56 protein-coding genes (1 of these 56 cut by a window edge) are annotated in these 56,189 nt (G+C 64.5%); 22 read left to right on the top strand and 34 right to left on the bottom strand.

Going from position 1 to position 56,189, the window contains the following annotated elements; genetic code table 11:
* The first annotated feature begins 604 nt into the window (after positions 1–604).
* From NLM27_RS37485 to NLM27_RS37470, 4 genes are all read left to right on the top strand, one after another.
* Positions 605–1,747 carry a type III PLP-dependent enzyme gene (locus tag NLM27_RS37485; protein WP_254148035.1) on the top strand — a complete coding sequence of 381 codons (1,143 nt, stop codon included), beginning with the start codon at positions 605–607 and terminating at the stop codon, positions 1,745–1,747.
* A gap of 132 nt (positions 1,748–1,879) precedes the next feature.
* On the top strand, positions 1,880–2,467 hold the full coding sequence (locus NLM27_RS37480; RefSeq protein WP_254148034.1) for a GNAT family N-acetyltransferase: 588 nt from the start codon (positions 1,880–1,882) through the stop codon (positions 2,465–2,467).
* A 147-nt stretch (positions 2,468–2,614) separates the two neighbouring features.
* On the top strand, positions 2,615–3,004 hold the full coding sequence (locus tag NLM27_RS37475; RefSeq protein ID WP_254148033.1) for a RidA family protein: 390 nt from the start codon (positions 2,615–2,617) through the stop codon (positions 3,002–3,004).
* 67 nt (positions 3,005–3,071) lie between these two features.
* Positions 3,072–4,514: a homospermidine synthase gene (locus tag NLM27_RS37470; RefSeq protein WP_254148032.1), complete on the top strand. Its 1,443-nt coding sequence runs from the start codon at positions 3,072–3,074 to the stop codon at positions 4,512–4,514.
* Between the two features lie 80 nt (positions 4,515–4,594).
* On the opposite strand, the gene NLM27_RS37465 is transcribed toward NLM27_RS37470, so the two are convergent.
* The 12 genes from NLM27_RS37465 to NLM27_RS37410 form a co-directional block, all read right to left on the bottom strand.
* Positions 4,595–5,335, bottom strand: a complete 741-nt coding sequence (locus NLM27_RS37465; protein ID WP_254148031.1) for an acetoacetate decarboxylase — start codon at positions 5,333–5,335, stop codon at positions 4,595–4,597.
* A 94-nt stretch (positions 5,336–5,429) separates the two neighbouring features.
* Positions 5,430–5,753: a hypothetical protein gene (locus NLM27_RS37460; RefSeq protein ID WP_254149026.1), complete on the bottom strand. Its 324-nt coding sequence runs from the start codon at positions 5,751–5,753 to the stop codon at positions 5,430–5,432.
* Between the two features lie 100 nt (positions 5,754–5,853).
* Positions 5,854–6,570, bottom strand: coding sequence for an MgtC/SapB family protein (locus tag NLM27_RS37455; protein ID WP_254148030.1), 717 nt, complete (start codon positions 6,568–6,570; stop codon positions 5,854–5,856).
* A 30-nt stretch (positions 6,571–6,600) separates the two neighbouring features.
* A complete protein-coding gene (locus tag NLM27_RS37450) occupies positions 6,601–7,620 on the bottom strand; it encodes a WD40 repeat domain-containing protein (RefSeq protein WP_254149025.1) in 1,020 nt (339 codons plus the stop codon).
* Entirely contained in the window at positions 7,620–8,675 is a 1,056-nt protein-coding gene (locus NLM27_RS37445) for a GTP-binding protein (protein ID WP_254148029.1), read from the bottom strand. Before NLM27_RS37445 ends, NLM27_RS37450 begins: the two co-directional genes overlap by 1 nt.
* A gap of 56 nt (positions 8,676–8,731) precedes the next feature.
* Entirely contained in the window at positions 8,732–9,595 is an 864-nt protein-coding gene (locus NLM27_RS37440) for a metal ABC transporter solute-binding protein, Zn/Mn family (RefSeq protein ID WP_254148028.1), read from the bottom strand.
* A 2-nt stretch (positions 9,596–9,597) separates the two neighbouring features.
* Positions 9,598–10,467, bottom strand: coding sequence for a metal ABC transporter permease (locus NLM27_RS37435; protein ID WP_254148027.1), 870 nt, complete (start codon positions 10,465–10,467; stop codon positions 9,598–9,600).
* Positions 10,468–10,473: 6 nt separating this feature from the next.
* The gene (locus NLM27_RS37430) at positions 10,474–11,226 is read right to left on the bottom strand and encodes a metal ABC transporter ATP-binding protein (RefSeq protein WP_254148026.1); all 753 of its coding nucleotides are present in this window, start codon (positions 11,224–11,226) and stop codon (positions 10,474–10,476) included.
* Positions 11,227–11,228: 2 nt separating this feature from the next.
* On the bottom strand, positions 11,229–11,465 hold the full coding sequence (locus NLM27_RS37425; protein WP_254148025.1) for a hypothetical protein: 237 nt from the start codon (positions 11,463–11,465) through the stop codon (positions 11,229–11,231).
* A 43-nt stretch (positions 11,466–11,508) separates the two neighbouring features.
* On the bottom strand, positions 11,509–12,009 hold the full coding sequence (locus tag NLM27_RS37420; protein ID WP_254148024.1) for a hypothetical protein: 501 nt from the start codon (positions 12,007–12,009) through the stop codon (positions 11,509–11,511).
* The gene (locus tag NLM27_RS37415) at positions 12,006–12,617 is read right to left on the bottom strand and encodes a permease (RefSeq protein WP_254148023.1); all 612 of its coding nucleotides are present in this window, start codon (positions 12,615–12,617) and stop codon (positions 12,006–12,008) included. Before NLM27_RS37415 ends, NLM27_RS37420 begins: the two co-directional genes overlap by 4 nt.
* A gap of 236 nt (positions 12,618–12,853) precedes the next feature.
* Positions 12,854–13,450, bottom strand: coding sequence for a superoxide dismutase (locus NLM27_RS37410; RefSeq protein WP_026312923.1), 597 nt, complete (start codon positions 13,448–13,450; stop codon positions 12,854–12,856).
* Positions 13,451–13,695: 245 nt separating this feature from the next.
* On the opposite strand from NLM27_RS37410, the gene NLM27_RS37405 reads away from it, so the two are divergent.
* The 3 genes from NLM27_RS37405 (at position 13,696) to NLM27_RS37395 (ending at position 16,236) form a co-directional block, all read left to right on the top strand.
* Entirely contained in the window at positions 13,696–14,223 is a 528-nt protein-coding gene (locus tag NLM27_RS37405) for a GNAT family N-acetyltransferase (protein WP_254148022.1), read from the top strand.
* 83 nt (positions 14,224–14,306) lie between these two features.
* On the top strand, positions 14,307–15,692 hold the full coding sequence (locus tag NLM27_RS37400) for an MATE family efflux transporter (RefSeq protein WP_254148021.1): 1,386 nt from the start codon (positions 14,307–14,309) through the stop codon (positions 15,690–15,692).
* Between the two features lie 109 nt (positions 15,693–15,801).
* Positions 15,802–16,236, top strand: a complete 435-nt coding sequence (locus tag NLM27_RS37395) for a DUF2147 domain-containing protein (RefSeq protein ID WP_254148020.1) — start codon at positions 15,802–15,804, stop codon at positions 16,234–16,236.
* Position 16,237: 1 nt separating this feature from the next.
* On the opposite strand, the gene NLM27_RS37390 is transcribed toward NLM27_RS37395, so the two are convergent.
* Positions 16,238–17,389 carry a DUF3095 domain-containing protein gene (locus tag NLM27_RS37390; RefSeq protein WP_254148019.1) on the bottom strand — a complete coding sequence of 384 codons (1,152 nt, stop codon included), beginning with the start codon at positions 17,387–17,389 and terminating at the stop codon, positions 16,238–16,240.
* Between the two features lie 224 nt (positions 17,390–17,613).
* Here NLM27_RS37390 and NLM27_RS37385 point away from each other — a divergent pair, with 224 nt between their 5' ends.
* Positions 17,614–18,000 carry a hypothetical protein gene (locus tag NLM27_RS37385; RefSeq protein WP_254149024.1) on the top strand — a complete coding sequence of 129 codons (387 nt, stop codon included), beginning with the start codon at positions 17,614–17,616 and terminating at the stop codon, positions 17,998–18,000.
* A 4-nt stretch (positions 18,001–18,004) separates the two neighbouring features.
* On the opposite strand, the gene NLM27_RS37380 is transcribed toward NLM27_RS37385, so the two are convergent.
* The 6 genes from NLM27_RS37380 to NLM27_RS37355 all read right to left on the bottom strand — a co-directional run bounded on the left by NLM27_RS37380 (position 18,005) and on the right by NLM27_RS37355 (position 23,118).
* Positions 18,005–18,205 carry a hypothetical protein gene (locus NLM27_RS37380; RefSeq protein ID WP_254148018.1) on the bottom strand — a complete coding sequence of 67 codons (201 nt, stop codon included), beginning with the start codon at positions 18,203–18,205 and terminating at the stop codon, positions 18,005–18,007.
* 126 nt (positions 18,206–18,331) lie between these two features.
* Positions 18,332–19,054, bottom strand: coding sequence for an SDR family NAD(P)-dependent oxidoreductase (locus NLM27_RS37375; protein ID WP_254148017.1), 723 nt, complete (start codon positions 19,052–19,054; stop codon positions 18,332–18,334).
* Positions 19,047–20,429 (bottom strand): class I adenylate-forming enzyme family protein, encoded by a 1,383-nt coding sequence (locus tag NLM27_RS37370; protein WP_254148016.1) that lies wholly within the window; start codon positions 20,427–20,429, stop codon positions 19,047–19,049. Before NLM27_RS37370 ends, NLM27_RS37375 begins: the two co-directional genes overlap by 8 nt.
* On the bottom strand, positions 20,416–20,661 hold the full coding sequence (locus tag NLM27_RS37365) for an acyl carrier protein (RefSeq protein ID WP_015688794.1): 246 nt from the start codon (positions 20,659–20,661) through the stop codon (positions 20,416–20,418). The genes NLM27_RS37370 and NLM27_RS37365 overlap by 14 nt, the downstream gene beginning before the upstream one ends.
* Before the next feature lie 142 nt (positions 20,662–20,803).
* Complete coding sequence (locus tag NLM27_RS37360; protein WP_254148015.1) at positions 20,804–22,618, bottom strand: long-chain-acyl-CoA synthetase; 1,815 nt, start codon at positions 22,616–22,618, stop codon at positions 20,804–20,806.
* Positions 22,619–22,839: 221 nt separating this feature from the next.
* Positions 22,840–23,118, bottom strand: coding sequence for a DUF3551 domain-containing protein (locus NLM27_RS37355; protein WP_254148014.1), 279 nt, complete (start codon positions 23,116–23,118; stop codon positions 22,840–22,842).
* 421 nt (positions 23,119–23,539) lie between these two features.
* Here NLM27_RS37355 and NLM27_RS37350 point away from each other — a divergent pair, with 421 nt between their 5' ends.
* Complete coding sequence (locus tag NLM27_RS37350) at positions 23,540–26,677, top strand: efflux RND transporter permease subunit (protein WP_254148013.1); 3,138 nt, start codon at positions 23,540–23,542, stop codon at positions 26,675–26,677.
* A 169-nt stretch (positions 26,678–26,846) separates the two neighbouring features.
* Here NLM27_RS37350 and htpG read toward each other — a convergent pair whose 3' ends face one another.
* From htpG to NLM27_RS37330, 4 genes are all read right to left on the bottom strand, one after another.
* Positions 26,847–28,724: a molecular chaperone HtpG gene (htpG, locus tag NLM27_RS37345; protein WP_254148012.1), complete on the bottom strand. Its 1,878-nt coding sequence runs from the start codon at positions 28,722–28,724 to the stop codon at positions 26,847–26,849.
* Between the two features lie 124 nt (positions 28,725–28,848).
* Positions 28,849–29,277, bottom strand: a complete 429-nt coding sequence (locus tag NLM27_RS37340) for a hypothetical protein (protein ID WP_254148011.1) — start codon at positions 29,275–29,277, stop codon at positions 28,849–28,851.
* Positions 29,278–29,541: 264 nt separating this feature from the next.
* On the bottom strand, positions 29,542–30,156 hold the full coding sequence (locus NLM27_RS37335) for a nuclear transport factor 2 family protein (protein ID WP_254148010.1): 615 nt from the start codon (positions 30,154–30,156) through the stop codon (positions 29,542–29,544).
* A gap of 134 nt (positions 30,157–30,290) precedes the next feature.
* A complete protein-coding gene (locus NLM27_RS37330; RefSeq protein WP_028157780.1) occupies positions 30,291–31,097 on the bottom strand; it encodes a response regulator in 807 nt (268 codons plus the stop codon).
* Positions 31,098–31,315: 218 nt separating this feature from the next.
* Here NLM27_RS37330 and NLM27_RS37325 point away from each other — a divergent pair, with 218 nt between their 5' ends.
* Complete coding sequence (locus tag NLM27_RS37325) at positions 31,316–31,549, top strand: NepR family anti-sigma factor (RefSeq protein WP_007597239.1); 234 nt, start codon at positions 31,316–31,318, stop codon at positions 31,547–31,549.
* The gene (locus NLM27_RS37320; protein ID WP_008543571.1) at positions 31,549–32,097 is read left to right on the top strand and encodes a sigma-70 family RNA polymerase sigma factor; all 549 of its coding nucleotides are present in this window, start codon (positions 31,549–31,551) and stop codon (positions 32,095–32,097) included. Before NLM27_RS37325 ends, NLM27_RS37320 begins: the two co-directional genes overlap by 1 nt.
* Before the next feature lie 101 nt (positions 32,098–32,198).
* Here the strand turns inward: NLM27_RS37320 and NLM27_RS37315 are convergent, their stop codons facing one another.
* The 8 genes from NLM27_RS37315 to NLM27_RS37280 all read right to left on the bottom strand — a co-directional run bounded on the left by NLM27_RS37315 (position 32,199) and on the right by NLM27_RS37280 (position 41,276).
* A complete protein-coding gene (locus NLM27_RS37315; protein ID WP_254148009.1) occupies positions 32,199–32,897 on the bottom strand; it encodes a nitroreductase in 699 nt (232 codons plus the stop codon).
* A gap of 137 nt (positions 32,898–33,034) precedes the next feature.
* Positions 33,035–34,279 carry an acyl-CoA dehydrogenase gene (locus NLM27_RS37310; protein WP_254148008.1) on the bottom strand — a complete coding sequence of 415 codons (1,245 nt, stop codon included), beginning with the start codon at positions 34,277–34,279 and terminating at the stop codon, positions 33,035–33,037.
* A 9-nt stretch (positions 34,280–34,288) separates the two neighbouring features.
* A complete protein-coding gene (locus NLM27_RS37305; RefSeq protein WP_254148007.1) occupies positions 34,289–35,533 on the bottom strand; it encodes an acyl-CoA dehydrogenase in 1,245 nt (414 codons plus the stop codon).
* A gap of 113 nt (positions 35,534–35,646) precedes the next feature.
* Positions 35,647–36,774, bottom strand: coding sequence for an acyl-CoA dehydrogenase family protein (locus NLM27_RS37300; RefSeq protein ID WP_254148006.1), 1,128 nt, complete (start codon positions 36,772–36,774; stop codon positions 35,647–35,649).
* Between the two features lie 101 nt (positions 36,775–36,875).
* Entirely contained in the window at positions 36,876–38,747 is a 1,872-nt protein-coding gene (locus NLM27_RS37295) for an AMP-binding protein (protein ID WP_254148005.1), read from the bottom strand.
* A 42-nt stretch (positions 38,748–38,789) separates the two neighbouring features.
* A complete protein-coding gene (locus tag NLM27_RS37290; protein WP_254148004.1) occupies positions 38,790–39,596 on the bottom strand; it encodes an enoyl-CoA hydratase/isomerase family protein in 807 nt (268 codons plus the stop codon).
* 206 nt (positions 39,597–39,802) lie between these two features.
* Positions 39,803–40,561: an SDR family NAD(P)-dependent oxidoreductase gene (locus tag NLM27_RS37285; protein ID WP_254148003.1), complete on the bottom strand. Its 759-nt coding sequence runs from the start codon at positions 40,559–40,561 to the stop codon at positions 39,803–39,805.
* A gap of 55 nt (positions 40,562–40,616) precedes the next feature.
* A complete protein-coding gene (locus tag NLM27_RS37280; protein WP_309144777.1) occupies positions 40,617–41,276 on the bottom strand; it encodes a TetR family transcriptional regulator in 660 nt (219 codons plus the stop codon).
* 151 nt (positions 41,277–41,427) lie between these two features.
* Between NLM27_RS37280 and NLM27_RS37275 the strand changes: the two genes are divergently transcribed.
* A complete protein-coding gene (locus tag NLM27_RS37275) occupies positions 41,428–42,600 on the top strand; it encodes an acetyl-CoA C-acetyltransferase (protein WP_254148001.1) in 1,173 nt (390 codons plus the stop codon).
* 161 nt (positions 42,601–42,761) lie between these two features.
* Positions 42,762–44,306, top strand: coding sequence for an acyl-CoA synthetase (locus NLM27_RS37270; protein ID WP_254148000.1), 1,545 nt, complete (start codon positions 42,762–42,764; stop codon positions 44,304–44,306).
* 175 nt (positions 44,307–44,481) lie between these two features.
* Here NLM27_RS37270 and NLM27_RS37265 read toward each other — a convergent pair whose 3' ends face one another.
* Positions 44,482–45,024 (bottom strand): methylated-DNA--[protein]-cysteine S-methyltransferase, encoded by a 543-nt coding sequence (locus NLM27_RS37265; RefSeq protein WP_254147999.1) that lies wholly within the window; start codon positions 45,022–45,024, stop codon positions 44,482–44,484.
* 136 nt (positions 45,025–45,160) lie between these two features.
* Between NLM27_RS37265 and NLM27_RS37260 the strand changes: the two genes are divergently transcribed.
* Positions 45,161–45,979, top strand: a complete 819-nt coding sequence (locus NLM27_RS37260; RefSeq protein ID WP_254147998.1) for an alpha/beta fold hydrolase — start codon at positions 45,161–45,163, stop codon at positions 45,977–45,979.
* A gap of 2 nt (positions 45,980–45,981) precedes the next feature.
* Positions 45,982–46,794 (top strand): alpha/beta fold hydrolase, encoded by an 813-nt coding sequence (locus NLM27_RS37255; RefSeq protein ID WP_254147997.1) that lies wholly within the window; start codon positions 45,982–45,984, stop codon positions 46,792–46,794.
* Positions 46,795–46,970: 176 nt separating this feature from the next.
* Here NLM27_RS37255 and NLM27_RS37250 read toward each other — a convergent pair whose 3' ends face one another.
* Positions 46,971–47,426, bottom strand: a complete 456-nt coding sequence (locus tag NLM27_RS37250; RefSeq protein WP_254149023.1) for a carboxymuconolactone decarboxylase family protein — start codon at positions 47,424–47,426, stop codon at positions 46,971–46,973.
* 99 nt (positions 47,427–47,525) lie between these two features.
* Between NLM27_RS37250 and NLM27_RS37245 the strand changes: the two genes are divergently transcribed.
* The 5 genes from NLM27_RS37245 to NLM27_RS37225 all read left to right on the top strand — a co-directional run bounded on the left by NLM27_RS37245 (position 47,526) and on the right by NLM27_RS37225 (position 53,041).
* Positions 47,526–48,383, top strand: coding sequence for a sigma-70 family RNA polymerase sigma factor (locus tag NLM27_RS37245; RefSeq protein WP_254147996.1), 858 nt, complete (start codon positions 47,526–47,528; stop codon positions 48,381–48,383).
* A 78-nt stretch (positions 48,384–48,461) separates the two neighbouring features.
* A complete protein-coding gene (locus NLM27_RS37240) occupies positions 48,462–49,718 on the top strand; it encodes a M20/M25/M40 family metallo-hydrolase (protein WP_254147995.1) in 1,257 nt (418 codons plus the stop codon).
* A 186-nt stretch (positions 49,719–49,904) separates the two neighbouring features.
* On the top strand, positions 49,905–50,582 hold the full coding sequence (locus NLM27_RS37235) for a GntR family transcriptional regulator (RefSeq protein ID WP_254147994.1): 678 nt from the start codon (positions 49,905–49,907) through the stop codon (positions 50,580–50,582).
* 139 nt (positions 50,583–50,721) lie between these two features.
* Positions 50,722–51,522 (top strand): phytanoyl-CoA dioxygenase family protein, encoded by an 801-nt coding sequence (locus NLM27_RS37230; RefSeq protein ID WP_254147993.1) that lies wholly within the window; start codon positions 50,722–50,724, stop codon positions 51,520–51,522.
* 205 nt (positions 51,523–51,727) lie between these two features.
* Positions 51,728–53,041 carry an NAD(P)H-dependent oxidoreductase gene (locus tag NLM27_RS37225; RefSeq protein ID WP_254147992.1) on the top strand — a complete coding sequence of 438 codons (1,314 nt, stop codon included), beginning with the start codon at positions 51,728–51,730 and terminating at the stop codon, positions 53,039–53,041.
* A gap of 114 nt (positions 53,042–53,155) precedes the next feature.
* On the opposite strand, the gene NLM27_RS37220 is transcribed toward NLM27_RS37225, so the two are convergent.
* Complete coding sequence (locus NLM27_RS37220; protein WP_254147991.1) at positions 53,156–54,241, bottom strand: NAD-dependent epimerase/dehydratase family protein; 1,086 nt, start codon at positions 54,239–54,241, stop codon at positions 53,156–53,158.
* A 293-nt stretch (positions 54,242–54,534) separates the two neighbouring features.
* Here NLM27_RS37220 and NLM27_RS37215 point away from each other — a divergent pair, with 293 nt between their 5' ends.
* Positions 54,535–55,626 carry a TRAP transporter substrate-binding protein gene (locus NLM27_RS37215; RefSeq protein WP_254147990.1) on the top strand — a complete coding sequence of 364 codons (1,092 nt, stop codon included), beginning with the start codon at positions 54,535–54,537 and terminating at the stop codon, positions 55,624–55,626.
* 326 nt (positions 55,627–55,952) lie between these two features.
* A protein-coding gene (locus NLM27_RS37210; RefSeq protein WP_254147989.1) for a TRAP transporter substrate-binding protein crosses the window boundary here: on the top strand, positions 55,953–56,189 show its beginning. 855 nt of this gene lie beyond the right edge of the window; the window shows 237 of its 1,092 coding nt (coding positions 1–237); its start codon is at positions 55,953–55,955; its stop codon lies off the right edge, out of view.

Here is a 56,189-nt window from a genome sequence, read left to right as displayed (position 1 = left end):
GCGCAACACCGCGCAAGCAGATGTTAGGCAATTCTGTCCGCAGCCTAAAAAAATTCTTGCGAACCAGAGTCAAAACGCTTATGTGCGGACTTGCCCAATTTCGCACGTGCCTGTGGTCGTGTGTCAGTCGGTAGGTATCCGGACAAGAGGCCGGACAGCCGCCAAGGGGTGAAGAAGCCGAGGGGTTCTTCGGAAGTGCGGAAGTCAAAAGGCCGAACGGCCGGACGACGAAGCAAACCCGGAGCGTCCAGCATCTCTCTCAAAGAGATGCCTTGTCGAAGGTGACTTCGCCCTTTGCAACCGTGACTGGCAGCCGGAGGCGAACCGGCGCACCCCGCTCTCAACGGGGGACGCGACTTAAAGCAACGACGGATCGGGCTTTTTTGGTCTCTACCGGCAGTCCAACGCCGGCGCGGGCTACTGAAAAGGCTTGTCCTTCATTGCCAGGTGTGCGGGCGGGAAAATTCCCAACCAATCCACGGCAGCACAGTCTGATTTGAGTCTTTGGCTCGTCGCGCCTCCATCGCGCGATCTGGCCGGAGCGCTCTTATCCGACGTCATTTTTTGAACGGATCCCCGTCGCTGGGCCGTTTGGGAGAGTGCTATGACCGAACGCATTCAGGAATTCCTGCGCAATCGCCGCAGCGAGGGCCGGGACACCGAGCCGTGCCTCGTGGTCGATCTCGAAGTCGTGCGCGACAATTACCAGACCTTCGCCAAGGCGCTGCCCGACAGCCGCGTGTTCTATGCCGTCAAGGCGAACCCGGCGCCGGAAGTGCTGGCCCTGCTCGCGTCCATGGGCTCCTGCTTCGACACCGCGACGGTCGCCGAGATCGAGATGGCGCTGGCCGCGGGTGCGACGCCCGACCGCATCTCCTTCGGCAACACGATCAAGAAGGAGCGCGACATCGCGCGCGCCTTCGCGCTCGGCATTCGGCTGTTCGCCGTGGACTGCACCGCGGAGGTCGAGAAGGTCGCCCGTGCCGCTCCCGGCGCCAAGGTGTTCTGCCGCATCCTCTATGACTGCGCCGGCGCCGAATGGCCGCTGTCGCGCAAGTTCGGCTGCGACCCGGAAATGGCCGTCGACGTGCTCGACGTTGCCAAGCGCCTGGGCCTGGAGCCGTGCGGCATCTCCTTCCATGTCGGCTCGCAGCAGCGCAAGGTGAAGGCGTGGGACCGTGCGCTGGCGATGGCCTCGCAGGTGTTCCGCGACTGCGCCGAGCGTGGCATCAACCTGACCATGGTCAACATGGGCGGCGGCTTCCCGACGAAGTACCTGAAGGACGTGCCGCCGGTCGTGACCTACGGCCGCTCGATCTTCCGCGCGCTGCGCAAGCACTTCGGCAACCAGATTCCGGAGACCATCATCGAGCCGGGCCGCGGCATGGTGGGCAATGCCGGCATCATCGAATCCGAGGTCGTGCTCATCTCGAAGAAGAGCGACGAGGACGAGGTGCGCTGGGTCTATCTCGACATCGGCAAGTTCGGCGGTCTCGCCGAGACCATGGACGAGTCGATCCGCTACGCCATCCGCACCCCGCATGACGGGGCGGACATGACGCCGTGCGTGCTCGCAGGTCCGACCTGCGACAGCGCCGACGTGCTGTACGAGAAGAGCCCGTATCCGCTTCCCGTCACGCTCGAGATCGGCGACAAGCTGCTGATCGAAGGCACCGGCGCCTATACGTCGACCTACTCGGCGGTGGCATTCAACGGCATCCCGCCGCTGAAGACCTACCACATCTGATCCGCCTCTCGTTCTGAGGCCTGACGAACCCGGGAGCCGGCTTGCCGGCTCCTCCCTCACATCTTCGATTTCTGACGACGTCTTGGACAGGCGTGCTGCGCGCACGTCGGTTCAAGCGGGGACTGACGCGCCATGACCACTCTTCGGAAGCCACAAATCGCCCTCACTTCGAAAGCCGCTCCGTTCGCGATCCGTGCGGAGCGTGCTGCCGACGTTGCGATGCGTGAAGCGCTGCTCGATGCCTGCTTTGGTGAGAACCGCCATGGCCGCACCTGCCAGCGCCTGCGCGACGGACGCGCACCAGCCGCAGGGCTTGCCCTGTCGGCCGTGCTCGAGGGGACGCTCGTGGGAACCGTGCGGCTGTGGCACGTCAGCGCCGGAGGCAGGCCCGCTCTGGTCCTCGGACCGCTGGCGGTCGACCCTGCCTGCCGCGAGCTCGGGATCGGCGCCGCGCTGATGCAACAAGCGCTGGCCGCCGCCCGGGCGCGCGGGCATGCCGCCGTGATCCTGCTCGGCGATGCCCCCTATTACGCCCGCTTCGGCTTCTCGGGCGAGAAGACCGGCGCGCTGTCGCTGCCCGGCCCGTTCGAGCGCGACCGGCTGCTGGCGATCGAGTTCGCGGACGGCGCGCTCGATGGCGCCGAAGGGATGATCGTGCCGACCGGCGCCACCCTGCCCAAACGGAGGGTAGTTCGCGCCCTCCACGCGCACGCGGCCTAAGGGATTGCCATGATGGCGACGACCGAGGCCGCCGTGAGCGGCAAGGCCCGGCCGCGCCCGCGCTAGGCCTGTCCCTTTGGGGTTGCACGAGCCCGAGAAACGCCCTTTAACCCCGCGAAACACCCCCTTTCAGTCGAGGTCCCAGAAATGTCCCGTCGCCTGATTTCCACCGGCTCACCTCTTGAGAAGACCGTCGGCTACAGCCGCGCCGTGATCGACGGCGAGTTCGCCTTCGTCGCGGGCACCACCGGCTATGACTACACCACGATGACGATGCCGGCCGATGTCACGGGCCAGTCACGCAACTGCTTCAAGACCATCGAAGCCGCCCTGAAGGAGGGCGGATTCGAGATGGCCGATATCGTCCGCGCGACCTACTACGTCACCGACGCCAGCTGCATCGATCCCCACTTCGCCGTCTGCGGCGAAGTTCTCGGCGACATCAGGCCGGCTGCGACGTTGCTGGTCGTCTCGGCCCTCGCCAAGCCCGAGATGAAGGTCGAAATCGAAGTCACCGCCAAGCGCCGCAGCATCTGAGAAACGCCGCAGCGCCTGATCCACCCCTCATCCTTTGCCCGCCAGCACGTTCCGGAGAAACCATCCCATGAGCCCTCCCTCGCAGATCTACGCGAAGATCACCGGTCCCATCGTCATGGTCGGCTTCGGCTCCATCGGCAAAGGCACTCTGCCGATGATCGAGCGGCATCTCGATTACGACAAGTCGCGCGTCACTGTGATCGATCCCAAGGACGAGGGCCGCAAGGCGCATTGCGAGAAGCAGAACGTACGCTTCATCCAGAAGGCCGTGACCAAGGACAATTATCGGGAGTTGCTGACCCCGCTGCTCACCGAGGGCGGCGGCCAGGGCTTTTGCGTCAATCTCTCGGTCGACACCGGCTCCACCGACATCATGGAGCTCTGCAACGAGCTCGGCGCTCTCTACATCGACACTGTCAACGAGCCCTGGCTCGGCTTCTATTTCGATGCCTCGAAGGGCCCGGAAGCGCGCTCCAACTACGCGCTGCGCGAAGTGACGCTGGCCGCCAAACGGGCGCGCCCGGCGGGCTCGACCACGGCCGTCTCCTGCTGCGGCGCCAATCCCGGCATGGTCTCGTTCTTCGTCAAGCAGGCGTTGCTCAACGTCGCCGCCGATCTGAAGCTCAATGCGCCCCGTCCGAAGACCAAGGCCGAGTGGGCCGATCTGATGCGCCAGGCCGGCATCAAGGGCATCCACATCGCCGAACGCGACACCCAGCGCTCCAAGAAGCCGAAGGAGCCTGACGTCTTCGTCAACACCTGGTCGGTGGAAGGCTTCCTGTCGGAAGGCGTGCAGCCGTCCGAGCTCGGCTGGGGCACCCATGAGAAGTGGATGCCGGAGAACGCGCGCACCCACGAGGCCGGCTGCGGCGCCGCCATCTATCTGATGCAGCCCGGCGCCAACACGCGCGTGCGCACCTGGTGCCCGACCCGCGGCGCACAATACGGCTTCCTCGTCACTCACAACGAGTCGATCTCGATCTCCGATTACTTCACGGTGCGCGACGCCTCGGGCAAGGCGGTCTACCGGCCGACCTGCCACTACGCCTATCATCCCGCCGACGATGCAGTGCTGTCGCTGCACGAAATGTTCGGCCGAGCCGCCAGGATGCAGGAGAAGCACCACATCCTCGAAGAGGACGAAATCGTCGACGGCATCGACGAACTCGGCGTGCTGCTGTTCGGCCACGACAACAACGCCTATTGGTACGGCTCGCAGCTCTCGATCGAAGAGACCCGCGCGCTCGCGCCCTATCAGAACGCTACCGCCCTGCAGGTGACCTCCGCGGTGCTCGGCGGCATGGTGTGGGCGCTGGAGAACCCGAACGAGGGCATCGTCGAGGCCGACGAGATGGATTTCGATCGTCTCTTGGAAATTCAATTGCCGTATCTCGGCCCGGTGAAGGGGTTCTACACGGATTGGACGCCGCTGACGGATCGTCCGGGCCTGTTCCCGGAGGATATCGACACCAGCGATCCCTGGCAGTTCCGGAATATTCTGGTGCGGTGATCGCGCGCCACGCCTGATTGATCGATCATGATGCCCGGCCTTGCGCCGGGCATTCTCGTTTCGCGGCCAGCCTCGCCTCGTTACTTCGCCAGGTAATCGAACGCCACGCTGCCGAGCCCGAGCGTCAGATCTGCCTTGAAGTGCAACGCCGAGACCACCTCGCGCACCGGCAACCGGGCGACATCGCAGAGCGCGTGAGGAAACAGGCCGAGCGCGGCTGGGCCGGTCCAGGCTTCCTTCAGCGTGATGTCCTCGAGATGGAAGCGCACCAGCTCGCAGATCCGAGGGCTCCCGTCGACATGCGGGATGATTTTCAGGATGAAGTTCGGTGCCTTCATCGGCTGCAGCACCCCGTCAAGATCGACCTTGCGGTGCTTGTAGCCCATGGTCGCGGAGGCACAGAGCACCGAACCATAATGCAGCGAGCCGACCAGCACGTCGCTCTCGACCTCGATCTTCGGCCGCGCCAGCTTCTTCGGAAAGCCCCACAGCTCGCGGCCGCCGGCGATCGGGCCTTCGTCGTCGAGATACATCGCGTGGGTGTAGGCACCGAGTTCGCCCTTGAAACGGACCGGGATCACCTGCCCGGTCTCGGTGTAGTCGCCGAAGCCGGTCGAATCGGGCATGCGGATGAATTCGTATTTCACCACCGGCTCCGCCACCTCGAGCGGCTCGGGCACGACGGCGGCAAGGGCTTCGGGATCGGTCCTGTAGGTGATGATGAAGTATTCGCGGTCGAAGAAGCGATATGGCCCGGGCGGGAATGACGGATTGGTGAGCGGCATCGAATAGGCGGTGCGGCGAACGTCTTCGATCTTCATGGGAGGCCCCATCTGTCGTTGGCGCGACGGATTATGGAACGGGCCGTTTGCCGAGGCGAGATCAAATGCGCGTCACAATACGCTGACCGTCGGGCTACTTCTCCTTGATCGGCGGCGCGATCTTCTCCGCGGGTGCCTGCGGCAATGCTGGTTTAGCCGCGCCCTGCGTCTGCGGCTCGGGGCGCGCGGGCTCGGGGGCCGGCGTGGTCGGCCGGTCGCCGCCGGGCTTGGCTTCCGCGGGCTTGTTCTGATCGTCGGACGGGGTGCCCTGAAGCGGCGGCGTTGCCTGCGCCACCTGCATCCGGCTCTCGGCGCGGATCTGCGCCAGCGACAGGCCCGACACCACGACGCCCGCTGCGAACAGCGAGCAGGCGATCATCAGGTCACGTTTCAGTCTGGGCTTGTCATTGCCGGTCATGTCGATCACCGCGTTTGTACGAGGGATCAACGAAATTGCCGGACGGCAGTTCCGCAGTCAGCAAGATGGGAACCCGGTCGTAGCGCGCTAAAACGCCGCGCTACTCCGTCGTGCTGACTTCCCAGGTGGCATGCCGCACGCCCGGCAAATGCTGCAAATCCGTGGCCGCCGCGTTCAGCTCATTGGGGTCGACCGCGGTCGCGACCAGCTTGGCAACGATCTCCAGCATATCCTCCCCGATCTCGACGACGTCGACATCGGCGACGGGATAATTCGCGGCCTCCAGCTTCTCGACGAGGCGGTCGCGCATGTCGGGCAAGGCATCGACCGCGACCGCAAGCTTGAAGTAGTAGGTTGCCTCCAGCGCCTTCTCGTTCAGGGGAATGCGGTTGATGGCATTGACCAGCAGGCGCAGCATGGTGTTGCCGGCGATGACGAACACGGTGAGCGCAGCCGCCTGCGCGACCATGTCGGCCCCGGCGCAGGAGCCGACCGCGGCCGAAGCCCACAACGTTGCCGCGGTGTTGAGCCCGCGGACGTCCATGCCCTGCTTCATGATGACACCGGCGCCGAGGAAGCCGATGCCAGAGACGACGTAGGAGATCACCCGCACCGCGCCGTCAGCACCGGTCAGATGCATCGCGAGGTCGACGAAAGCCGCGGCACCAACGGCAACAAGCACGTTGGTGCGCAGGCCCGCCGTGCGCTGCCGGTATTGCCGCTCGGCGCCGATCAGCGTGCCCAGCACGAAGGCCGTGAACAGGCTGACCAGCGTGTCCGCGAAGTCGGCAAGCTGGAATGTCGTCAGAAACCGCATGGCCCCCTATACGGCCGGAACCATGACAGATTAAAGCTCCAGCAGACCGCCGTCCCCACTTTCATCGGCAAAGGCCAGCAGCGTGCCCTTGGCATTCCAGGCGAGTGCGGCCACGGGCGGGGTGCCGTTGCGGCGGACCAGGATCTCGGCGCCGTCCTCCAGCCGCACCATCAGCACGGTGCCGTCGCTGTAGCCGGCGGCGAGGATGTCATTCTTCGGGTGGCAGGCCACCACGGACACGCGCGCCTGAAGCGGGGCGAGCATCGCGGGCTCCTTGCCCATCGGGCCATCCTTGCTGGCGAACGGCCACAGGATCACGGTGTCGGCGCCCGAGGTCGCCAGCGCCTTGCCGCCGGCGCTCCAGGACATCGAACGGACGCGGCCCGGATAGCCGGTCATCCGCATGTGCCTGTTGTCGGCCAGCCGCCAGCCGTGCAGCGCCGCCTCGTGCATCGCAGTGACCAGGAACTTGTTGTCGGGGCTGAAGGTGACGCCGAGATGCGAGCCCGTCCAGGGCAGGAATTCGGCCGATCCTTCCATGTTCGGAAACCACAGCGTCGCGCCGTTGTAATGCGCGATCGCGAGCCGCAGGCCTTTTGGCGCGAAGGCAAGGCCGCCGACGGTCGAGGGCACTTCCAGCGACTTCTCCTCGCTCTTGCCGCTCTTGACGGTCGCCGTCTTGCCGGCCGACCAGGCAAACGCGCCATCGGCGTGCAGCGCCACCGCGTCGATCCAGCGCCGCTTCGGATCGGTGGCGAGCAGCGTCACCTCGCCCTTGGCATCGAGCGCGACGACCTTGCCGTCGTCGCCGCCCATGACGAGGCGCTTGCCATCGGAAGCGGTCGAGAGAATGCCGCCGCTATGCACGGCGACCGTGGTGATCTCACCCTCGGCATCGACGAAGGCGACATTCTCCTCGCCGCCGACGAAGACGGCGCGTGGACCAAGGAAATGCACCGAGGTCACGGCCATCCCCAGCGTAACCGGCTTGACGCGGTCGGTGACGGAGACGATCGAGGTGGAATCGGGAGCCGGCGTAAACTCTTTCATCACGAGACGATGCAGCTTTCAAAGCCCTTGCGGATGGCCTCTTCCGGCAATTCGCGGCCGATGAAGACGAGGCGGCTCTCGCGCGGCTCGCCCTCCTTCCACTTCCGCTGATGATTGCCCTCCAGCATCATGTGCACGCCCTGGAAGACGTAACGGTCGTCGTCGTCGTGGAAGGCGAGGATGCCCTTGGAGCGCAGGATCTTGCCGCCCTCGACCTGCACCAAATTCTGGAGCCAGGGCATGAACACGTTCGGATCGAGCGGCTTGTCGGTCTTGAGCGACAGCGACTGCATGTCCTCGTCGTGATAGTGCTTCAGGCCGTGGCCGTGGCCGTGATCATGATGGTGATGGTCGTGGCCGTGATGGTGATGATGATCATGGTCGTGGTCATGATCGTCGGCCTCCAAAAAGTCCGGCTCGATGTCGAGGATGCGGTCGAGGTCGAACGCGCCGCGATCGAGCACGTCGGCCAGGGCCACCGAGCAGCGCTCGGTGCGGTGCAGCTTGGCATAGGGGTTGATGCCGCGAATGCGGGCCTCGACCTCGGCGAGTTCGCCCTTGTTGACGAGGTCGGTCTTGTTCAGCACGATCACGTCGGCAAAGGCGATCTGGTTCTTGGCCTCGGGCGCGTCCTTGAGCCGGTCGGACAGCCATTTGGCGTCGGCGACCGTCACCACCGCATCGAGCCGGGCGTTCTTCTGCACGTCCTCGTCGACGAAGAAGGTCTGGGCGACCGGCGCCGGATCGGCAAGGCCGGTGGTCTCGACGATAATGGCGTCGAACTTGCCCTTGCGCTTCATCAGACCGTCCATGATGCGGACGAGATCGCCGCGCACGGTGCAGCAGATGCAGCCGTTGTTCATCTCGAACACTTCCTCATCGGCGCCGATGATGAGGTCATTGTCGATGCCGATCTCGCCGAATTCGTTGACGATGACGGCGTATTTCTTGCCGTGGTTTTCCGACAGGATGCGGTTCAAGAGCGTGGTCTTGCCGGCGCCGAGATAGCCGGTCAGGACGGTCACGGGAATCTTCTGGGAGGTCGCTTCAGACATAACAACTCCGGACTTCTTACCTTTTTCGCGCGACGCGAGGCGGGGTGGCCCCTGCCCTAATGGTCAAGCGCGCTGGTCAGGGCCTTTATATTGTGCCTGACCATGTCAATGTAAGTGGGTGCAGGCCCCTTTTCGCCGGTCAAACTGTCCGAAATCAAGGTCCCGCCGACCCTTGCGCCGGTCTCGGCTGCGATCCGCCGGATCAGCCGGTCGTCGCTGATATTTTCCAGGAACACGGCCGGGATTTTTTGGGCCTTGATCTGGCCGATGATAGCTGCGATGTCGCGCGCGCTGGGCTCGGTTTCCGTGGAGACACCCAAGGGGGCGATGAACTGGATGCCGTACTCGGCGGAAAAATAGCCGAAGGCGTCGTGGGTGGAGATCACCTTGCGCCGGTCCGGTGGGATTTTGGCCACGGCTTCCCGGACCTCGCGGTCCAGCGTTTCGAGCTTTTCCAGATAGGCCTTGGCCTGGGCGCGGAAGACATCCGCGTCATCGGGAGCGGCGGTAGCCAACGCATTGGCGATGTGGGTGACGTAGATCTTGGCATTGGGGATGGACTGCCAGGCGTGGGGATCGGCGGCCGCACCTAATTTGAGGGGCGTGATGCCGGCACTCGCCGTCACGACTGTCGCCTTGCTCCCCGCGGACTGCACGAGGCGCGGCAGCCAGCCCTCGAGACCGAGCCCGTTGACGATGACGAGCTTTGCATCCGCGATGCGCTTCGCATCGGCGGGTGCCGACGTATAGACGTGGACGTCGCTGTCGGCGCCGACCAGCGTGGTTAGATTGATCCTGTCACCGCCGACATTGCGGACGAAATCGCCGAGGATCGAGAAGCTCGCGACCACGTTGAGCCGCTCCGCGGCATGCAGCGGCGGGGCGATCAGCAACAGCGCACACAACAGGATGAGCCGCATCGTCACGCTTCCAGATGCCGGCCGGGAAACAATTGCCGGATGATACCGCCGACGCGGCCGAACAACACGGAGACGGTGTAGAACACCGTCGCCACGAGTATGATCGCGGGGCCTGATGGCACACGGGTCTGGAACGACAGCACGAGGCCGGCATAGCCCGAGACGGCAGCAGCAATCACGGCAATGCAGATCATGGCGGTGAGATCGCGCGACCAGAATCGGGCAATGCCCGCGGGCAGGATCATGAGGCCGACCGCAAGCAGCGTGCCGAGCGCCTGAAAGCCGTTGACGAGGTTGATGACGACGAGCGCGAGGAAGGCGAGATGCGCGGGTCCTCCGGCGCGGCTGACGGTGCGCAGGAACAGCGGATCGACGCTCTCGATCACCAGCGGACGGTAGATCACCGCGAGCACCAGCAACGTCACCGTGGCGTTGAAGGCGACCACCAGCAGCGTCTGGTCGTCCATCGCGAGGATATTGCCGAACAAGACATGCAGCAGGTCGATATTGGTGCCCTTGATCGAAACGATGGTGACACCCAGCGCCAGCGAGGCCAGATAGAAAGTGGCGAGCGAAGCGTCCTCCTTCAGCCCGGTCGAGCGCGCGACCACGCCGGCGAGGATGGCGACGGCAAAGCCGGCGATCAGGCCGCCGGCGGTCATCGCAAACAGGTTGAGCCCGGAGAACAGAAAGCCGACCGCCGCGCCCGGCAGGATCGCATGCGCCATGGCATCGCCGACGAGGCTCATCCGCCGCAGCATCAGGAACACGCCGATCGGCGCGCCGGCCAGCGACAGCGCGATCACGGCGGCAAGCGCCCGCCGCATGAACTCGAATTCGGTGAACGGGCCGATCAGAACGTCATGGACCATGGGACGTCACGCCGCCCGTGAGCGGCCGTCCTCGGCACAAGCCGTGGCACTGTCGTCGAAGGCCTCGCACATCCGCATCGCGACAACAAGGTTTTCCGGCGTCAGCACCTCCGCCGTCGGTCCCCAGGCCACGGGGCCGCGTGCCAGCACCAGCGTCTCGCTGAAATGGGTACGCACCATCTCCATGTCGTGTAGCGCGGCCAGCACGGTGCGGCCCTCGGCGTGCCAGCCCTTCACCAGCGCGAGCAGATCGACCGTGGTCTTGCTGTCGATGGCGTTGAAGGGCTCGTCGAGCACGATCAGGCTCGCGTCCTGGAGCAGCACCCGCGCGAACAACACACGCTGCATCTGACCACCGGAGAGCGTGCCGATCGGACGGTTCTCGAAACCATTGAGGCCAACGGCGGCGATCGCGCGCAGGATTTTTTCGCGCGCGGTCTTGCCGATGCCGCCGAACAGACCGGTCCCGCGCCACAGCCCGGTGCCGACGAAATCGAACACCGAGATCGGAAAGCTGCGGTCGATCTCCGCGCTCTGCGGCAGATAGGCGATATCCCTGCTGTCGAGGCCGCCGAGATGGATGCTGCCGTCGAGCGGCTTGAGGATGCCGACGATGCCGCGCAGCAGCGTCGACTTGCCGGCGCCGTTCGGGCCGATCACGGCGACCAGGGCACCAGATGCGACGTCGCCGTTGAGATGGTGCACGGCCGGGTGCCGGTCGTAGCCGAGCGTGACGTTATGGAAGTGCAGCGCCGCCATGGTCACCTCATCGCCAGAAAGACCATGCCCCAGAGCACGGCGCAGACGGCGAGCGCGGCCGCGAGGCGGCCCGCCATGGTCATGCGCAGGATCGACCACGGCGCCGCCTGGGCGGGATGCGGCGAAGCCGCATCGTGGACATGGGCATGGGTGTGGTCGTGCCCGTGCGAATGCGCGTGGTCATGAGAATGACCCTGGGAATGGTCGTGATGATGGGCGTGAGACGCGGCGGGAACCATTTCAGGACGTTATATTATAACATTACCACTGTCCACGCCCGGCTCAGGGCCGGCCGATCACCATGGCAATGGCGGCGGCCACGAACGGAAATGGCACCGACACCGCACAGCGGAACCAGACGAAACGGGCCGGCATGAACGGGATTTCCCATAGGATCACCCGCTGGAAGGCGAACAGGGCCCAGGCGATGACGTAAGCCACCACCTGGGGCACCCCGCCACCGGACTTCAGCGCCACCGTGCCGATGGAAAAGCCAATGACAGGTCCGCCCGGCGTGGCGGCGCCCGCGACCACGGCGGTCGCGACCCCGAGCCAGCCACTGTCCGGCCCAAGCCAGCCGGTGATCACCTCCTGCGGGATGATGGCGGCGATATAGCCGGAGCCGATCACCCCCAGCGCAATCCGCGGCACGATGTTGATGAAGTCCATGGAGCCTTCGCGCAGCGAGGCCTTGAACACGGAAGAGCCACGGCGGAAGGCGATCAGGCCGACGCCGAGAACGGAGCCCCACAACAGGATGTCGATGAGAAGCGCGGCGCTCACGTCTCATCGTCCTTCATGGCCGGCTTTGGATAGAGCCGAACGTAGACGAAGCGGCCGAGCGCGCCGGCCAGCACCGGTAGCGGCAGCGAGATCACGATCCGCCACAGCGTGAAGTCGGTGCCCATGATCGGGATTTCCCAAGCCACCGCCCGGCCGTAGCCGATCAGGGTCCAGCTCACGACCATGGCGATGGTCGCGCCGAAATCGGCACCAACCGCGAGCAGCGCGCTCGCCACCGGATAGGCGGTGAAGGGACCGCCGGGCAGGATCGCGCCGAACGCGGTGCCGATCAGCAGCCCCATCAGGCCGGATTTAGGCCCGAGCGAACGCGAGACTTTTTCGTGCGGCAGGATCTCGGAGATGAACGCACCGAGCAGGCAACCGGCCAGCACGCGCGGCAGGATGCCGCCGAACAGCGAGAGGTCGTGGGTGAGAATGTCGAGAACACCGTCGGTGCCGTCACGCCGCCAAACCAGACCCGCGCTCACCGCCACCAGGACCGCGATGATGATGGTCGACCAGCCGATCGGCTTGCGCACACGCCCCGGCCGCGGCTCGGAGTCCACGTCCTCGGCAGGCGCCGGGTCTTTCGGAGAAGGTTCTGACAACGAGCTCGGGTCGGATCGAGGGATGCCCGTCCTGATTAGAGGCGGCGCCCACGCGATGCAAACAGTACGATGACAGAGCTGTGCGCGTGTCGTGCAGGGCAATTCCGCACAGCAAAAAGGCGGCCGCGAGAGCGACCGCCCTTCTGTCATTCCTGGGCGGCGCATCAGCACCGAGCCCGGAATCTCGAGATCCCGGGTTCGATGCTACGCATCGCCCCGGGATGACGGAGCAGAATTTACGCCTTGTCGAACAGGGACTCGACGTATTCCCAGTTCACGAGGTTCTCGACGAACGCCTTGAGATAGTCCGGACGGCGGTTGCGATAGTCGATGTAGTAGGAGTGCTCCCAGACGTCGCAGCCGAGGATCGGGGTGGCGCCGTGCACCAGCGGATTCTCGCCGTTCGGGGTCTTGGAGATCTCGAGCTTGCCGTTCTTCACCTGGAGCCAGCACCAGCCGGAGCCGAACTGGCCGACGCCGGCCGCCTGGAAGTCGGTCTTGAACTTCTCGAAGCCGCCGAGGTCCTCGTTGATCTTCTTCTCGAGCTTGCCGGGCAGCTTGGTGCCGCCGCCGTTGGGCTTCATCCAGCTCCAGAAGTGGATGTGGTTGTAGTGCTGACCGGCATTGTTGAACACGGCCGGGTTCTTGCCGAACGAGCCCTTGACGATCTCCTCAAGGGACTTGCCTTCCCATTCGGTCCCCTTGAGCGCGTTGTTGCCGTTGGTGACGTAGGCCTGATGATGCTTGTCGTGATGATATTCCAACGTCTCCTTCGACATATACTGGCCGAGGGCGTCATAGGCGTAAGGGAGTGGGGGCAGCGTAAAGGTCATGGGTTCTTGTCCGCAACTGGTGGGGAACGAGTTCTAACGGTCACCCCTTATAGAAGGTTCCTGCGTCGTTAAATACCGCCAATTTGCGAAAACGCGGGATGCGACCGCGTGGCCGGATTGCATAAAATCGACGCGAGCGCAGGCAGTCGCCCCGGACGCGATGAGTCGACGCAAAATGTCATTGCCTTTGAAGCGGTTATGACAGAACGAATGCAGCACGAACCAAAGATGCGAGAGACGGAGCAATGAGTGTCGAGATCGACATCCTGAACGGCGACGCCTCCTGGCCGATCGCAAAGCCGCTACTCCAGGAGGTCTGGGGACCGCTTATGGTCGCGGGTAAGCCCTGGGCTAACGTCAAGTGGGCCAATGCGGATCTGCGCGTCCTGATCGAGACGCCCGAGGACGGGCTGGTCTGCCACGTCGGCATCTACTTCCGGACCGTCAGCTGGAACGGACGCAAGGTTCATATCGGCGGTATCGGCGGCGTCTCCACGCGTGAGGACCAGCGCGGCCGTGGCTACGCAACCATGGCGATCGACGCGGCCGTGCACACCATGCGCGCCAACGAGGCGGTCCGGTTCGCGCTTCTGTTCTGCGAGCCGCACAATGTCGCATTCTACGAGGCCCGCAAATGGCAACCCTTCACCGGCGAGGTCTATTGCGAGCAGCCGGAGGGGCGCATCCGCTTCACCGCCATGGCCCCCTTCGTCCTGGACATCGTTCGCGCGCCGACGCAGGGCACCATCGACCTATGCGGCCCGCCGTGGTGAGCCCTGCGTGAGGTGAGGGCTGGTGCAGGCGCCCCCTTGCCCTATAATATGTCGATCATCATTCAATATTCCGCCCGGTGAACATGACGATCGACGCCCCGATAGATGCCGCGCCGCCGCGTGTCCCGGTCGCCTCCCCCATCGCCAGCCTGCTGACGGCGCCGATCCTGCCGACGCTGCTGCGGCTCGCGATCCCCAACATGATCGCGATGGTCGGCAGCACGCTGGTTGCGATCGCCGAGACCTCCTATATCGGCCGGCTCGGCACCATTCCCCTCGCCGCGATCGCGCTGGTATTTCCGTTCGCGATGCTGACGCAGATGATGAGCGCGGGCGCGATGGGCGGCGGCGTCTCCTCCGCGATCAGCCGCGCGCTCGGCGCCGGGGATCGGGACCGCGCCGCGACACTGGCGCTGCATGCCGCCATCATCGGCCTCTGCGGCGGGCTTTTCTTCACAGTGATGATGCTCGTGTTCGGCCGCTCCTTCTTCGCGCTGCTCGGCGGCCGCGAGCGCGTGCTCGAAGAGGCCAGCGGCTATTCGCAGGTACTGTTCTCCGGTGCGGTCGCGATCTGGCTCGTCAACACGCTGGCCTCGGTGATCCGCGGCACCGGCGACATGCGGCTGCCTTCGATGACGCTGATCGGTGCGAGCGTGCTCCAGATCGCGCTCGGCGGCAGCCTGGGGCTCGGGCTGTTCGGAGTTCCGCAATACGGTATGCCGGGTGTCGCGAGCGGTCAGCTGATCGCGTTCAGCTGCGCCGCGATCTTCTTTCTCTGGTATCTCTTGTCCGGCCGCAGCAGGTTGCAGCTCGACGTCCGCGCCTTCCATTTCGAGCGTGGGATGTTCCTGGACATTCTCAAGGTCGGCGCGGTGGCGTGTTTGTCGCCGCTCCAGACCGTGCTCACCATCCTGATCTTCACGAAAATCCTCGCGACGTTCGGCACCGAGATGCTGGCAGGCTACGGCATCGGCTCGCGGCTGGAATTCTTGCTGATCCCGATCACCTTCGCCTTCGGCATCGCCTCGGTGCCGATGGTCGGCATGGCGGTCGGCGCCGGACATTTGAAGCGCGCGCGGCGCGTGGCCTGGACCGCGGCGGCGGCCTCGGGACTCACCGTCGGCCTGATCGGCCTCGTGATCGCGCTCGATCCGTCGCTCTGGGTCGCGCTCTTCACGCGGGATCCCGGCGTCACCGCCGCCGCCCACAGCTATTTCCGCTGGGCAGGTCCCGCCTTCGTGTTCTTCGGCATCGGCGTGTCGTTGTACTTCTCCTCACAAGGCGCGGCGCGCGTCGGCGGGCCCGTGCTCGCCTCCACTGCGCGGCTCCTGATCGTCGCGATCGGCGGCGTCAGCCTCATGACGGTGCAGGCGCCGGCCTGGACCTTGTTCGCTCTGGTCGGCGGCGCCATGGTCGTGTTCGGGCTCTTGACCGCCGGCTCGGTCGCCTTCGTGCGCTGGGGCAAATGAGCGCAGGCAGAAGGCGCAGGCAAGTAAACGCAGGAAAGTGATTCCATCCAGCGTTGCACTATCCTGCCGGGCTGCTATGGAGGCGCCTCATTTTTCGGGGGCTCTCTCCATGTTCAGCAGATTCGCGCGTTCCTTCGTCGTCCTGGCTGCGCTGCTTGGCGCGACTGCCGCGCATGCGCAGAGCGCCGACGGGACCTGGCTCACCCAGGCGGGCGATGCGCGCGTGAAGATAAACAAATGCGGCGGTGGCATCTGCGGCCACATCGTCTGGCTGCGCGAGCCCATGGACACCGCGACCGGCCAGCCCGCGACCGACAGTAAGAATCCCAATCCGGCGCTGGCCCGGCGTCCCATGATCGGCCTGCCGCTGTTCAGCGACATGCAGCCGTCCGCTCCGAACAAATGGTCGGGCCAGATCTACAATGCCGACGACGGCAGCACCTATGCGAGCAGCGTCACGGTGACATCAGCGGATTCGCTGCGTGTCGAAGGCTGCGTCGGCGCACTCTGCGGCGGCGAAACGTGGACGCGTGCAGGGCGCTAGACTAGCTCGCCGCCATCATCGCCTTCAACGCCGTCGCCGCCGAGGCATAGCCGCCCCGCGCGCCATCGATGAAGTGGACGTGGTCGCTGCGCAGCGCCGAGGGCGTAAAGCAGGTCATCATCGCCGCGTCCTGCTGGTAGAGGCCGTAGCGCACGATGCCGTCGCGCGCAGCCGCAGCGAGACGATCGCTGAGGGCGCGTTCGAGCTCCGGCGTACAGTCGAGGATCATCCGCAATCCGTCATCATACTTCCTGAAGTCCGAGTTCTCGACCACCTGACGCTTGTAGACGCTTGGCACGAAGCCGCCGACCTTGAGGTCGAAGCGCATGATCAGATAGGCGAACAGCGTATAGGCCAGCACGCCGGCGCGGCGCGCGAGCAGCGGGCCGCCGCGTCTGGTGCGGGCTTCGTAATCCAGCCCCTGCGGCGGCCATTTCAGGGGCGGCCCCTGCGGCGGCACCGGGCGGCCGCCATCCGGACTGCGCTCGACGAGGTGGATGACGTCCTCGATCACCTTGCGGAAGGCCAGCGGATCGGCGCCGCGTGCCGGCATCACCAGCACCGACAGGATCAGCCCACGTGAGGCCGGCATCACCTCGAAGCGGCAGGACAGGCCGGAGAGATCGGGCTGCGTGCCGTCGGGCGCTTCGGTCACTGCGAACTCGCCGCGCTTCATGGCGGCATCGGCCCAGGCGAGGCCGCCACCGGAGAACATTGCATAGGACAAATTGGCCGACGGACCGAAGCGCGCGACGCGCACGTCGAGGCCATGCGCGCGGATGGCGCTGACCGGCACCAGGGCGATACGCATCTTCAGATCGAGATCTTCCCGCACCCAGGTCGCGGTTGCCGCCAGCGCGTCACGGGCAAGCTCGAGATCGTGAGGCGCGACCGCAAAGCTCGCGCCGTCGCCGCCGAAGACGAAGGGGAATTCGCGTCCCTCCAACGCGTTCGTCACCGCCGCGATCACGGCGGCGCCGGCCACGTTCACCGCCTTGTAGCGCTGCGCCGCGATGGCCTTGGTCGAATCGACGATGTCGGCAACGCCGATGCTCCAGTCGTCCGGCAGCGGCGAATACAGCACCGGATCCATCAGGCTGGTGAAGCCGCGGAAGACCGGAATGCCGCCGTAGAAGGATTCGCCTGATGTCATCGGGTGATGCCGGATGGTTGGGAGGGCGCGCTGCGAAACAGATACGTGGCAGGATCGATCCGGGTTCGCCGACCGACCCTCCGCGGCGTCCCGATCATTGGCCGAAATGGAGCCGGACAACAAGCTCGCACCGCGATGCAATGCCGCAGTTCGTCATTGATCGGCATCAAACAGCACGCCGCAAATGGCGTTTACTCTCGATTTAGCGAAAATGATTGTGCGGGATTATCGAAGTGTCCGACTTCGGCAACATGGATTCGACCTCACCCGTCCGCCGGCGTACCGGCCTCGATGCGGTCAGCGCGGTAGAGATGCCGGAAAGGCTCACTGCCGCCGTCGATGCCTGGGCAGAAGCCCGCCAGCTGTCGCGCTCCGATGCAATCTGCAAGCTCGTCGAATTGGGGCTGAAGATCGCGCCTGCCGAACCGGCATCAGCGCAGGCGCTCATATCGGATGCCACGACGATCGAGGAAATCGCCGTGCACGAGATCGAAGCGCTGCTCGATCCCGCATTGCCGGCAGACGAACGCGAGCGCCGCATCCGCCGCCTCACCGAGGGGCCGCCGGAATTTTCAAAGCAGCGGATCGATCTGCCGAAGCATCGGACGTGAGGACCTAATGCAGCTTCTCGTCCTGTCGCTTGCGCACCGTCGATGCGGGGACGTCGTGGCAGCCGACCAGTTGCACGAATTGCTGCGGATATATTTCGTTGCCGTGATCGCCGGAATTCTGATGCGACATCGGTTGGCAAGGGAGATCGTCGGGCCTCAAGCGAGACTGCTCTGCTGATGGCCGGCCCAGGTTCGAAGCGGTCATGGACTGCTCCCCGTTGATTAGGGCAGATCGATTGACGTAACCCAACCGATTGCGGGGACATCTTACGACCAAATCCGGTGAATTCAAATTGAGCCGGATCAACTCGATGTTGGTGGCAGAGTTCCGCTACGCCGTATTCCCCGCGTCGATCGTGAACACGGTGCCGGTGACGTTTCGGCCGCCCTCGCTGAGGAGATATTCCACCATGCGCGCGACGTCGTCGGTCTCGGGCAGGCGACGCAGCGCGCTACGGCCGGCGATGCGCTTGCGGCCCTCGTCGGAGAGATTGTGCGTGAGCTCGGTGTCGATGAATCCAGGCGCGATCGCGTTCACGGTGATGCCGAGTTTGCCGACCTCGCGCGCGAGCGAGCGGGTGAAGCCGGTGGCGGCGGCCTTGGTCGCGCCGTAGACGGAGAGGCCGTTATAGCCGGTGGTGGCGATGATCGAGGAGATGTTGATGATGCGCCCCGCACCATCCGCCATCATCTGCCGCGCGACATACTTGGTCAGGATGATCGGCGACAGCACGTTGAGCTGCACCAGCGCCTCGATCTCGGAATTGTGCATGGTGGCGAGCAGGCCTTCGGTGCCGAGCCCGGCATTGTTGACGAGACCGTAGATCGGGCCGAACTCGTCGCGGACCAGCTTGGCAAAAGCCGGAATCGCGTCGATCACCGCGAGATCGCAGGCGCGGAAATGCAGGCGCCCCTCGGACTCGGCGATCGCCGCCTTGAGCTCCTCGCTCTCGCGCCGCGCGGCCGCGATCACGTTGAAGCCGGCGCCGACGAGGCGCCTTGCGATCGCAAGGCCAATACCGCGGCTGCCGCCGGTGACGAGGACATTATGCATCGGTGCGCGCCAGTTTGCCAGCCGGAGTGACGTCGAGCGCCGCGACGAAGCGGATCACCGCCGGCACCTTGTGCGAGGCGAGCTGCGCGCGGCACTGATCCAGGATCTGGTCGCGGATCTCCTTCGCCCGCGCGGGATCGGAGCCGTCGGCGAGGATGACGTCGGCGACGACGATGCCGCCGGTGATCGGGCTGCGGCGAGATTTGGCCCGCGACATCCGCACGTCGGGATGGCGGTTGATCACCGCCTCGATCTCCTCGGGGTGGACCTTCAGCCCGCCGATGTTGATGATACCGCCGCGGCGGCCGACGAAGTAATAGCGGTCACCGCGCAGCTCGACGATGTCGCCGCTGTCGACAAAGCCGTCCGCATCGGTGAGGGCAGCAGCGTTGCGGCCGACATAGGCATGTGCCGTGCGCGTCGAGCGGATGCGCAGCGAGCCGTCGACTACCTTCATCTCGACGCCATTGCGGTTGCCGAGATAGTTGGCCGGAAAGCCTTCCAGCCCGTCATTGACGGCGAAGCCGACGCCGGCCTCGGTCGAGGCGTAGGCATGACCGACGGAGGAATTGGGGAATGCCGCCTTCAGGCCGTCGAGCACGGCCTGGTCAGCGATCTCGCCGGAAAGACGAACGTAGCCCGGCGCGAACTGCGCGGCCGAACCGCTCATCAGGAGCTTGCGCCAATGCGAGGGCGTTCCGGAGATGTGCGACACGCCACGCGCATTCAGCCGTGCGACGTGGTCCGCCAACGCCTCATGCGGGTCCGACAGCACCATGGAGCCGCCGGAGAGGATGGCGCGGAGGAAGATTTGCAGACCGCCATAACGGCGGATGTCGTAGAACGTCGCCCACACCGGCGCAGGTCCGCGCGCGGGGCCTTCAGCGACGATCGCGCCGGTGAGTGCTTCCAGCGTGTGCCCGACGATCTTCGGCACGCCCGACGTGCCCGAAGTCAACATCAGCCATTCGGTGGCACGTTCGGTCTTCGTCGGCGCGGTGATTTGAAGCGGCAATTGCGCGGTGACGACCAGCGGCACGCCGGTCTCGGTCCAGCGATCGGGCTCGTCGGTGACGACAGCATCGATCCCGGCATCCGCGATCAACGCGTCCAGATGCGCCGGATTGAGATCGGGCGGACACAGCAGCATGCGACGGGCAATGCCGTCGAGCTCGATCATGGCAAGGCCAGACCGGAGCTGGTCGGACAGCCTGAGCAGTACGCAGCGGCCGGACAATTCGCGCAGGCGGCCGCTCAGGACCGTCTGCGACAGGATGTCCGTCAGCGACACGACATGGTGCGCGTCGGAGAGCGTGCGGTCCTTCAGCTCCGCGCCGAGATGGTCGCGAAGCGCAAAGATCTCACGCGGGGACATTTTCGTAGGCTCGCACGAAATCGCCCACGGTGGCGGGGAACGCTGCGTCCTCGGAAATGGTGAAGGGGTCGACGCCGGTCTCGTCCTCGAGACGCGCGACGAGGATCGCGAAGGCAAGCGAGTCGAAGCCCGTCTCATGCAGGGATAAATCGTCGGAGAGCGCGGGAAGCGTGACGTGCTGCTCCTTGGCGATCTGCTGGATCGCTTCAATGACCTTAGACCTTACCGACATGGCTGGCTCGCTTTTCATTATCGTTTGTGTTGCGGCGGCTCTTGATGACCGCCTCCCCGTGACCGCTTATTTACCCGACAGAGGTAAATGGCTTCTTGGACAATTCAGATAAAATTGGACCTATCTCCGTATTTTCGCGGCGTTACAGCCGGATTCTGCCGTCGTTGATCCGCATACAGGCCTCGGTATCCAGCGCGACATAAGCGCCGGATTTCGGATCGAGCATGAACAGCGGATCGGAGATCGTGGTGGGATCGAAGCCTTCGAGGGCCAGATCACCCTTCTTCTGCTTGAAGGTTTCGGTCGCATCGAGCTCGCAGGAGATGCGGATGAAAACGGGACGCGCATAGACCGGCAGGCGCTGGGCGAGATGAGCCGGCAGCGCAGCCATGTCAAAGCCTTCGTTCACCACGATCGCACTCATGCCGGCGCGACCGTCGGTGCCGGGGATGCTGACGCCATAGGTGGTGGCGTCGACTACGCCGGCGAAATCGCGCACGGCGTCGTTCACCTCCGAGGTCGCGACGTTCTCGCCCTTCCAGCGGAAGGTGTCGCCGATGCGATCGACGAAATGGAAGAAGCCCTTGTCGTCGAGCCGCATCAGATCGCCGGTGCGAAACCAGGCATCCCCCCGGGCAAAGACGTCGCGCAGGATCTTCTTCTCGGTCTCCCCGGCGTCGGTGTAACCCTCGAAGCGGCCACCGCCTTCGTCGGCCAGGCCAATACGACCGATGGCTTCGCCCGCCTCGCCGCGGGCGGAGGCGATGCAGAAGCCGCCGTCGTTACGCAGCGGCAGGCCGCTGTCGGGGTCGAGCTTGACGAGGCTCGCCGGAAAGCGATGCGCGAGCAGCGGCGGAATCCGGCCGATCGCGCCCGGCTGGCCCTCGACGTTGAACAGCGAGAAATTACCTTCGGTCGCGGCATAGAATTCGAGGATGCGGGGAATGGCGAAGCGAGCCTGGAAATCCTCCCAGATATCCCCGCGCAGGCCGTTGCCGCAGACGAGCCGCAGGCGATGGCGGTTCTCGTACTCCGAGGGCGGCGCCTTGAGCAGATAACGGCAGAGCTCGCCGATATACTGGAACAGCGTGCAGTCATGCCGGACGATGTCGGACCAGAAATGCGAAGCCGAAAACTTCTCCGCAATCGCCACCGACCCGCCGGCGGCCAGCATGCTGCAGGGCGCGACGATGCCGCCGACCGAGTGAAACAGCGGCAGACAGTCGTAGAGCCGATCCTGCGGCGACGCGCCTGTGAGGCCGGCGAACCAAAAACCCCAATTGAGAATGCGGCGGTGACTGATGCTGGCGGCCTTGGGCAGGCCCGTGGTGCCGGAGGTATAGATCAACAGGGCACGGTCGTTGATCGTGACGTCGCCATGCTCGTCCGGCGAAAGAGAGGCATTGTCGAGCGCCGCCAGCGCGACGTCGATCGCGAGTTCACTGCGGGCGTCGCCATGGGTCCAGACTTTTGCCTGGGTCTTCAGATGCGGCGTTGCGCCCTCCAGCAGCTCCGCCAGTTCATGCGCGACGATGATATGCGAGGGCTTCGCGACGTTGATGCAGTGCGCGAGCGACTGTCCCACGAGCTTGGTATTGAGCAGCGCGACCACGCCGCCGACCCGGCTGATGCCCAGCCAGGCCGCGACATAGTCGATGCCGTTCGGCAGGATCAGGGCGACGGTGTCGCCCTTGTCCACACCGACCGAACGCGCCCAACGCGCATAGCGGTTGATCCGTTTCGACAAGCCTTGGTAGTCGAGCGTTGTTTCGTCTGCGATCAGCGCGACTCGGTCGGGCTGACGCTGCGCCCAATCGTCGACGATATCGGCGAACAGGCGGCCCGGCAGCGTCTCGATCCGGGCGGTGAGCTCGATGGCCCTCAGCCAGATCTTTGAAGCCGACGGCGCGCGTGCGGCTTTCGGCTGCGCGATGACGCCGGTGATCATGTCGTTCATTCTTTCGGGCCGTGTCCGCTTGTTGCAGCAGCTTAGCCCGTGCTTCCTGCCCAGATGTTAAGAGACAAGGTAAAACCCGGTTAGCTCTCGATTAACTCCAGTCATCCTTGGCCGCGGAGACCAACCGTTGGCGCAAGGTGGCGGAGCCGGGGCAGGAAGGAGTAGCAGCCGGACCTGCTTGCGGGGCGCCCGAACGTCCCCGAATATCGCAGCCGGGATCGCTAGTGCACTTTCTTGTGACGCCGACGCGGGGGCGGCTGTTCGTTGAAGGCATAATAGGGATTGACGTCGCACGTCGCGGCGAGGCCCGAGGCGGTGGCGCGGCATTGCTCCAACGAGGTGAAGGAGCAGTCGAAATAGTCACCACCCCCGCCACCGAAGCCGCCGCCCGTGTAGCGGTGCATGCAGACGGGATAGTTCGGATCGTACCTCTGCGCGCTGGCATCTGCCACGCCCAGAAGCGTCGCAATCGCGGTAAGGGTCAGGATCGACAGGCGCATCGGATATTTCCTCAAATCGGTGACGGCGGCATGTGTTATGCCATTTCGATATGGCACAACAACGCGGAAGAAGCGATTGTTCCTGTTCATACCTCTCTCGCTTGTGACATGCCTCGAAACGGATGAGACACCGCGCCGCAACGCTACAAAGCGAAAAAGCGCTCCGTTCCTGACCTGCACTGAACGCATATCTCGCGACAGCATGCCTTCGACAAAGGTTGCAAGCATTTGCAGCAGGAATCCGTTCGCACGCTGGTGCGAACGGACTAGTCTTTCGATCACAACGCTGGCCCCGGACCGACGACGTTCCGGAGCAATCAACAAACATATGGGCTGAGGGAAACGCACATCCGCGCTCGGGCTCTCGGGCGCGACTCCGCTGCGCGGGTGAAGGTGCGCTGGCCACTCGATGGTTTCAGGCATGCAAGAGAGCATCTCGTCTCCGTTCATCCGCTATCCGATCGGCACCTCGCTGCTGATGGCCGGCATCCTCTTCGTGGGCCTCGTGGCCTACCCGCTGCTGCCGGTCGCACCGCTGCCCCAGGTCGATTTTCCGACCATCCAGGTGTCCGCGTCACTTCCGGGCGGCAGCCCCGAGACGATGGCATCCTCTGTGGCGCAGCCGCTCGAGCGCCAGCTCGCGCAGATCCCCGGCATCACGCAGATGACCTCGACCAGCTCACTCGGCTCGGCCGCGATCACCATTCAGTTCGCTCTCAACCGCCTGATCGATGCTGCCGCCAACGACGTACAGGCCGCGATCAACGCGGCGAGCGGCCAATTGCCGAAGAACCTGCCCTCGCCGCCGACCTACCGCAAGGTCAACCCGGCGGATTCGCCGATCATGATCTTGTCTGCGACCTCGGACACGCTGCCCCTGACCACGGTCAGCGACCGCACCGACGCCCAGCTCGCGCAGCAGATCAGCCAGCTTCCCGGCGTCGCCCAGGTGTTCGTCGGCGGGCAGCAGAAGCCCTCGGTGCGCATCCAGATCGATCCGGCCAAGCTGGTCGCCAAGGGATTGTCGCTGGAAGACGTCCGCAGCCAGATCGCGATCGCGACCGCGGACAGCCCGAAGGGCAGCATCGACGGTCCCAGGCGGGCCTATACCATTTACGCCAACGACCAATTGCTCGAGGCCGCGCACTGGAACGACATCATCGTTGCCTATCGCAGCGGCGCCCCCTTGCGTATCAGCGACATCGGCGAGGCCGTGGCAGGGCCGGAGGACATGAAGACCGCAGCCTGGGCCGACGGCAAGCGCGGCGTGTTCCTGGTCATCTTCAAGCAGCCTGGCGCGAACGTGATCGACACTGTCGACCGCATCAAGGCGAAACTGCCGCGGTTGATCGCGGCAATCCCGCCTGCGATCAAGATCAAGATCATCAGCGACCGCACCATCACCATTCGTGCCGCGGTCGAGGACGTTCAGATCACGCTCATGATCACCATCGCGCTCGTGGTGATGGTGATCTTCATCTTCCTGCGCAGTTTCTGGGCCACGATCATCCCGAGCATCACCGTGCCGCTGGCGCTGCTGGGGGCTTGCTCGCTGATGTGGGTGGTCGGCTATTCGCTGGACAATCTCTCGCTGATGGCACTGACCATTGCGGTCGGCTTCGTGGTCGACGACGCCATCGTGATGCTCGAGAACATCACGCGCTATGTCGAGCAAGGCGAGAGCCCTATGGCCGCCGCCTACAAGGGCGCGGCCGAGATCGGCTTCACCATCGTCTCGATCAGCATTTCGTTGGTCGCTGTGCTGATCCCGCTGCTGCTGATGGGCGGCATCATCGGCCGGCTGTTCCGCGAGTTCGCGGTGACGCTGGCGATGGCGATCTTCGTCTCGCTGGTGGTGTCGCTGACCCTGACACCGATGATGGCCTCGCGTTTCCTGCGCGCCAACCACGAGGCGCGGCATGGCCGCTTCTACCAATGGAGCGAGCGGATGTTCGATCGTCTGCTCGGCGCCTACGAACGCGGACTGGACCTCGCGCTGCGTCACAGCTTCGTCACGCTCTGCATCTTCTTCGGCACCATCGCGCTTTCGATCGCGCTGTTCATCCATATCCCCAAGGGGTTCTTCCCCCAGCAAGACAACGGCTTCCTCACCGCCGTATCGGAGATGCCCCAGGACATTTCTTTCACCGAAATGAAGCGGCGGCAGGAGCAGCTCAACGCCATCGTGCAGGCCGATCCTGCCATCGATTCGATCGCGATGTTCATCGGCGGTGGCGGCACCGCACTGAATTCGGGCCGCATGTACATTACGCTGAAGCCGATCGCGGAGCGCGACGCCAACGCGCAGCAGATCATCGCGCGGCTGCGGCCGAAGCTCGCCGAGGTCGAAGGCGCACGCCTCTATATGCAGGCCTCGCAGGACGTGCGCCTCGGCGGCCGCGCCACCCGCACGCAGTTCGAGTTCACGCTCCAGGATGCCAATCTCGCCGAGCTGAACGAATGGGCGCCGCGAATCCTGGCCCGCATGAAGGAGCTGCCGCAGCTCCGCGACGTCGCCACCGACCAGCAGACCGAAGGCACGACGCTGCAACTCACGATCAATCGCGACACCGCGGCCCGCTACGGCATCCAGCCGCAGCTGATCGACGATACCCTCTACGACGCGTTTGGCCAGCGCCAGGTGGCACAATATTTCACCCAAACCAACACTTACCGCGTCATTCTTGAGATCACGCCGGCCCTGCAAGGCAAGCTCGACACACTCGACAGGCTCTACGTCAAGTCGCCACTGACCGGCGATCAGGTGCCGCTTTCGGTCATCTGCACCTGGACCAACGAACCGGTGCGACCGCTCGCGATCGCCCACCAGGGCCAGTTTCCCGCGGTGACCATCAGTTTCAACCTCGCGGAGGGCATAGCGCTGGGACAGGCGACCGACGCGGTGCTGCGGGCGGTCGCCGAGATGGGCGCGCCGCCGACGCTGGCGACGAGCTTTCAGGGCACGGCGCAGGCGTTCCAGCAATCGCTCGGCACCGTGCCGATGCTGATCCTCGCCGCACTCGTCGTGGTCTACCTGGTGCTGGGCGTGCTCTACGAGAGCTACATCCACCCGCTCACCATTCTCTCCACACTGCCGTCGGCCGGTGTCGGCGCGATCGCGATCCTGATGATCTCAGGCTTTGATTTCAGCCTCATTGCGCTGATCGGCGTCATCCTCCTGATCGGCATCGTCAAGAAGAACGGAATCATGATGGTGGATTTTGCCATCGCCGCGGAGCGCGAGCGGCATTTGACACCGGAACAGTCGATCCGCCAGGCCGCCCTCCTGCGCTTCCGCCCGATCATGATGACGACGATGGCGGCCCTGCTCGGAGGGGTTCCCTTGATGCTGGGCAGCGGAACCGGCGCCGAGATCCGCCAGCCGCTCGGCTATGCCATGGTCGGCGGTCTGGTGGTGAGCCAGGCGCTGACGCTGTTCACGACCCCTGTCGTCTATCTCTACCTCGACCGCTTTTCCAACCTGCTGTCGCGCTGGATGGAAGGGAAGCCGCAGGTGGAGGCGGAGGCAGCCAGCGCCAAGAAGGATGCGGCGGAATAGTCAGGACGACGCCACAGGTTCCGTCATCGCGAGCCAACGGGTCCGCGCGAGGCGCGGCCCGATGACAGGCTCCGCGAAGCAATCCAGGGCCGTCTCCGCAGGGACGGTCTGGATTGCTTCGTCGCTTCGCTCCTCGCAATGACGAGCCTTGGGAAGCAGGGCCTCCCGCCTATCCGCCGAGCCCCTGCAGTACCAGCCGGTTCAGCCTCGCCGCAAACGCGGCCGGATCTTCCGGCAATTCGCCGTCCAGGATCTGGGCCTGTTCGAGCAGCAACAGGCTGAGATCGTCGACCGTCTTCGAGCCGGCCTGCGCCTTGGTGATCGCCGTCACCAGCGGATGGCGCAGATTGATCTCGAGGATCGGCTTGGTCTTCATGCCGCGGTTCTGCTGCGCCAGGAGGCGCTCGAGCTCGCGACTCGGGCCCTGGCTGTCGGCAACCAGGCAGGAGGCGGAGCTTGTCAGCCGCGTCGAGGCCTTGACGTCGCTGACACGCTCGCCGAGGGCGGCCTTGATCACCGCGATGGTAGCGGCCTCGTCAGCGGCCGGCTCGTCTTTCTTCGCTTCGTCCGTCTCGTCGAGCCGCGGGATCAGGTCGAGATTGAGATCGCCCTGGCTCAGCGATTTCAGCGGCTTGCCCTCGAACTCTGAAGGCATCGAGGTCCAGAAGGCATCGACGGGATCGGACAGCAGCAGCACCTCGATGCCGCGCGCGGTCGCGGCCTCGAGCCGCGGATTGGACTTCAGGCGCTCGATACTGTCGCCGACGAGATAATAGATCTCGGTCTGGTTCGGCTTGAAATCGGCGATCACCTGCTTCAGCGATCGCTTCTCGCCCGACGTCGTGGTGAAACGCGACAGCGCCAGCAGCTTCTCGCGGCGTTCGAAATCCTCATAGATGCCTTCCTTCAGCACCGCGCCGAAGGCGTCCCAGATCTTGGCAAAATTCTCCGGATCCTTCTCGGCGAGGCCCTCGAGCTCGGACACGACGCGGGTCGCCACGGCCTTGCGGATCTGCGCGAGCTGCGGATTGTTCTGCAGCATCTCGCGGGAGATGTTGAGTGGAAGATCCTCGCTGTCGACGACGCCACGGATGAAGCGCAGGTAGCCCGGCAAGAGGTCAGCGTCATCGGTGATGAAGACGCGGCGGACGTAGAGCTTCACCCGCCCCTTGCGGTTCGGCTCGAACAGGTCGAACGGTTTCGTCGACGGCGCGAACAGCAGCACGGCGTAGGAATAGCGGCCCTCCGCGCGGTAGTGCAGCGTCATCGCGGGATCGTCGAAGGCGGAGGCGATCTGCTGGTATGCCTTCTTGTAGTCCTCCGCCGTCAGCTCGGACTTCGAGCGCTGCCACAGCGCGCTCGCCGAATTGATCTGACGCGGCTCGCCCTCACCAGACACGAGCTCGATGGGAAACAGGATGTTGTCGGAATAGGCCCCGACGATGCGCTCGATCTCGTAGGTCTCGAGATATTTCTTGGCGTCGTCCTTCAGGTGCAGGACGATCTCGGTGCCGCGCGCCACGCGTGCCGCGTCCTCGTCGCTGGCACGGGCGATCTCGAATCCGGAGCCGCCCGAAGAGGTCCAGGTCCAGACATCGCTTTCACCGGCGCGGCGGCTGACCACGACGATCTTCTCGGCGACCATGAAGGCGGAATAGAAGCCGACGCCGAACTGGCCGATCAGCCCGAGGCCGTCCTTGGCCTCCTTCAGTTTCGACACGAACGCCTTGGTGCCGGAGCGGGCGATGGTGCCGAGATGGTCGATCAGCTCTTGCCGCTCCATGCCGATGCCGTTGTCGGAGATGACAAGCGTTCCGGCCGTCTTGTCCGGGATGATGCGGATCTTGAGCGCGTCGCCCTCGCCCAGCAGCGCCGGACTTGCGATCGCCTCGTAGCGCAGCTTGTCGCAGGCATCGGAGGCGTTGGAGACGAGCTCGCGCAGGAAGATGTCGGTCTCCGAATAGACGGAGTGCACCATGAGGTGCAAAAGCTCGGAAACTTCGGCCTGGAAAGGCTGCGTATGCACAGCCGTGTCTGACGTCGTCATGCGTTTACCCGGTCAAAACGAAGGGGAAGAAACCCGGGATATAACGCGAGGGGGCATGGGATCAAGTGGACGTGAAGGATCGTCCTCCCGCCGGGAGGACGATTTGTCCGGCGACCTGAGCAGATCAGGTCACGCAGCGGCCGGGCTGGAGCAGTTTTGCGACTTCGGTCAGGGAGCTGACCATCGGCTCGCAGGCGATCGTCGGCTTTTTGCGACCCTGCTTCTGGTTCTGATTCTGGAGCAGCACCGGCGGCTTGGCATTGCCGGTCTCGATCACCGCGGGGACCCGCAGCAACACTGACGTGTCGGCGAGGTCGTTCAGCCGCATCGATACGGTCCGGGTGGGAACTGCTGCCTGCTTGATCTCGGCAAGGCGGTCGGCCTTGCCGGCACGATTGACGTTATGGCTCGGCGCTAAGTTTGAGCTGTGGCTGGGTATGTCGGCGACCGCCTGCCAGCGGTCGGCCAGATCGTGGCCCGAGGCCAATTGCACCGCGCCGAGCGTTGCGGCAATCGCGATGGCGCCCAAAAATACCTTTTGAAACTGTGACATGGCTGTCGATCCCTCGCCCCATGGCGATCGCGGGAACAACGCTGGCGGAGGATCAGGGGTTCTCAGCTGTCATGATCACTTAACCGTGTGCGAAAAAAGTCGTGGGCCTGCAAAATAATTCGCAAGCCGTGGAACGAGTCCGGCGGCTGGGAGTCGTCTCAGCAGCCGGCTATTCCCCCCTGCCCCATAAGCCGGCGACGTAGGGCGCGACTGTGGTGATGCCAGTCGCGCCTTACTTTTTTCTGGGGGTCACTTTGCTTCGCGTTATTTCGCCTTCCCCGCCAGCCAGTCGCGGCCTTCGCGATAGAGCTTCTCGACCTCAGGCCCGGTGAGGCCCGGCATGTCGCGCTTGACCTTGTAGCCGATCAGCTCCTGCATATAGGCGAGGTGGCGGTAGCCTTCAGGGAGCGCGGCGAGTGTTTTCTGGTCGAGCTGAAGTGTCGCAGCGGGATCGACCGGATCGATCCGGTCCTTCTCGTAGATCGGCTGGCGGCGGACGATGCCCCATCTGCCAACACCTGATTGGTCATGCCGCTTCTCCAGGAAATCGTAGAAGCGCCCGGTGCAGACGACGTCGCAGAGCACGTCGTGCACCAGGGCCCGCTGCGAGATCGTCATCTTAGTCTGGGCGATGGCCCGCACGCCCTCGAGGTCGATGCTGGTGCCGCCGAGGAAGTGCAGGATGCGCACGCCCCTGGCGAACCCCTCCTGGCTGACGCGCATGAAATCCCGCGCCGGTCCCTGAAACCAGGTGGCGGACATCCAGCCCTCGTCATGCCAGACCGTGGCAAAGCGCTCCCAGTCGCCGGCGTCGCGCCACACCGCCCAGTTCTCGACGAGGTCGCGGATGGCGAGGCGATCGAGCAGTTGCGGGTCCATGGGCAAATCTCCGATTGGATCGAGGCACGAGGTATGAGCGGCGAATTCGATGCACGTCAAGCAGAGCTGACGAGCATGAAAAATCCGGCGTGCCTTGCAGCACGCCGGATCAGTAGAACTCAGGCTGCAGCTTCTTACGCCGCCGGCGCCTTCGGCGCGCGGTTGCGCGAATTGCGCTGGAAGAACAGCGCCTGGCTCGCGACCGCCGACACCATTGCGGGCTGGAACGGTTTTGAGATCAGGAACGCCGGCTCGGGGCGCTCGCCGGTGAGGAAGCGCTCGGGGTACGCGGTGATGAACACCACTGGCACCTCGAAGGTGCGGAGCAGCTCGTTCACGGCGTCCAGACCCGACGAGCCGTCGGCGAGCTGGATGTCGGCGAGGATCAGGCCGGGCCGCTTGTTCTTGGCCAGCGCCACCGCATCGGCATGGGTGCGCGCGACGCCGACGACGTTGTGGCCGAGATTTTTCACCAGGCTCTCGAGGTCCATGGCGATGAAGGTCTCGTCCTCGATGATCAGCACGTCGGTGGCGATCTCGGCCGCCATCTCGCGTCCCGCGGCATCCGCGAGCCGCCGCGTCTCGGCGACGTCAGTGCCGAGGATGAAGCCGACTTCCTCCTCGGAAAATCCCTCGAGCGAGAGCAGCAAAAAGGCCTGCCGCGGCAGTGGCGTGATGTTCGACAGCCGCCGCTCCGGCGGCATCGGCAGCGTCGTCACCTCGGCATCGTCATTGACGGAAACGGAATTCCAGATCTGGGTGAACAGCCGGAACAGGCCAGCGCGCGGCCCGTGGCTCTCGTCGAGCACCGACGGATCCCCCAGCATGGCTTCCAACATGGCTGCGACATAGGCGTCACCGGAGGCCTGGCTGCCCGTCAGGGCGCGTGCGTACCGGCGCAACAACGGCAAGTGTTCAGCAACAAGCTGTGAACGGGACATCCCCACTCCATTCATCTTCGGGCCAACCTAGAAGACAGGCGTTACGCGGGGGGCCCGGGTTCCCCTGCTTGGCTGACTACGCCGCAGCCCAAGAAAAGTTCCGTATTGGGGGGAACTTTTTCTCGAACCTGGAATTGAGCCTATCCAGGGAACGGCTCCCGGTTGAGAAAAATTCTCGATTTTGCAGTCACTTAACTCGGGGAAACGTGGAACAGGTCATGAAAGATCTCAAGTCTCAAGCCAGCAAAAGCACGACCCCCGGCAAGGGAGGGCTCACTCCGGAGATCCAATCCCGGATTGGGCATCAGCTGCGCGCCATGTACGACGACGTGGTGCGGCAGGGGGTTCCGGATCGGTTCGCGGAGCTGATCAAAAAGCTTGATGCGCCGGGAGCGACGCCCCAAGTGGAAAATGGTGGGGGATCCAACGACAACAACAATGGGAGGGATTAATGCCTCTCACGGACTCCCTGCGTAACGACATCCTGGCGGCCGTGCCGAGCTTGCGCGCGTTCGCCATCTCGCTCAGCGGCAATGCGGACCGCGCCGACGATTTGGTGCAGGAGACGCTGCTCCGTGCGCTTGCCAACATCGATTCGTTCCAGCCCGGCTCCAACCTGCCGGCGTGGCTGTTCACGATCCTGCGCAACCTGTTCCGCTCCGATTATCGCAAGCGGCGGCGGGAGGTCGAGGATGCCGAAGGCAACTACGCCAAGACGCTGAAGACGCAACCGTCGCAAAACGCGCATCTTGAGTTCGAGGAGTTTCGGACGGCGCTCGACAAGCTTCCGCAGGACCAGCGTGAAGCGCTGATCCTGGTCGGCGCCTCCGGCTTCTCCTACGAGGACGCGGCCTCGATCTGCGGTTGCGCAGTCGGCACGATCAAGAGCCGCGTCAACCGCGCCCGCTCGAAGCTCGCCGCACTGCTCTATGTCGAGGGCGCTGAGGACTTCGGCCCGGACGAGACCGTGCGGGCCGTGATCGGCGGCAGCGGCGGCTGACGGCCGGCGCCATCAGGTTCGAGACAACATGAAGGCGGCCGCTTCCGCGGCCGCCTTTGCTTGAGTGCGAAAAACCGATGGCGCCAAGCTCGCGGCGCCGGTCACTCGTCCACGAAGGTCACGGTATCAGCGACATTGGCCCGCGAGGTGCGGTAGCTATTGACCTTGTGGGTGTGGTCGGCATAGCCGAACGAGATGCCGCAGACGACGCGGCGATCGTCGGGCAGGTTGAAGTGGCGGCGGATCAAACCGGAGTGCCTCGCGAGCGCCGCCTGCGGAATGGTGCCGAGCCCGAGCGCCTGCGCGGCCAGCATGAAATTCGAGACATAGGCGCCGCAATCGATCGCGCCGTAGATGCCGAGCGGCTCGTTGGTGTGGATGACGGCCACGTGGGGTGCGCCGAAGAAATTGTAGTTCTCCAGCGCCTGCCTGGCGTAGGCGGCTCTGTCTCCGCGGGCGATGCCCAGCGTGTTGTAGAGCTGGAAGCCGCTCTCGCGCCGGCGCTCGAGATAGACGCCGACATATTCGCGCGGCGGCGTGAAATCGTAGTCGTCGCCGAGACCACCCGCGGCCTCCTTGTAGATCGCCTGGCGAAAGCGCTCCCTGGCCGCGCCGCTGGCGATGACGACCTGCCAGGGCTGGCTGTTGCACCATGAGGCCGTGCGCTGCGCGGTGGTCAGCACGTGCTCGATGGTGGCGCGGTCGACCTCCCTCGGGAGGAAGGCGCGGACGGAGTAGCGCTCGTTGAGAAGCTCTTCGAGCACGCCGATGCGGTCGTCTTGTTTCACTTTAGCATCCATGGATCAGCTCGCGCCCTTCTGGTAGGGTGGGCAAAGGCGCATCGCGCCGTGCCCACCGACAGACTTTCCCCGGCGCATCTGCATATGGTGGGCACGCTTTGCTTTGCCCACCCTACGAGATGCAGCGAGAGGCTGGATCACCGCCCCTTGGTCGGGATCTTGTTATACGGAACGTCCTTGTCGACGCGAATGTCGCCCGGAAGACCCAGCACCCGCTCGGCGATGATGTTGCGCAAGATCTCGTCGGTGCCGCCGGCGATGCGCATCGAGGGTGAGGACAGCAGCATCTGCTGGAATTGGCCCTGCACCGTCTCCTCGTCGCCGCCGGTGAGAACACCGGCCGCGCCCTGGAGGTCCATGGCGTAGGTCGCGATGTCCTGGAGCATCATGCCCGACACCAGCTTGCCGATCGAATTCTCCGGGCCCGGCCGCTCGCCCTTGGACAGCGCCGAGATCGCGCGATAGCTGGTGTATTTCAACCCGCTCGATTTCACCGCCCAGCTCGCGAGCTTCGAGCGCACGGCGGGATCATCGATGGCAAGCCCGTCCTCCAGCATCAAGCTGGAGCAGAACTCGAACATTTCAGGCACGCCGGTCGCAAGCCGCGAGCCGATCGACATGCGCTCATTCATCAGCGTGGTCAGCGACACGCTCCAGCCCTCACCGACGGCGCCGAGACGCTGGCTGTCCGGAATCACCACGTCGGTGAAATAGACCTCGTTGAACTCCTGCATGCCATTGGCCTGCTTGATCGGGCGCACCTCGACGCCTGAGCTCTTCATGTCCAGGAAGAACATTGTGAGGCCCTTGTGCTTGGGCACATCAGGATCGGTGCGCGCGATCAAAAGGCCGTAGTCGGAATAATGCGCGCCCGAGGTCCAGATCTTCTGGCCGTTGACGACCCAATTGTCGCCCTTCTTCTCGGCGCGCGTGCGCAGGCCCGCGACGTCGGAGCCAGCCGACGGCTCGGAGAACAGCTGGCACCAGATCTCCTCGCCTGAAGCCAGCTTCGGCAGATATCGGCGCTTGGCGTCCTCGCTGCCGAACGCCATCACGGTCGGGCCGCACATGCCCTCGCCGATCTGGAACGGCTGCGTCAGCTTGCCGTAGACGCCCTCCTCCTGCTGCCAGATCACGCGCTCGATCGGCGTCGCGCCGCGACCACCATACTCCTTCGGCCAGTGCAGGCAGGCCCAATTGCCCTCGAACTTCTTCTTCTGCCAGGCCTTGCCGACATCGACCATGTCATGCTTCGCAAGCTTGATGCGGCCGAGCGAGGATTTTGACAGCTCCTGCTCGAATTCCTTCGGTGCGTTAGCGGCGACCCATTTGCGCGCGGTCTCGCGGAATGCGGCTTCCTGCGGGGTGTCGTCGAAATTCATGGCGGACCTCTACCCTCTTCCCTTGGTCGGGATCTTGTTGAACGGCATGTCCTTGTCGACACGGATGTCGCCGGGCAGGCCCAGCACCCGCTCGGCGATGATGTTGCGCATGATCTCGTCGGTGCCACCTTCGACGCGGGTGCCCGGCGCCCGCAGCAGCATCGCCTGGAAGCGGCCGGCGAGCTCGGCATCCTCGCCGCTGACCACGCCGCTCGCGCCCTGCAAGTCCAGTGCGTAGGTCGCAACGTCCTGGATCATGGAGCCCGCCACCAGCTTACCGATGGAATTCTCCGGTCCCGGCCGCTCGCCCTTCGACAGCGCGGAGATCGCGCGCATGCTGGTGTATTTCAGGCCGCTTGCCTTCACCGCCCAGTTCGCCAGTTTCGAACGCACCGCGCGATCCTCGATCGCCGGGCCGTCGTCGAGCATCAGACTGGAGCAGTATTCAAACAGTTCGGGGAAGCCGGTCGAGACGGCCGCGCCGATCGCGCTGCGCTCGTTCATCAGCGTGGTGAGCGAAACGTTCCAGCCGTCACCGACCTCGCCGAGGCGTTGATGGTCGGGGATGCGGACGTTGGTGAAATAGACCTCGTTGAAGTCGGAGGCGCCGCTCGCCTGCTTGATCGGCCTGACCTCGACGCCCGGGCTTTTCATGTCCAGGAAGAACATGGTGAGGCCCTTGTGCTTGGGCACGGTGGGATCGGTGCGGGTGAGCAAGATGCCGAAGTCGGAATAATGCGCGCCCGAGGTCCAGATCTTCTGGCCGTTGATGATCCAGTCGTCGCCGTCCTTCTCGGCCCGCGTGCGAAGCCCTGCGACATCCGAGCCGCCGGCCGGCTCGGAGAACAGCTGGCACCATACCTTCTCGCCGGACGCGAGTGGCGGCAGATAGGTACGCTTATGCTCCTCGCGCGCGAATGCCATCATGGTCGGCCCGCACATGCCGTGGCCGATGATGAACATGCGGGACAACTGGCCGAACGGCCCTTCTTCCTGCTGCCAGATCACGCGCTCGATCGGTGACGAACCGCGGCCGCCATACTCCTTCGGCCAGTGCAGGCAGGCCCAGCCGGCGTCGGCCTTCTTCTTCTGCCAGGCTTTTGCCACTTCAAGGATGTTGGCGTTCTTGAGCACCGTGCGGCCGAGCGAGGATTTGCGCAGCTCGTCCTCGTACTGCTTGGGCGCGTTCGCACCGATCCACGCGCGGGCGGTGGCGCGGAATTCGGCTTCCTGCGGGGTGTCGTCGAAGTTCATGGTGCTCTTCTCTCCGTCATTCCGGGGCGCGCGCAGCGCGAACCCGGAATCTCGACGTTATTCACTCATCTCTAGATTCCGGGTTCGCCTCTTTGCGGCGCCCCGGAATGACATCACGCCGCGTTCTTCTTGCGCATGCGGTCGATCAACTGGTCTTCCCAATAGGTGAGGCTACCGAGCCCGAGCGCCATGGCGTTGGCGCGGCGGTAGTACATGTGGCAGTCGAATTCCCAGGTGAAACCCATGCCGCCGTGAACCTGGATGTTGTTCTTGGCGCAATGCTGGAACGCCTGCGTCGCGCTGATGCGCGCGGCAGCGGCGGCTTCCGGCAACTCGGCTGCGTTGGTCGAGAGCGCCCAGGCGCCGTAATAGCTGTTGGAGCGCGCCAGCGTTGCCGACACATACATGTCGGCGAGCATGTGCTTGACCGCCTGGAACGAGCCGATCTGCCGGCCGAAGGCGATGCGGTCGAGCGCGTAGTCGCGGCCCATCTCCAGCGCGCGGTCGGAACCACCAACCTGTTCGAATGCGCACAGCACCGCGGCACGGTCGAGCATCTGGCTGAGAGTGCTCCAACCCTCGCCAGCGGCGCCAAGCGGCTCGGCCTTGCAATCCTTGAAACTGATCTCGGCTTGACCGCGGGTCGGATCGAGATTGGTGAGGCTCTTCACCTCGACGCCAGCAGCCTTGAGATCGACCAGGAACAGCGCGATGTCGCTGTCGCGACCGCTCGATCCCGTGCGCGCAGCGACCACCGCAAAATCGGCGATTGCGCCGTCGGCAACCGGCTTCTTGACGCCGTTGAGCACGCCGTTCGCGGCCGTGAGCTTGATGTTCTTCGGCGACGGATTGCCCTTGCCCTCGAACAGCGCCAGCGTGCCGATCGCCTCGCCCGACGCGATCGCCGGCAACCACTTCTTCTTCTGCGCGTCGCTGCCCGCGATCAGCAGCGCTTCGCCGGCGAGATACACGGTCGAGGAGAACGGCACTGGCGCATTGGCCCGGCCCATCTCCTCCGCGATCACGCAGAGCTCGAGATGGCCCGCACCCGCACCGCCGAACTCTTCCGGAATGGCGACCCCGAGAAAGCCCATCTCGGCAAGGCCCTTCCACAGCTCCTTGTCGTAGGGCGCCTTACCGTCGAGCACGACGCGCACCGCCTTGGGCGAACATTTTTCGGCGAGGAATTTGCGCGCCTGGTCGCGGAGCTGTTTCTGGTCGTCGGAGAAATCGAAATTCATGGCGGGCTTACCCTTGTTTATTCGTCTTGTTCATTGAGACCGTCATTCCGGGGCGCGACGAAGTCGCGAGCCCAGAATGACGAGGGGAGAGAGTTGCGCACTCATCGCAGCACGATCACATCTTCACCGGGCTGATCCGCATAGAGCCGCTCCACCAGCGCGGCGCGGCGCTCCAGGCCGGCGCGCTGGTTGATGTAGCCCTTGTCGGTCAGCTCGTTGCCGTCGATCGAGGGCGGATCGACCATCAACATTGCGCGCGCGATGATGCGGCTGCTGCCGCCCTCGCATTCCCGGTTGTGCGTCTCCAGGCCGCGCCTGAAGCAGGCGATCACATCGGGATGCTTCACCGCATCGGCAAAACTCAGATCGGGATTGCCGACGAGCTGACGGCAAGCATGCAGATTGGGCCAGGCCAGCAGACCGATGCAGGCGCGATCCTGCCCCGCCACCAGCGCGTCGTGCACCACGGGCGTCGCGGCCGCGATCGTGTCGGTGCGGAGCGAGCCGACATGCACGAAAGTGCCGGTGGTGAGCTTGAAGTCTTCCACCACGCGGCCGGCAAAGATGATTCCCTTCACCGGATCGGCGTCATCAACGAAGATGCCAGCATCACCAATGCAGTAAAAGCCCTCCTCGTCGAACATCTTCTTCGTCAGCTCCGGCTGGCCGAAATAGCCGGGCGTGACGTTGACGCCGCGCAGCCGCAATTCGTATTTCGAGCCGCACGGCACCATCTTCAGTTCGACGCCAGGGAATGGCAGGCCGATCAGGCCGACGCGCTCGGTGTCCCAATACGTGCCGGTCGAGGTCGGCGCGGTCTCGGTCGAGCCCCAGCCGGTGTAGAACACGATGCGCTCGCCGGTGGTCTTCACCGCGAGGGCCTGCATGCGATCGTAGAGATCGTCAGGCAGCCGCGCACCGCCATAGGCCATGATCGAGAGATTCTTGAAGAAGGAGCGGCACAGCGCGTCATCCTTCTCCATCGCCGCCGCGAGCGCGGCATAGCCGGCCGGTACGTTGGCGTAATAGGTCGGCGAGATCTCGCGCAGGTTTCGCAGCGTCTCCTCGAACTGACCCGGCATCGGCCGGCCATCGTCGATATAGAGCGTACCGCCGTCGACCAGGATCGGATGGAACGCCGCGTTTCCACCCATGGTGTGATTCCACGGCATCCAGTCCAGCATGGTCGCGATCGGACCGCCGGGATCGCGCGGCCGCACCTGCATCATCATCGCCGCATTGGCGCACATCATCGCTTGCGTGTTGATGACGGCCTTCGGCATGCCGGTCGAGCCGGAGGTGAAGAGTAGCTTGCCAACCGTCTGCGGCGTGATCTGTGCGATCGAGGTGTCGACATCGGCGGTCACGGGCGTTGCCGCAACCTCGGCAAAGCTGACGCTCTTGATGCCGTCACAGGGACGCGCGACGTGAACCACGGTGACGCCGCTGAGATCGAGCGCCTTCAGCGCTTTCTCGAAGGTCGGCCCGTCCTGCACCATCACCACGGCCGGCTTGATCAGGTCGAACAAATATTTCAGCTTGACGTGATCGTGGCTCATCAAGGAGTAAGCCGGCGACACCGGTGCCGCCGGGACGCGCGCCTGCATCGCCGCCTGCGTCATGAGCGCATGCTCGATCGAATTGCCGGAGAGGATCGTGACCGGCCGTCCCTCGAGCTTGAGGTTCAGCAGCGCCTGTGTCAGCGCATCCACGGTGCGCTTGGCGTCGCCGTAGGACACCTTGCGCCATTCGCGATTGGGACCGCCGCGCTGCGCCAGCCAGATGCGCTCAGGTGCTTGCCTGGCCCATTTCGCCAGCGAGGCCGGAATGTGCTTCTCGTAAGGTTGCAGCGGAATGCGCGACTTCAACACCACCGTGCCGTCGGCATGGCGCGTGACGTCGATGTCGCGCGCGATCCACTCGACCTTGCGAAAGGCGGGCTTCGTCATCGCCGCCGCCGCGCTTCCACTCATTTGCGTCTCCCGGAATTACTGTCCTTTACGGATCATTCTCGTTCAGCGCTTGATATAGACAGGCTTTCGCTTCTCAAGGAAGGCCCTGATGCCTTCCGAAAATTCCTCGGAGCGGCTGCACAGGACCTGGTTGCGGTCCTCCATCGCGATCGCCGCTTCCAGCGATCCCGCATCGACGCTCATGTTGAGACATTCTTTTGACAGGCGCAGTCCAACAGGCGAAGCCGTCATCATCGCATCGACATAAGGCTCGGCCGCCTCGTCGAGCCCGTCTTCGTCGACGACTTCCGAGACCAACCCGACCGCTAGCGCGCGCTCGGCGCCGATGAAGCGCCCGGTGAGGATAAGCTCGGATGCGACGGACACTCCGACGAGCCGCGGCAGAAAGTAGCTGGTGCCGATGTCGCAGCCGCCAAGGCCAAGCTTGATGAAAGCGCAATTCATCCGCGCCGATTTCGTCGCGATGCGGATGTCGGATGCAAGTGCCAGCGCAAAGCCACCGCCGGCTGCCGCGCCCTGCACCAGCGAGATGATCGGCTGCGGACAGCGCCGCATCAACATCACGATGTCGGCGATACGGCGTTGCGAGTCCAGCGACTCCGTGACGCCGGGCGGCTCCTGTTGCCCGGCGCGGCGCGTCATCGCCGCCTTGAGGTCGAGGCCTGCGCAAAAATTCTTGCCGGCGCCCCTGAGCACGACGACGCGGGTGTCACGGTTGCGCTGGATGCCTTGGAAGTAGGTGTTGAGCGCATCGATCAGCGCCGGATCCAGCGCGTTGAGGCTTTCGGGCCGATTGAGCGTCACCCGGTCGACGCCGTCGTCATGCTCGATCAGCAGCGGTTGGGACATGGGCGACTTTCCTCGATCCGCAACGATGGTACCGATTACTACGCCCTCTCCCCTTGTGGGAGAGGGCATGTATGTCGCTAACCAAGAACTCGCTTGGGTGAGGGGTCTGTCTCCGCGGACTCGTTTGCAAATGCGAGTGCGGAGAGAACCCCTCATCCGGCGCTTCGCGCCACCTTCTCCCACAAGGGGAGAAGGAAAAAAGAGAACTACCTCGGCGCCATACGGATCGCGCCGTCGAGACGGATAGTCTCGCCGTTGAGCATCGGGTTCTCGACCATGTGCACCGCGAGAGCGCCGTATTCCTTGGCATCGCCGAGGCGCGAGGGATGCGGCACTTGCGCGCCGAGGCTCTTGCGTGCCTCTTCGTTGAGGCCCATCAGCAGCGGCGTGAAGAACAGGCCGGGCGCGATGGTGTTGACGCGGATCTTCTGGCTGGCGAGGTCGCGCGCAGCCGGCAAAGTGAGGCCGACGACGCCGCCCTTCGACGCCGAATAGGCGATCTGGCCGATCTGGCCTTCGTAAGCGGCAACCGAGGCCGTGTTGATGATGACGCCGCGCTCTTCACCAACGGGCTCGATGGTGACGAGCCTCTCGGCGAACAGCCGCAGGCAGTTGAAGGTGCCGATCAGGTTGACGTTGATGATGCGCGCGAACTTTTCCAGCGGATAGACGCCGTCGCGACCGACGATGCGCTGCGAACCGCCGATGCCGGCGCAGTTCATCAGCACGCGGGCAACGCCATGCGCGGCTTCCGCCTTGGCGATCGCGGCCTTGATCTGCTCTTCGCTGGTGACGTCGGCATGAAGCGCAACGCCCTTCACCTCAGCGGCGACCTTCTCGGCGTTGTCCTTGTTCTGGTCGATCACGCCGATCCTGGCGCCCTTGGCCGCCATGGCGCGGGCGGTCGCTTCACCGAGGCCCGAACCACCGCCGGTGATAAGAACGGCTACGTCTTTCAACTGCATCGCAGATACCTTTCCTTGGGCGTTTCTTCTCTAGACTTCTGAAGCGTTGGCCGGATCATCCGGCCGCAACGGCTTCCCCGGCTTGCGTGAGGATGCCGCCGCAGATCAGCGTTTCCATGTGCTTGATGTATTGCCGGCAGACTTCGTCGGTGACCGGGCCGACGCCGGTCGCGCGGGACATCGCGTGCCGGCCGAAGAACAGATGATCGCAGGCTCCAATGAGGCTGGTGTAGAACAGCACGGGATCGGTCTGCCGAAACTCGCTGCGGCTGACGCCGTCGGCGAGCAGGCGGCGGTGGAAATCGAGCAGCGGCGCCACGAAAAACTTCGAGACCTCGTCCGCGCATTCCGGCTTGGTCTCATGCAGGAGATAATGGATCAGCCGGTTCATATAGGGGAACCGATAATAGGCACGGATGATGCCGCCGATATGCAGCTTCAGCTTCGCTGTCGGTGTGATCGGCTGCGCCAGCAGATATTCGAGATTGGAGAGCTCGGTTGCCGCGTTGCGCTCGAGCAGCGCCAGCAGCAGGCCGTCCTTGTTGCCGAAATGATATTTGACCAGCGCGGCATTGGCACCGGACTTCTGCGCGATATCGGAGAGCGAAATCTCGATCGAGGAGCGTTCGATCATCAGCTCGCTCGCGGCCACGAGCAATTTCTCTGCCGTGGAATTTCTTCCGCTGGGGAGCTTGGTCGGTACGCTGGTAGCCACAGAGATCCCTGGACATGCCTGATGAGGCGCGCAGATAAGCCCAAGCCGCGCCGCATCACAAGAGTTAATTGATCGATTGACTAAGCGAGCTCGCGCCCCTTAAATCCGCCCCCGACAACCAACCCAATCAAGAATTCAGGGAGAGACCGACATGGCCGAGGCTTACATCGTCGCCGCTGCGCGTACCGCGGGCGGGCGCAAGGGGGGCCGCCTCGCCGGCTGGCATCCGGCCGATCTCGCCGCCAAGGTGCTGGACGAGCTGGTCGACCGCACCAAGGTCGATCCGGCCCTGGTCGAGGACGTGATCATGGGCTGCGTGATGCAGGTCGGCGAGCAGTCCAACAACGTCGCGCGCAATGCGATCATGGCCTCGAAGCTGCCGGAGAGCGTGCCGGGCACCTCGATCGATCGTCAGTGCGGCTCCTCGCAGCAGGCGCTGCACTTCGCGGCACAAGCCGTGATGTCCGGCACGATGGACGTGGTGATCGCGGCCGGCGTGGAATCGATGACTCGGGTGCCGATGGGCTTGTCGTCGCAGCTGCCGGCCAAGAACGGCTTTGGCAATTACAAGAGCCCGGGCATCGAGCACAAATATCCGAACATCGTGTTCAGCCAGTTCACCGGCGCGGAGATGATGGCCGAGAAGTACGGCCTGTCGAAGGATGAGCTCGACGAATACTCCTTTGGCAGCCATCAGCGCGCAATCGCGGCGACGCAAGCCGGCCACTTCAAGAAGGAGATCGTGCCGCTCGAGATCACCCGCGCCGACGGCAGCAAGGACACCCACCACATCGACGAAGGCATCCGCTTCGATGCCACGCTCGACGGCATCAAGGGCGTTAAGCTGATCGCCGAGAACGGCAAGCTCACCGCGGCGAGCGCCAGCCAGATCTGCGACGGCGCCTCCGGCGTCATGGTGGTGAACGAGCGCGGCCTGAAGCAACTCGGCGTCAAGCCGCTCGCGCGTATTCATCACATGACCATGACCGGCGGCGATCCCGTCATCATGCTCGACGCGCCGCTGCATGCGACCAAGCGCGCGCTGGAGAAGGCCGGCATGAAGATCGGCGACATCGACCTGTTCGAGGTCAACGAGGCCTTCGCCTCGGTGCCGACCGGCTGGCTCAAGACAACCGGCGCAGATCCGGCGCGCCTGAACGTCAACGGCGGCGCCATCGCGCTCGGCCACCCCCTCGGCGGCTCCGGCACCAAGCTGATGACGACGCTGGTCCACGCCCTGCACCAGCGCGGCAAGCGCTATGGCCTCCAGACCATGTGCGAAGGCGGCGGCATGGCCAACGTGACGATCGTGGAGCGGCTGTAGGCCTCATCCACATAGATGGTGTCGTCCCGGCGAAGGCCGGGACCCATTACCGACGGAGCCCGTGTGAGCATGGGCGGCATCGTGTTTCGACAATCTGGATCGGTGGCTATGGATCCCGGCTTTCGTCGGGATGACACCTTTTTTGTTGCGAGATCTCGACCATGACTCACCCCTCCGTCTACGCTAAGACCACACCCGACAAGATCGCCTACGAGATGGCCGGGACCGGCAAGGCGATCACCTATCGCGAGCTCGACGAGCTCTCGAACCAGGGCGCGCAACTGTTCCGCTCGCTCGGGCTGAAGGCCGGCGACCACATCGCACTGTTGATGGAGAACCGTCTCGCCTTCATGGAGATCTGCTGGGCCGCACAACGCAGCGGGCTCTATTACACCGCGATCAGCCGCTATCTGAAGCAGGACGAGATCGACTACATCATCGCAGATTGCGGCGCCAAGGTCGTGATCACCACGCCCAAATGCGCCGACCAGATCAAGGCTCTGATCAAGGGCACGCCAGGCGAGCCGATCTTCTACATGATGGACGAGCCACAGCCGGGCTTCCGCTCCTACGACAAGGAAGCGGGCGTGCAGCCGACGGCGCCGATCGCGGACGAGGCCGCCGGCTACGACATGCTGTATTCGTCCGGCACGACTGGCCGGCCCAAGGGCATCAAGAAGGCGTTCGAGGGCAACAGGATCGATGTGCCAAACGCGTTCCTGCGCGTGCTCTGCGCCAACATGTGCGGCATGAACGCCGACACGACCTACCTTTCCCCGGCGCCGCTCTATCACGCGGCCCCTTTGCGCTTCAACATGATGGCGATCGTGCTCGGCGGCACCTCCATCATCATGGAACACTTCGACGCCGAAGAGTTCTTGAAGCTGGTCGAGAAATACAAGGTGACGCAGTCGCAGCTCGTGCCGACCATGTTCGTACGCATGTTGAAGCTGCCCGATGACGTCCGCACCAGATACAACGTCTCGACGCTGAAGGGCGCGATCCACGCTGCCGCGCCCTGCCCCATCGACGTCAAGGCAAAGATGATCGAGTGGTGGGGGCCGATCCTGATCGAGTATTATGCGGGGTCGGAAGGCAACGGCGTCACGGTCTGCAACTCCAAGGATTGGCTGGCGCATCGCGGCAGCGTCGGCCGCGCCGTGGTCGGCAAGATCAAGATTTTGGACGAGAACGACGAGGAACAGCCGCTGGGCGAAATCGGCACGGTCTATTTCGCCGATGCGCCTGTTTTCACCTACCACAACGACCCTGAAAAGACGAAGAAGGCCTACAACGCCAAGGGCTGGTCGACGCTCGGCGACGTCGGCTACCTCGACAAGGACGGCTTCCTGTATCTCACTGACCGCAAGTCCTACATGATCATCTCCGGCGGCGTGAACATCTACCCGCAGGAGACCGAGGACGTCCTCATCACCCACCCCGAAATCGCCGACGTCGCCGTGTTCGGCGTGCCGAACGAGGAAATGGGCGAAGAGGTCAAAGCGGTGGTGCAGCCGCACGACATGAGCCGCGCCGGCAAGGCGCTCGAGGCCGACCTGATCGCCTATTGCAAGACCCGCCTCTCCGCCATCAAGTGCCCGCGCTCGATCGATTTCGAAGCCGAGCTGCCGCGCACGCCGACGGGGAAGCTGGTGAAGCGGCATCTGCGCGATAGGTATTGGCCGAAGGTGGCGGCGAAGATTTAGCCGCCTCTTACCCTCCCCTGGAGGGGGAGGGTCGCTGTGCATGCAGCGAAGCGGAATGCGCAGCGGGGTGGGGTGATCTCTCCACACGAAACACTGCGCGAGTGGAGGAATCACCCCACCCCGCTCGCGCTGCGCGCGATCGACCCTCCCCCTCCAGGGGAGGGTAAGAGAGCCCTCAATCAAACAAGCTCGGCGTATGGTTCACCAGCGCGCCTTCGATCTCGAGCATCTTCAGCTTCGTGACCACGCCGCCATTCGCCGAGAAGCCGCCGGGCTTGTTACCGGCCGCGAGCACGCGGTGGCAGGGCACGACGATCGGGCACGGGTTGCGGCCGAGCGCCTGGCCGACGTCGCGCGACAGCTCGACACCGCCGAGCTGCTTGGCAATGTCGCCATAGGTGATGGTCTTGCCCGGCGGGATGGCGCGGGCGATCTCGTAGACGCCGCGGTTGAACTCGGGCACGCCGTCGAGGTCGAGCGGAATGTCGGTGAGGTCATCAGGCTCACCTGCGAGCAGTTTTGTGATGCGGTCGATCGCCTCTCGCACCTCGGCGGTCGGCTCGGCTTCGGTCGCCTCGGCATGACGTTGGTGGATACGGGTGCGGATCTTCGGCTCACCGCCCATGGGCAGTTGCGTGCCGTTGATGCCGCGCGGTCCCCAGACGATCGCGCAGAGGCCGATCCTGGTGTCGAACAGGGCAAAACGCCGGTCGGTCATGGCTTGGTTCCTGGCTCGCGTCCTTGTCGCATGCCCCCATTGTGATCTCGGCCTAAATCTAGGCTTGGAATTAGTTGCGATCCACCCGGTTTCCGGGAATCTTGCACAGGAGTTCCAATTCCCTCGCGAGCCCAGAATGCAAAGCCTCCACGTCAACGGTTACGACATGCCCTATCTCGACGTGGGCGAAGCCAAAGCCGGCCCGCCGCTGCTCTGCGTGCACGGCTCGCTCTCCGACTTCCGCATCTGGGGCTGCGTGCTCGGGCCGCTGACGCAGCGGCACCGGGTGATCGCTGTCAGCTTGCGGCACTTCTTCCCGGCGCGATGGGACGGCATCAGTGACACCTATTCGATCGCCCAGCATGTCCAAGACGTCATCGCCTTCATCGAGAAACTCGACCTCGGGCCGGTCGACCTGATGGGCCATTCCCGCGGCGGGCACATCTGCTTCCGCGTGGCGCAAGCGCGCCCCGACCTGTTGCGGCGGCTGATCCTGGCCGAGCCCGGCGGCGAACTCGATGCAACTCTGGATCCCGACTATGTCGGCGGCCCCTCGCCGCTGCTGGCACGCTTTACGGCTTCCGCAGAGAAGATCGCGGCCGGCGACGTCGACGGGGGCCTTGCCGTCTTCGTCGACACGCTGGAAGGGGCCGGCACCTGGCCGCGACTGTCGGCAATGGTGAAACAGAATCTGCGGGACAATGCGATGACGCTGATCGGCCAGGTCCGCGACAATCGCCCGCCCTTTTCGAAGACGGACGCGGAAGCAATCAAGATGCCGACGCTGTTCATCCTGGGCGCGCGGACCAAGGGCCTGCTGCCCAAGGTGCTGCACGCGTTGGCCGCGCATGTGCCCTACTCCAAGACGGCGATCATCCCGAACGCGACGCATCCGATGTTCGAGCAGGCGCCGCAAAAATACTCTGAAGTTGTCCTGGATTTTCTGGCGAGCTGATCATGCAGACCTTTCGCGTCAATGGTTACGACATGGCCTATCTCGAAGTCGGCGAGGGCCCGCCGCTGGTCTGCGTGCACGGCACGCTAGGCGATTTTCGCACCTGGTATTCGGTGCTGGGCCCGCTGTCGAAAAACCACCGCGTGATCTCGGTCAGCCTGCGGCACTTCTTTCCCGAGCATTGGGACGCCGTCGGCGACGACTACAAGATGGCGCAGCATGTCGCGGATATGATCGCCTTCATCGAGCAGGTCAAGCCCGCCCCGGTCGATCTGATGGGCCACTCACGCGGCGGCCACATCGCCTTCCGCGTCGCGCAGGCGCGGCCGGATCTGTTGCGCAGGCTGGTACTGGCCGAGCCCGGCGGCGATCTCGACGCCAGCCTGCCGGTGCCCGAAGGCACGCCCGCGCATCCGCCGCTGGCCGCACGCACGGCCCGCTCGGTCGAGATGATCCGTGCCGGCGATATCGAGGGCGCGCTGCAGAACTTCTACGAAGGCATCGAAGGCGACGGCTCCTGGCGGCGCGTGCCGGCAGCGGCGAAGCAGCAACTGCGCGACAATGCCCTCACCTTCCTCGGCCAGATCAACGAGCAGCGCAGGCCCTACACGCGCGCCGATGCGCAGGCGATCAGGACGCCGACGCTGCTGATCGGCGGCGGCGCGACGACGGGAAGCCTGTCGGTGATGTGGCGCGTGCTCGCCGAGCACATCGCCGCCAGCAGCACGGCGGTGATTCCCAATGCCGGCCATTGGATGTTCGAGCAGGCCCCGCTGGAGTTCGGCGAGGTGGTGAGCGCGTTCCTGGCGGAGTAGGTGCCTCTTCGCCTCTCCCCGCCTGCGGGGAGAGGCCGGATCGCATCGCAAGATGCGATCCGGGTGAGGGGGAGCTTCCGCGAGTCCAACTCTCACCGTCCCTGCGGAGGCTCCCCCTCACCCCACTCTCTCCCCGCAAGCGGGGCGAGGGAGTGCACGGCCGGTGCTCGCCTCACTCACACCTTCCAAACGCCGACCGGCATCTTGATCGTCGCATTAAGACGGTTCCAGACATTGATCGTCGCGATCGAAAGCACGAGCGTTGCGAGTTCGCGCTCGTCGAAATGCTTGGCCGCCTCGTTCCAGATCGCATCCGGCACCGGGTCTTCGCGATCGGCAACCCGCGTCACCGCCTCGGTCAGCGCCAGCGCGGCGCGCTCGGCGTCGGTGAAATAGGGCGCCTCCCGCCAGGCGGACACCGCGAACAGCCGCTCATCGGTCTCGCCCAGCTTGCGGGCGATCTTCGGATGCATGTCCACGCAGACGCTGCAGCCATTGATCTGGCTGGCGCGAAGGTGCACCAGTTCCAGGAGCTTTTCCGGCAGGCCCTGCTTGGTGACATTGCCGAGGGCTTGAAGGTGGTTCATGGCCTCCGGCAGGACCATGACGGGGTGGTTCATGCGCGCGTGCATCATCTTGTGTCTCCGTTTGCTAATTTAGAAGGTTCCGGTCACATCGGCCGGACTGGCTTCGTCATGGGCATGACGGATCGCGATGAGGGAATGTGACCGATGACTGAAGAAAATCTTCTCACCCAGCAGTTCGAGGCTAGCCGGGACCATTTGCGCGCAGTCGCCTACCGGATGCTGGGGTCCCGCGCTGAGGTCGACGACGCCGTACAGGAGGCCTGGCTGCGGGTCAGCCGCTACGACATGTCAGATGTCGCGAATTTGCGCGGCTGGCTGACCACCGTGGTCGCGCGCATCTGCCTCGACATGCTGCGCGCGCGGAAGTCACGCAAGGAAGATCCGATGGGCCCGCACGTGCCCGAGCCGGTCGACGAGACGCGGGAGCGCGAGGTGGAGCTGGCCGATTCCGTCGGCGCAGCGCTGCTGGTCGTGCTCGAGACCTTGCAGCCGGCGGAACGGCTCGCCTTCGTGCTGCACGACATGTTCGCCGTGCCGTTCGAGGAGATCGCGCCGATCGTAGGACGCTCGGTCGATGCCTCGCGGCAGCTGGCGAGCCGCGCACGACGCCGCGTGCAGGGGGTGCCGGTGCCCGAGGCGGACCTGTCGCGCCAACGCAGGATCGTCGATGCATTCCTCAAAGCCTCGCGTGAAGGCGACTTCGAAGGCTTGCTCGCCATGCTCGATCCCGACGTCGTGTTCCGTGCCGACGACGCCGCGGTGCGGCTCGGCACACTTCCGGAGATCCGCGGCGCGGATGCAGTCGCGCAGCTCTACAAGGGCCGCGCCCAGGCCGCGCGGACAGCGCTGGTCGACGGCGAGATCGGCGTTGCTGTCATCCTCGGCGGACATCTGCGCATCGCGCTGCGCGTCACCTTCAACGGCGACCGGATCGCAGCCATCGAGGCGCTGGCCGATGCGGAGCGGGTCGCGGCGCTGGACGTAGAGGTGCTCGAGCGCTAGGTGGCAACGGGCTCCACCCGATGCTAGGCTTTCGGCCAATCGCGTGCGCCAGCGCGCGAGACGCGAAAGGATGCTCCGATGAAATCTCGCCTCACCCCGCTGCTCGCCCTGTCGCTGCTCGGCCTCGCTACCGGGGCGACGTCGGCATTCGCTGCCGCCGACGAAAAGATCAAGGCCGCCGCCGAGCAGGAGAAAGCGCCGCTGATCGAGACGCTGCGCGACATGGTGATGATCGAGAGCGGCAGCGGCGATGCCGAGGGCCTCGCGAAGATGGCCGATTTCACCGAAGGGCGGCTGAAGGCGCTGGGCGCGACCACGGAGCGGCGCAAGACCACCGCCGGCACGCGCGCCGACATGGTGATCGCGACGTTCAAGGGCACCGGCACCCGCAAGCTGATGCTGATCGCGCATATGGACACGGTCTATCAGCGCGGCATCCTTGCAAGCGAGCCGTACCGCGTTGACGGCAACCGCATCTACGGGCCCGGCATCGCCGACGACAAGGGCGGCATCGCGGTGGTCCTGCATGCGCTCAAGATCCTGAAGGACGCCGGCTGGCAGGACTATGCCCAGCTCACCGTGTCGTTCAATCCGGACGAAGAGGTCGGATCGATCGGCTCGGGCGAGATCATCGCGGAGCTCGCCGACCAGCACGATGTGGTGCTCTCCTGCGAGCCGACGGCGGCATCGCCTCCGGCAAAGAACGACTCGCTGCTGCTGGGCGCGAGCGGCACCGCGACTGCGAAGATGGAGGTCAAGGGCCGAGCCTCGCATGCGGGCGCTGCGCCCGACCTCGGCCGCAACGCGCTGATCGAGCTCGCGCATCAATTGCAGCAGACGAAGGACGCCGCCAAATCGATTCCGGGCACGCAGCTCAACTGGACCACGGCGCAGGCGGGCACCGTGCGCAACCAGATCCCGGAGAAGGCCGAGGCCGGCGCCGACATTCGCCTCACCATCCCTGACGGCATCGCCAAATTGCAGGCGGCGCTCGACGCCAAGGTGAAGGAGAAACTCGTTCCCGACACCGAAACCAAGGTGACGATCACGGCGGGCCGGCCGCCCTTCGTCGCCAGCGATCGCGGCCGCGCGCTGGCGCAGGAGGGGCAGGCGATCTATGCCGAGATCGACCGCAAGCTCGACATCACCGAGATGACCGGCGGCGGCACCGATGCGGGCTATGCCAATCGCAGCGGCAAGGCGGTCGTGGTCGAGAGCTTCGGCCTCGCCGGTTTCGGCTATCACGCCCGCGACGAGTTCATCGACACCAACTCGATCGTGCCGCGGCTCTATCTGATGAGCCGGACGCTGATCGAGCAGGGCAAGAAGAAATAGGACGACATCCTTTTTCTCGAAAAACAACCCCATGCACAGTAGACGGTGCAAGCAATATCAATAGCTTAGCCGTCGCAGAAAACGACAGCCAGTCATCCATCCGGTACCGCTTGACGGCCTCGGCCATAGCGCGTAGTTTCGAATACGGAATTCCGTATTCCTTTGAGCATCTTCGGAGCTGCCGGCGTGATTCCTCTCGACCCGCTCCCGAACCTGATCGACCAGGTCTATGCCCGGATCCTGGAGGCGATCTCCGACCGCACCCTGCAGCCGGGCCAGCGCATCCGGCAGAACGAGCTCGCCGACAAGCTCGGCGTATCGCGCCAGCCGGTGTCGCACGCGCTGCATCTGCTGCACCGGCAGGGATTGGTTGCCGAGAGCGGCAAGCGCGGATTTGAAGTCACCCAGCTCGACCCCTCCCGCATTCGCCAGCTCTACGAGGTGCGCGGCGCCATCGATGCGCTCGCCGCCCGGCTTGCCGCGGAGCGCGCAGCCGCCGATGCCGCGGGTCGCGCGCGGCTGGAGGCGGCGCTCGCCGCCGGACGCCGCATCGACCGCACAACGACGCTCGCCGAGCTCATCGTGCTCGACGTCGACTTTCATCGCGCGATCTATCGGCTCGCCGGCAATCCCGTGATCGAGGAGACGATCGCGCCGCAATGGCCGCATATGCGCCGCTCGATGGCGACGGTGCTGTCCGAGCTCGACTATCGCGGCAGCGCCTGGGCTGAGCATGCCGACATCGCCAAGCACATTCTCGCAGGCGACGCGAAAGCAGCCGAGCGCGCCGCGCTGGCGCATGCACAGACGGCGGGACGGATGACCGAGGAGAGATTGCGGGCGACGGAAGAGGCGGCGGCGTAGCGACGCTGTCGTTCCGGGGCGATGCGCAGCATCGAGCCCGGAATCCATTGGGCCGCAGTGACTGTAGATGAATGGATTCCGGGTTCACGCTTCGCGTGCCCCGGAATGACAAAACAAAACCACAGGAGGAGGACGACCCATGAAACTGTCCCAGGAGCAATTGGAGTTCTTCCACCGCGAGGGCTGGCTGTTCCTGCCCGAATTGTTCAAGCAGGAGGAGGTCGATCTCCTCGCGCGCGAGGCGGTCGGCATCTATGACGCCAACCGGCCGGAGGTCTGGCGCGAGAAGAGCGGCGCACCACGCACCGCCTTTGCCGCGCATCTCTACAACGAGGCCTTCGGCCTCCTGGGCGCGCATCCGCGCATGATCGAGCCGGTCGAGCAGCTCTTCGGCGAGCCGGTCTACATGCACCAGTTCAAGATCAATGCGAAATCGGCCTTCACCGGCGACGTCTGGCAGTGGCACCAGGATTACGGCACCTGGAAACGTGACGACGGCATGCCGGAGCCGCGGGCGATGAACATCGCGATCTTCCTCGACGAGGTGATGCCGATCAATGGTCCGCTGATGCTGGTGCCGCGCAGCCAGAACGCCGGCGACCTCGAGGCTTCGCATGATCTCGCCACCACATCCTACCCGCTGTGGACGCTGGACGAGGACACCGTGACACGCCTCGTCAAGCAGGGCGGCATCGTCGCGCCCACTGGCAAGCCCGGCGGCATGCTGATGTTCCACGGCAATCTCGTGCACGGCTCCAGCGGCAACATCACGCCCTATCCGCGCAAGATCGTGTACCTGACGCTGAATGCGGTCTCGAACTACATCCGAACCCCGACGCGGCCGGAGTACATCGCGCATCGCGATTTCGCGCCGATCAAGACGGTGGAGGACGACGCGCTGCTGCGGCTTGCCCGTGCGCCGCGGCAGGCGGCGGAGTAAAACAGGTCTCGTGCAACCTTTACAGGCGTCATGCCCGGGCATAGCCGTTCGAAGGACGGCGTCGCTTCCGCTATCCTATGACCCGGGTATCCACGTCTCAACACGATCGCCGACAGTAAGACGTGGATGGCCGGGTCAAGCCCGGCCATGACGGACTGATAGAGACGCGCGTCTCACGAATTTCTGTATCACCGGAAACATTCCCATGAACCTCTTCGGTCTCCTCCAGGCCCGCGCGTCCGCTGGCAAGCCCGTTCGCATCGCGCTGATCGGCGCGGGCAAATTCGGCTCGATGTTCTTGGCGCAGGTGCCGCATACGCCGGGGCTGGAGGTGCCGGTCATCGTCGACATCGACCGCGACCGTGCACGCGAGGCCTGCCGCACCGTCGGCTGGACTGCGGAGCGCATTGCCGCAACCACCTTCACCGATGACGGTGCACGCGCCATCGCCGGCGGCACGATTGACGTGGTGGTGGAAGCGACCGGCAATCCCGCCGTCGGCATCAAGCATGCGCGCGCGGCGATCGCCGCGGGCAAGCATATCGTGATGGTCAATGTCGAGGCCGACGTGCTGGCGGGTCCCCTGCTCGCCGAGGAAGCGCGAAGAGCCGGCGTGGTCTATTCGCTCGCCTATGGCGACCAGCCGGCGCTGACGGCGGAGATGGTGGATTGGGCGCGCGCCACCGGCTTTCGCGTCGTCGCCGCCGGCAAGGGCACAAAATACCTGCCGGCCTATCACGACGTGACGCCTGACGGCGTCTGGCAGCATTACGGCCTCACCGCCGGCGAGGCGCAGTCGGCCGGCATGAATCCCCAGATGTTCAACTCCTTCCTCGACGGCACCAAATCGGCGATCGAGATGGCCGCGATCGCGAATGCCTGCACCCTCGACGTGCCCGCGGATGGCCTGCTGTTTCCGCCCTGCGGCGTCGACGATCTGCCGCATATCATGCGGCCGCGATCGCACGGCGGTGTGCTGGAGCGAGCGGGCGTGGTGGAGGTGGTCTCCTCGCTCGAGCGCGACGGAAGGCCGGTGTTTCGCGACCTGCGCTGGGGCGTCTATGTCGTACTGGAAGCGCCGAACGACTATGCAGCCGACTGCTTCAGGCAATATGGCCTGAAGACCGACGCCAGCGGACGCTATGCTGCGATGTACAAGCCCTATCACCTGATCGGGCTCGAGCTGAACATCTCGGTGCTGTCGGCCGCGCTGCGGGGCGAGCCGACCGGACAGGCTGGCGGCTTCCGCGGCGATGTCGCGGCTGTGGCAAAACGAAACTTGCGCGCCGGCGAGATGCTGGATGGCGAAGGCGGCTACACGGTATGGGGCAAGCTGGTGCCGGCGGCCGCGAGCCTGAAGGCCGGCGCGCTGCCAATCGGCCTCGCGCACGGGGTGAGGCTGAGGCATGACGTCGCGCACGGCGCGGTGGTGCACTGGGACGACGTCGCGTTCGATGCGGGCAACGAGGCGATCAGGACGCGGAAGGCGATGGAGGGGGCTTTCGCGAAAGAGGGGTAGGGCCTCCGCTGCGTCATGGCCGGGCTTGACCCGACCATCCTCGCCTCTCCTCGCGGCACCAAGAACGTGGATGCCCGGCACAAGCCCGCATGACGAGCCGCGCTGCAGCAACCTCTACGGCAACAACCTCTCCTCCTTCGCCTGCCTGAACCACTTTCTGAACATGTCCTCGGTATCCATCATCTCGGTGAAGCCGGCACGGTTGATCTTCACGGTGGAGACGATCGAGGGCGGGCCTGACGCGGTCTGGCCGTAGCGCATGCTGTAATCGGCGTATTGGAATGAGAGGCCAACGAAGTCCGCGAGGCCGGGCGACGCGAGGTTGTGCTTGGCCCGTAGCTTGTCCCAGGGAGCGACCCAATTCGGGAACTCCCTCGCAAGCGACAGCGGCACCGGTTTGCCGCGCTTCATCTGCAGCGCGTCCGCCACCGCGGGCCAGATGTTTTCCCAGGTGAAGACATCGCCATTGGTGACGTTGAAGGCTTCGTTCTGCGCTGGCCTGGCCTCGCCCGACCAGGCGATCGCGCGGGCGAGGAGATCGACATCGACGGCTTGCGCCACGCGCGCGGCCCCGCCGGGAAAATCGAGTGGCCTGCCCTGCTCGCGCAGCATCGCGGCGTAGACGCCGAGCGGCGGGATCAGATCCATGGCGCCGCCCATGGCGAGGCCGACGATCAGAACGGGGCGCAAGATGCTCCAGTGCCAGGCCTTGCCAGCCTGGAGCTCGCGCAGGAAGTTCTCCTGCGCCCAGTAGAAATTGGGCTGCTCGTACATCTCGGAGCGGCCCTCGCGCGCCGGCACCGTCAGCGGGCGAACGTGGACGCCGTATGCCTTCGTGCCCTGCAACAGGGCGACATGCCTGAGGTCGGGCGCCACTGGCTCGAGCACGCCCATCAGATTGCGCAGCATCAAATCGTTGGTCCTGATCTGCTGCGGGTCGCGCCAGCCGTCGACGAGCTGCGGCGCCTCATAGAGCGCGGCGTAGATCAGATGGGTGGCGCCCTGAAGCTCGGCCGCGGCGCGGCGGCAATCGGTCTCGCTGGTGAGGTCGATCGGGACGTGACGGGCGCCATAGAGGTCGCGCGGCTTCCGCCGCGACAGCGCCACAACCTCGCAAGGCTCCGATGTGCCGAAGTGTCGCAACGCGGCGTTGCCTACGAGACCGGTTGCCCCGGCGACCACGACCTTTTTGCCCGTCATCCGCGAGCCTCCCTTTCCTTGTCTGTCCGAAAATTAGCAGGACGTTGATAGTCCCGACTTGCGTTTGACCGGTGTCGCAGCTGCGAGGGCACGGCAGGAGCCTTGATTCTATCAGTGCGCCCGGTCATCCTCGGGCTGGAACCGCAACGCTCGGCTTCCAGCAACAAGAGCCCATCAGGGCCATTCGGAAACGCTCAAATAATCTCAACAAGAGAACGCCGATCCTCGACCGAAAAAGGACGACACCAAGATCGTCCCCCGGTCGAAGCATCGACGCAATGGAAGGGATACATATGAAACGTCGTGATTTCCTGAAAGTGACAGGCGTTAGCCTGGCTGCAAGCACCGCCGTCGCTGCACCCGCGATCGCGCAGTCGTCGCCCGAGGTCAAGTGGCGCTACGCCACGAGCTGGCCGAAGGCGCTCGATACGCTCTATGGCGGCTGCGAATATTTCTGCAAGCAGGTCGCCGACATCACCGACAACAAATTCCAGATCCAGCCGTTTGCGGCCGGAGAGATCGTCCCGGGCCTGCAGGTGCTGGACGCCGTCTCCAACGGCACGGTCGAGATCGGCAACACCGCGCTCTATTACTATTGGGGCAAGAATCCGGCATTCACCTTTGCGACCGCATTGCCGTTCGGCTTGAACACGCGCCAGCAGATTTCCTGGCTGTTGTGGGGCGGCGGGCAGGATCTCGTCAACGACCTCTTGAAGGAGCACAACGTTTACGGCATCCCGACCGGATCGACCGGCGCGCAGATGGGCGGCTGGTTCAGGAAGGAGATCAAGACCGTCAACGACCTCAAGGGCCTGAAGATGCGCATCGGCGGTTTCGCCGGCACGATCCTCGCCAAGCTTGGCTGCGTGCCGCAGCAGCTCGCCGGCGGCGACATCTATCCGGCGCTGGAGAAGGGCACCATCGACGCCGCCGAGTGGGTCGGACCCTACGACGACGAGAAGCTCGGCTTCGCCAAGGTCGCGAAGTACTATTATTATCCCGGCTGGTGGGAAGGCACGAGCCAGGGCCACAACATCATGAACATGGAGAAGTGGAACGCGCTGCCAAAGCATTACCAGGCGGCGATTGACGCAGCATCGCGCGACACCTTCACCTGGATCACCGGCAAATACGATGCAGTGAATGCTCCGGCGTTGAAGCGGCTGATCGTGAACGGCGCGATCATCAAGGGCTTCCCGCAGGAGGTGCTCGAGGCCTGCTACAACGCAGCCAACGAGATCTACGCGGACCTCTCCAAGTCCAATGCTCATTTCGGCAAGATGTACGCGAGCATGATGGCCTACAAGAACGACTCGCTGCCTTGGACGCAGGTGGCGGAGCTGAGCTACGACAGCTTCATGGCGCGGATGCGCGCCAAGACCTGAGGCGCTGAGCCAATCCCACGACTAAAGACGGAGAAGCCCCGGAGATGCAGCCATCTCCGGGGCTTTGTACGTTTTTCGCCGTCATTTCGGACCGAAAACTGGCCGTCCCGCCCCGGCTTCGCAACTGCGAGCGCACCGACGACGCTTGATTATCGCAAGGCGACCGGTCATCCTGACGTTGTACCGCGATGCGCGGAATCCAAAAAGAGCCCGAAGGGGCCTTCGGAAACACCAAAATCGTCACAATTACACGTCGATTATCGGCGACGCCAAAACGACAGCAAGATCGTTCCCTTGTCGAGTAATCGGCACAACGGAGGGTACGCATGAAACGTCGTGAATTCCTGAAAGTGACGGGCGCTGGACTAGCGGCAAGCACGGCCGTCGCTGCGCCGGCCATCGCGCAATCTTCGCCGGAAGTGAGATGGCGGCTCGCGGCGAGTTGGCCAAAGGCGCTCGATACTCTCTATGGCGGCTGCGAATATTTCTGCAAGCGCGTCGCAGAGGCGACCGACAACAAATTCCAGATCCAGCCATTCGCGTCCGGCGAGATCGTCCCGGGC

The sequence above is a fragment of the Bradyrhizobium sp. CCGB12 genome (genome assembly GCF_024199845.1).
GTDB lineage: Bacteria > Pseudomonadota > Alphaproteobacteria > Rhizobiales > Xanthobacteraceae > Bradyrhizobium.
The sequence above is the reverse complement of the archived record's forward strand: the minus strand, read 5'-3'. Positions and strand labels throughout refer to the sequence as shown.

Coding starts and splice junctions, on each gene's coding strand:
- NLM27_RS37400 (WP_254148021.1), top strand. CDS start 14,307: ATGACGATCGACGCCCCGATAGATGCCGCGCCGCCGCGTGTCCCGGTC.
- NLM27_RS37405 (WP_254148022.1), top strand. CDS start 13,696: ATGAGTGTCGAGATCGACATCCTGAACGGCGACGCCTCCTGGCCGATC.
- NLM27_RS37225 (WP_254147992.1), top strand. CDS start 51,728: ATGAACCTCTTCGGTCTCCTCCAGGCCCGCGCGTCCGCTGGCAAGCCC.
- NLM27_RS37410 (WP_026312923.1), bottom strand. CDS start 13,450: ATGACCTTTACGCTGCCCCCACTCCCTTACGCCTATGACGCCCTCGGC.
- NLM27_RS37470 (WP_254148032.1), top strand. CDS start 3,072: ATGAGCCCTCCCTCGCAGATCTACGCGAAGATCACCGGTCCCATCGTC.
- NLM27_RS37440 (WP_254148028.1), bottom strand. CDS start 9,595: ATGCGGCTCATCCTGTTGTGTGCGCTGTTGCTGATCGCCCCGCCGCTG.
- NLM27_RS37360 (WP_254148015.1), bottom strand. CDS start 22,618: ATGAACGACATGATCACCGGCGTCATCGCGCAGCCGAAAGCCGCACGC.
- NLM27_RS37455 (WP_254148030.1), bottom strand. CDS start 6,570: ATGCGGTTTCTGACGACATTCCAGCTTGCCGACTTCGCGGACACGCTG.
- NLM27_RS37445 (WP_254148029.1), bottom strand. CDS start 8,675: ATGTCTGAAGCGACCTCCCAGAAGATTCCCGTGACCGTCCTGACCGGC.
- NLM27_RS37350 (WP_254148013.1), top strand. CDS start 23,540: ATGCAAGAGAGCATCTCGTCTCCGTTCATCCGCTATCCGATCGGCACC.
- NLM27_RS37380 (WP_254148018.1), bottom strand. CDS start 18,205: ATGACCGCTTCGAACCTGGGCCGGCCATCAGCAGAGCAGTCTCGCTTG.
- NLM27_RS37375 (WP_254148017.1), bottom strand. CDS start 19,054: ATGCATAATGTCCTCGTCACCGGCGGCAGCCGCGGTATTGGCCTTGCG.
- NLM27_RS37315 (WP_254148009.1), bottom strand. CDS start 32,897: ATGGATGCTAAAGTGAAACAAGACGACCGCATCGGCGTGCTCGAAGAG.
- NLM27_RS37330 (WP_028157780.1), bottom strand. CDS start 31,097: ATGTCCCGTTCACAGCTTGTTGCTGAACACTTGCCGTTGTTGCGCCGG.
- NLM27_RS37310 (WP_254148008.1), bottom strand. CDS start 34,279: ATGAATTTCGACGACACCCCGCAGGAAGCCGCATTCCGCGAGACCGCG.
- NLM27_RS37260 (WP_254147998.1), top strand. CDS start 45,161: ATGCAAAGCCTCCACGTCAACGGTTACGACATGCCCTATCTCGACGTG.
- NLM27_RS37365 (WP_015688794.1), bottom strand. CDS start 20,661: ATGTCGGTAAGGTCTAAGGTCATTGAAGCGATCCAGCAGATCGCCAAG.
- NLM27_RS37340 (WP_254148011.1), bottom strand. CDS start 29,277: ATGTCACAGTTTCAAAAGGTATTTTTGGGCGCCATCGCGATTGCCGCA.
- NLM27_RS37295 (WP_254148005.1), bottom strand. CDS start 38,747: ATGAGTGGAAGCGCGGCGGCGGCGATGACGAAGCCCGCCTTTCGCAAG.
- NLM27_RS37230 (WP_254147993.1), top strand. CDS start 50,722: ATGAAACTGTCCCAGGAGCAATTGGAGTTCTTCCACCGCGAGGGCTGG.
- NLM27_RS37475 (WP_254148033.1), top strand. CDS start 2,615: ATGTCCCGTCGCCTGATTTCCACCGGCTCACCTCTTGAGAAGACCGTC.
- NLM27_RS37240 (WP_254147995.1), top strand. CDS start 48,462: ATGAAATCTCGCCTCACCCCGCTGCTCGCCCTGTCGCTGCTCGGCCTC.
- NLM27_RS37220 (WP_254147991.1), bottom strand. CDS start 54,241: ATGACGGGCAAAAAGGTCGTGGTCGCCGGGGCAACCGGTCTCGTAGGC.
- NLM27_RS37355 (WP_254148014.1), bottom strand. CDS start 23,118: ATGCGCCTGTCGATCCTGACCCTTACCGCGATTGCGACGCTTCTGGGC.
- NLM27_RS37395 (WP_254148020.1), top strand. CDS start 15,802: ATGTTCAGCAGATTCGCGCGTTCCTTCGTCGTCCTGGCTGCGCTGCTT.
- NLM27_RS37265 (WP_254147999.1), bottom strand. CDS start 45,024: ATGACCGACCGGCGTTTTGCCCTGTTCGACACCAGGATCGGCCTCTGC.
- NLM27_RS37370 (WP_254148016.1), bottom strand. CDS start 20,429: ATGTCCCCGCGTGAGATCTTTGCGCTTCGCGACCATCTCGGCGCGGAG.
- NLM27_RS37485 (WP_254148035.1), top strand. CDS start 605: ATGACCGAACGCATTCAGGAATTCCTGCGCAATCGCCGCAGCGAGGGC.
- NLM27_RS37465 (WP_254148031.1), bottom strand. CDS start 5,335: ATGAAGATCGAAGACGTTCGCCGCACCGCCTATTCGATGCCGCTCACC.
- NLM27_RS37480 (WP_254148034.1), top strand. CDS start 1,880: ATGACCACTCTTCGGAAGCCACAAATCGCCCTCACTTCGAAAGCCGCT.
- NLM27_RS37335 (WP_254148010.1), bottom strand. CDS start 30,156: ATGGACCCGCAACTGCTCGATCGCCTCGCCATCCGCGACCTCGTCGAG.
- htpG (WP_254148012.1), bottom strand. CDS start 28,724: ATGACGACGTCAGACACGGCTGTGCATACGCAGCCTTTCCAGGCCGAA.
- NLM27_RS37435 (WP_254148027.1), bottom strand. CDS start 10,467: ATGGTCCATGACGTTCTGATCGGCCCGTTCACCGAATTCGAGTTCATG.
- NLM27_RS37245 (WP_254147996.1), top strand. CDS start 47,526: ATGACTGAAGAAAATCTTCTCACCCAGCAGTTCGAGGCTAGCCGGGAC.
- NLM27_RS37250 (WP_254149023.1), bottom strand. CDS start 47,426: ATGCACGCGCGCATGAACCACCCCGTCATGGTCCTGCCGGAGGCCATG.
- NLM27_RS37425 (WP_254148025.1), bottom strand. CDS start 11,465: ATGGTTCCCGCCGCGTCTCACGCCCATCATCACGACCATTCCCAGGGT.
- NLM27_RS37300 (WP_254148006.1), bottom strand. CDS start 36,774: ATGAATTTCGATTTCTCCGACGACCAGAAACAGCTCCGCGACCAGGCG.
- NLM27_RS37270 (WP_254148000.1), top strand. CDS start 42,762: ATGACTCACCCCTCCGTCTACGCTAAGACCACACCCGACAAGATCGCC.
- NLM27_RS37305 (WP_254148007.1), bottom strand. CDS start 35,533: ATGAACTTCGACGACACCCCGCAGGAAGCCGAATTCCGCGCCACCGCC.
- NLM27_RS37215 (WP_254147990.1), top strand. CDS start 54,535: ATGAAACGTCGTGATTTCCTGAAAGTGACAGGCGTTAGCCTGGCTGCA.
- NLM27_RS37255 (WP_254147997.1), top strand. CDS start 45,982: ATGCAGACCTTTCGCGTCAATGGTTACGACATGGCCTATCTCGAAGTC.
- NLM27_RS37325 (WP_007597239.1), top strand. CDS start 31,316: ATGAAAGATCTCAAGTCTCAAGCCAGCAAAAGCACGACCCCCGGCAAG.
- NLM27_RS37450 (WP_254149025.1), bottom strand. CDS start 7,620: ATGAAAGAGTTTACGCCGGCTCCCGATTCCACCTCGATCGTCTCCGTC.
- NLM27_RS37430 (WP_254148026.1), bottom strand. CDS start 11,226: ATGGCGGCGCTGCACTTCCATAACGTCACGCTCGGCTACGACCGGCAC.
- NLM27_RS37275 (WP_254148001.1), top strand. CDS start 41,428: ATGGCCGAGGCTTACATCGTCGCCGCTGCGCGTACCGCGGGCGGGCGC.
- NLM27_RS37320 (WP_008543571.1), top strand. CDS start 31,549: ATGCCTCTCACGGACTCCCTGCGTAACGACATCCTGGCGGCCGTGCCG.
- NLM27_RS37460 (WP_254149026.1), bottom strand. CDS start 5,753: ATGACCGGCAATGACAAGCCCAGACTGAAACGTGACCTGATGATCGCC.
- NLM27_RS37285 (WP_254148003.1), bottom strand. CDS start 40,561: ATGCAGTTGAAAGACGTAGCCGTTCTTATCACCGGCGGTGGTTCGGGC.
- NLM27_RS37290 (WP_254148004.1), bottom strand. CDS start 39,596: ATGTCCCAACCGCTGCTGATCGAGCATGACGACGGCGTCGACCGGGTG.
- NLM27_RS37390 (WP_254148019.1), bottom strand. CDS start 17,389: ATGACATCAGGCGAATCCTTCTACGGCGGCATTCCGGTCTTCCGCGGC.